Raw genomic sequence first — 57,671 nt, 5'->3', positions numbered from 1 at the left:
CTATATTAAGAGCTGCAACTTTAGTCCGTAATTCCGGTGTTCCTATTTTGGGAATCAATGCAGGAAGACTTGGTTTTTTGGCTACCGTACAAAAAGAAAATATTGACAGTTTTTTGCAGTTTGTAATTGATAAAAACTACACTATTTCTGAGAGAACCTTATTAAGCATAACCTGCGATCCAAAAAATGATGCTATTGAAGAAGATTTAAATTTTGCCATGAATGAAGTTACAGTAAGTAGAAAAGACACAACTTCGATGATTACCGTTGAAACTTATTTGAACAATGAATATTTAAATTCATATTGGGCAGATGGTTTGATTATTTCGACGCCAACGGGTTCAACCGGATATTCTTTAAGTTGTGGCGGACCATTGCTTACGCCAGAGGTAAAAAGTTTAGTAATTACGCCTATCGCACCTCATAATTTAACCGCCAGACCACTTGTTATTCCCGATGATACCGAAATCAAGTTACGGGTATCAGGAAGAGAAGATCAATATTTAGTTTCATTAGATTCCAGAATTGCTTCTGTAAAAAACGAATCTGTTTTAACGATTAAAAAAACAGATTTTAAAATAAAAATGGTTGAAATTCCTGGTGAAACTTTCTTAAAAACCTTAAGAAATAAGCTGCTTTGGGGAGAAGACAAGAGGAATTAAGCCTTTTTCTCACACGCCACTATACGATAATACCACTTTTTCTCGTTCTGCATGTATCGAATCCTCATTAAATGTCTCAAAATCATATTGCAAATTGAAAAAAAAGCACATTTAACTAAAGCGACGTTGATTCGTATCGATAATTATTATATTTGCACGCAATTCCGAATTAAATGAAGAAAATTTTTAATTTATTGTTATGTTTATTCCCCTTAATTACACTAAACGCTCAAATTAATGAGATTGGTGTTTTTCTTGGTGGAAGCAACTTTGTAGGTGATGTTGGTAAAACAAACTATATCGCTCCTGAAAAGTTAGCTTTTGGTATTTTGTATAAATGGAACAAAAGTCCAAGACATTCTTACCGTTTTTCATATACACAATCTACTGTTACAGGAAACGATCGTGAATCTGAAGAAACAGGGCGAAGCAATCGAGGTTACAGATTTGAAAACAATGTTAAAGAACTTTCTGCCGGTTTAGAATTTAATTTTTTTGATTTTAATCTACATGACTATCATCCAAAAATTACTCCTTATATATATTCAGGATTAAGTTACTTCATGTATGATGAATTATATATTTCGGGAGGACAAACCAGAAAAGATAAAAATTCAAGTTCAATTGCTATTCCTATAACGTTAGGAATCAAGTCAAATGTATCTCCTAATTTTGTTCTGGGCCTTGAAGTTGGAGCCCGTTATACCTTTACAGACGATATTGACGGAAGTAATCCTGGTAACGATGCCTTATCATCTTTACGATTTGGAAATTTAAATAATAACGATTGGTATGTCTTTACAGGTATTACTTTAACTTATACCTTTGGACTAAAACCTTGCTATTGCGCAGAATAATAAAATGAACCTAATAGACTCTATAGACAAAACAAACTTACCTAAACATCTGGCCATAATCATGGACGGGAATGGTCGATGGGCAAAACAACAAGGGTTCTTAAGAGCTTTTGGTCACGAAAATGGTACAAAATCAGTAAAAAAAACAATTACTACTTGTGCAAAACTTGGCATCGAGTATTTAACCCTCTATGCTTTCTCTACAGAAAACTGGAATCGCCCGAAATTAGAAGTTGAAGCTTTAATGAAAATATTAATCAATTCATTAAAAAAAGAACTTGGCACTTTACAGGAAAACAATATCAGGCTTAATGCTATTGGAAATCTTGATAAATTACCAAAAACCGCTCAAAAAGAACTTCAGGACGTTATTGATAAAACAAAAAATAATACGCGCCTAACGCTAACATTGGCTTTAAGTTACGGATCACGAGAAGAATTGGTAAATGCCGTTAGAATCATCAGTGATAAAGTTAAAAATAATATAATTTCAATAGACACTATTGACGATTCAATTATAAATGAGCATCTTTACACGCAAAATTTACCTGACGTAGATTTATTAATACGAACAAGTGGAGAACATAGAATAAGTAATTTTTTGCTGTGGCAGATTGCCTACGCAGAACTATATTTTACTAATGTCTTGTGGCCAGACTTTAAAGATCAAGATTTATATGAGGCTATTATTAGTTATCAAAAAAGAGAACGTAGATTTGGAAAAACCAGTGAACAAATTAAATAATTTTTTAGTGTTACAAAAAAGAATACAAATAGTCCTTACCCTACTTCTTTTGGGTAGTTTTTCACAAATAAAAGCACAAGAAAGAGTTCCTTTTGATCAGGGAAAAAAATACATTCTTGCTAAAGTTTCTGTTGTTGGTAAAATAAGCTTCAATGAACAAACCGTTGTTACCTTTTCAGGTCTTCAAAAAGGACAGGAAATAGCCGTTCCCGGTGAAGAAATCAGTGGTGCAATTAAAAAACTGGGCAAACTTGGACTTTTTGATGAAATTGCTTTCTACGTAAATAAAATTGATAATGATAGTATTTATCTTGACTTAAATATTGTTGAACTTCCTAAACTAAACGAGGTAAAATTTGTTGGTATCAAGAAAAGTAAAGTCGAAGGATTAATTAAGGATAACAATTTAACCAAAAATAAAATTGTAAACGAAAACTTAATTACAACGACCAAAAATTACATTGAAAATAAATATAAAAAAGAAGGTTATTATAATACAAAAGTTACTATTACAAATACACCTGCTGACACTACCGGTGGAAATCAGGTCAATATGCTTGTTCGCGTAGACAAAGGCGATAAAGTAAAAATTAGTAAAATCGACTTCATTGGCAATGAAAAGCTTACTGATAATCAGTTAAGAGCAGCAATGAAGGACACTAAACAAAAAAACTTTCTGCGTATTCTAAAAAAGTCAAAATTTATTCCTGAAAAATACAAAGCCGATTTAGAAAAGGTTGTTGCTACTTACAAGGAAAAAGGATATCGTGATGCCCGTATTATTTATGATTCTGTTACCTATAATAAGGAGAAGAATATGCTAGCTATAAAAATCAATATGGAGGAAGGAAATAAATACTACTTCGGAAATATTAAATTTTTAGGAAATACAGTATATTCAGATCAACTTTTGAACCGTTATTTAGGAATTAAAAAAGGTGAAACATATAATGGCGTTTTACTTGAAAAAAGAATTGCTGACAAAACAAAACCAGATGCAGAAGATATTACAAACTTATACCAAAACAACGGTTATTTGTTTTCTAACATCAATGCTGTAGAGGTAAGAACAGTTAATGACACTATCGATTTTGAAATTAGAGTTACCGAAGGTCCTATTGCTTATTTTAATAAAATATCAGTTGTAGGAAATGACAAAACAAACGATCATGTTATTTACCGTGAATTAAGAACTAAACCGGGAGAAAAATATAGTAAAGAACAACTAGTTAGAACTATTCGTGAAATTGGACAATTAGGATTTTTTGATCCTGAAGCTATCGATCCAAAATTCAAAAATGTTGATGCAGCTGCAGGAACAGTTGATATTGAATATCACGTAGTAGAAAAAGGATCCAGCCAGGTTGAACTTCAGGGTGGTTACGGTGGAGGTGGTTTCATTGGTACTTTAGGACTTTCGTTTAATAACTTCTCTGTAAGAAATATATTTAAGAAAGAAGCCTATAGGCCTTTACCAATGGGGGATGGTCAAAAAGTATCTCTTCGTTTACAAGGAAGTACATATTTCCAAACGTATAGTTTATCATTCTCTGAACCATGGTTTGGAGGTAAAAAACCGGTACAATTTAGCTCATCAATTTCTTATAGTACGCAATTTCTTAATAATTATATAACCCGAGATGTTGATAAGAGCAAAAGTTTTAATATTTTTACAGTCCAGGTTGGACTTGCTAAAAGGTTAACGGTGCCGGATGATTATTTTGTGTTGTCACAATCTATCAGTTATCAGCATTATGATTTAAATAATTATAATACAGGTTTATTTACCTTTGGTAACGGAGCGTCAAGAAACTTAGCTTATACTATCGGAATTTCAAGAAGTAATAAAGGGGTTAACCCAATATTCCCAACTTATGGTTCTGAATTTAGTATCTCTGCAAAAGTGACACCTCCATACTCATTGTTTAATGGAATTAACTATTCAGACTTACAAAATCAAAAGGAATATAAAACGAAATATACAGGAACAGAAGTAATTTCAGGCGCAGATGGACAGCCAATTAGCCCTGGAGATTATACAAAAACTGAAACAGTAAACGGAACATCCGGTACTGTAGGTGTAGGATCTGATTATGGAAGTGCTGATACTGATGTTGGAAAAGTCGACCAAAAGAAATACAACTGGTTAGAATACTATAAAGTTAAATTTAAAGCAGACTGGTATACTAAAGTATATGGTAAATTAGTTTTAAGAACACTAACAGAATTTGGTTTCTTAGGAGCATATGATCAGTCAAGAGGTGTTGTACCTTTCGAACGTTTTTATTTAGGAGGAGATGGAATGGCCAATTATTCTATGGATGGTAGAGAAACTATTCAGTTAAGAGGTTACCCAAATAACTCATTAACGCCGGTGAATTCAGCCGGAGATCAAATTGGAGCAACTATTTATAATAAATTCTCAATGGAGTTACGTTATCCAATTACGTTAAAAGCATCAGCATCTATTTATGCTTTGACCTTTTTGGAAGCAGGATCATCATATCCAACTTTTAAAGATTATAACCCATTTGATTTAAATCGTTCTGCCGGTGTTGGTTTACGTGTATTTATGCCTGCATTTGGATTATTAGGTATTGACTTTGGTTATGGATTTGATGCTCTGCCAGGATCTGTTACAAATAAAGCAAATGGATGGGAAACACACTTTATCATTGGACAACAATTTTAGTGTAGTTTTTAGTACAAATTTTATTACATTTGGCTAAAAATTTCAAAATAAAGTAATGTTATGAGAAAACAATTTTTATTTATATTTTTAGCCTTGGTTGTAGCTTCTACAAGTCAAGCACAGACAAGGACGACTAGGATTGGCTACATCGACATGGAATATATTTTAGAAAATGTTTCCGATTATAAGGAAGCAAAAGCCCAATTAGAGCTAAAAGCTCAAAAATGGAAACAAGAAATAGAAGCCAAAAAACTAGAAATCAATAAACTCAAAGAAAATCTTAAAGCCGAAAAAGCTTTACTTACTAAGGAGCTTATTGATGAAAGAGAAAGTGAAATTAAATTTCAGGAAGATGAAATGATGGACTATCAGCAAAAGCAATTTGGTGCTGATGGAAATTTAATTCGACATAAAGCAGCGTTAGCAAAACCTATACAAGATCAGGTTTTTACAGCTGTTCAGGATATTGCAGAAGCTAAAAACTATGATTTTGTTTTTGACAAGTCATCTGATTTAACAATGCTTTTTAGCAATAAAAGATTTGACATTAGTGATCAGGTTATACGTGTACTAAACAGAACGGATAAGCGAGAGCAATTGACTAAAAAACAATTGAAAGAGCAAGAAGTTAAAGAGAGCCGCGAAAATGCCATTGATGAAAATCCTGAAATGGCAGAAAGACAAAAGGTATTAGATGAAAGAAAGGCTGTAAGAGAAAAATTGATCGAAGACAGAAGGCTGGAACAAGAAGCTAAGAAAAAAGAATATGAAGACAGAAGAAAAGCGATCTTAGCAGAAAGAGAAGCCAAAAAAAATGGCACGGTTTCTGAACCAGCTAAAACATCTGAGCCAGCTAAAACAGAAGAAACAAAAACTGATGCTACAGCAAAACCTTCTTCAACAACTACTGAGCCCGCAGCTACAACAAATACTGCCGCTGATGCAGCAGCAGCAAAGGCCGAAGAAAGACAGAAGATTTATGAACAGCGAAAAAAAGAGTTAGAAGATAGAAAGAAGAAAATTTTAGAAGAACGAGAGGCTGCTAAAAAAGCAAAAGAAGCCGAAACACAGAAAACAAATACGACCAATAATTAATTAATATTTTTTTAAAAATGATGAAACAAATCAAAACTTTACTAATTGCTGCGATACTAGTTTTAGGAGCAAGTAACACAATGAATGCACAAGCTAAGGTAGCTCATGTTGATGTTAGCGAGATTATGTCGAAAATGCCTGCAATGCTTGATGCTCAAAATCAACTACAAAAATTAAGTGGTACATACGATACTGAATACAAAAAAATGGTTGATGAATATCAAGTAAAAATCAAAAAGTATGAGGCTGAAGCTGCTACTGTAACTGAAGCTGTAAACGGTGAGCGTTCTAAAGAAGTTCAAGACATGCAAAAAAGAATTGTTGACTATAGAGACAATGCACAAAAAGAACTACAACAAAAAGAAACTGACATCGTAAAACCATTAATGGAAAAAGTAAGAGCTTCTATCCAAAAAGTTGGAAAAGCTAAAGGTTTCCAATATGTATTAGATGGTTCTACTCTTTTATTAGCTGATGGTCCAAACATTACTGCTGATGTTAAAAAAGATTTAGGATTCTAAGAAATAATCTTATTATTAAAATGGCTCAACTTTTTAAGTTTGAGCCATTTTTTTTACTTCTATAATTTTATTTTTACTCCTCGTTAATAGTAAAATCTTCTGTATATATGCATCTCCATATATCACCAAAAGTTGGTGCACTGTGCGGATCATTTACAACTCATTTATAGTTACTTTGTTTAGTATCTGTAAAATTCTTAAAGTTGAAAAAGAAAATTTTTACCATAATATTTTTTCAACCATAAATCCAAATTTACAGTAAGCAGGAATTTTGTATACCATTGTATAAAAATTGCTCATCTGTAAAATATCCTTCCAATCCCATTTTAAAATTATTCTCTTTCTCGTAAATCAAGACCAGATTAACTTTATTTATAGACATTAAAGGCAAAACCTGATTCGCTGTTAGATACTTCGCTTTTGCATCAGTAAAAGTATAAGATGCTTTTGAAATTGAAAACCAAATTAATTTCATGTCACAAAAACAACAAATATCCAAGTATTTCTCAACAAATAAAAAAAGGAGTAATAAAACTCCTTTTGTACATTATGATTTTCTTAAATTCCCGGGCATAGAGTTGTTACTGGAACACAATCCCAAAGTAGATTCCCGTTACTATCTTCCCCACGATAGCAAACTTTACCAACCGGACAATAAGGAGCGCTTCCACCATTAATACTTTTAAGTTCTTCTTTTGATAATTTTTCGCAATTTTTAATAAATTTCATAGTTTTAGTTATTTAAGGTTAATTGTAAATATAGTACTTTTTTTACATTTTCTTAACCGTTTTATTTAGCATCTAAATTGTAGAAAAACATAGAAATATGTAACTTTGTTCTATGACAAACAACAATCCTATAGGCGTTTTTGATTCCGGTATTGGAGGAACTTCCATTTGGAGCGCCATTCACGAACTACTTCCCAACGAAAAAACCATTTATTTAGCAGACAATAAAAATGCTCCTTATGGTCAGAGAACCAAAGAAGAGATTGTTGCTTTAAGTAAAAAAAATGTTGACTTTTTAATCGAAAATAACTGTAAACTAATTGTTGTTGCCTGCAATACTGCAACCACAAATGCTATTAGGGAACTTCGTGCTGATTATGATATTCCTTTTATTGGGATTGAACCGGCAATAAAACCGGCAGCTAATAATTCGAAAACCCAGGTTATCGGAATTTTAGCTACTCAAGGAACTTTGAACAGTGAATTGTTTAATAAAACAGCCGAAATGTTTCAAAACACAACCATAATTGAACAAGTAGGTCATGGATTGGTGCAGCTTATTGAAGATGGAAATTTGAATTCTCCTGAAATGACTGATCTGTTAGAAACTTACTTGCGACCTATGATTGATGCAAATATTGATTACCTGGTTTTGGGCTGCAGTCATTATCCGTATTTGATTCCTCAGATTAAAAAAATTCTTCCGGAGCATATTCAGATTATTGATTCCGGAGAAGCAGTGGCACGACAAACTCAAAATGTGCTGCGCGAAAAAGTTGGTTTTTCTGATGAAGGAGAAAGCGAACCTGTATTTTATGCAAATGCAAATCCTTCTGTTCTAAAATCAATTTTGGATAATAAATATGACGTAATACAAAAGGATTTTTAAGTCACTATTCTATTTTTCGCTTGACGAACCAAATTCCGTCTAAAGACAAATTGAGGGATATTTTATGATAATTTTCTTTTATCAGATTTTCTGAAACTTTTCCTTTTTGCCCATAAGAATAGGAAATATTTAAGGCCGAAAAAGTATTTTCTATTGGTAATGTAAGTCCGATAGAAATTGATGCATTATTAACTCTTTTTCCATCAACTTCAAGGTAACCGGTGTCAAAATTGGCACCAGCAGCATATTGAACACGATCCCAATATCTTCTGATATTCTTTTTGGCGCTATATGTAAATCCAAGTGCAAATCGGTCCTGATTAACAAAATCTCCGTATAACTCAGACTGATTGGTATTCTTCCAAAGGCTTTTTTCATAATCTGCAGTCATATTTAGATTATTCTTAAAACGTTTGCTAATTCCAACTCCTATTTCTAAAGGCATATAATAATCATCTGCATCTGAAGCAACATTCGATTCTACCGTAGAAACAACCTCATTGGTTAAAGTTTCGACACTTTGCACTTTTGAAGCTTTAACCTTTGTTGGCAATTTAAAAGTCGATGCAATTGTAAAAGTTGAATCAATTTGATATTGAGTACCTAAAGTTGCGCGTAAACCACTATAATCTGTTTTTTTACTAATACTTGTAATAGAATTTGAGATCAGATAACTCCTGTCATCTGTTGTATTACCAAACAAAACAGTGGCTGAAGCTCCAACGGATATTTTTGTTCCAATTCTATAACCATAAGAAAAATCAAAATTATTTAATCCGCCAGAACCCGCCGCTTTTAAGTAATAATATTCCTGACTATCTGAGATAGGCAATTTTAAATTTGAGATTTTAAACGTCGCACTTGAATATGGCCGCAAAGCCACACTAAATCCTGATTTTTTTGTAACCGGAAAAGCAAAAGCGATATGAGAAAACTGAAAATTATTTCTTTTTTCAGATCTTGATCCGCTTTCATACGTTGTTGCGATTGCCTTTCCTCCAATATCAAACATAAAATGATTTAAAGGTAAGTAAGCTAATGAAGCAGGATTTAAATTATTAATAAAGATATTTGAAGGCAAGGCTATTCCTGATGAACCAATAGACGGAATTGAACCAAAATCAGAGTCATACAAACTTCCTACACCATATAATGAATAAGGAGAACTTGAAATACTTTGAGAAAATGCAGTTAGCGACATTAGAATGAAGCAACTTAAAAAAATTATTTTATTTTTCATCTAATATGAGATATAATAAACTTTTAGTTGAATTTTATTGTTTGCGTGCTTTTGGTCTCCTAAAACAATTCTGTCTACAGATTTAGAAATTCCGGGCAATGTCAAAATAAGAGAAGATTTTGAATCGGATGTTTTCCACATTTCTTTTTGAAGAAACCCTCCTATCGGAATTGTATAACCAACATTTTCGTTGAATTCGTCACTTTTTTGATTTAATGTTCCATATACTGTACTTCCTGCAGAATTTAACAGCGTGGCGCTAATTCTGTTCAAATTATCGGCTACATATACACGCAATGAATCTTCTAACGGATATTGTTCTGAATAAGAATTATTAACCGGTTTTAAAATCAATTGGGCATCGACAATCGCTCCTTTTTCTGAAATGTATTTGAGCTGCTTTATATTTGGAAAATCAATCCGGCAGGCCACTCCTGCTCCTGATTGAATATACCCTTGCCTGTCTGTTAATGAACTGGATAATTTACTGCTCGAAATGGGTAAATTTTGAATTACCGTTCCGGTTTTATCTGAGGAAATAGAGTTGAACTGCTTTGAAACATCTGCAATGGTAAAGTCTATATAATAAGAAGTTTCATCGTCGCTCTGATATTTGGAATAATACATCCTGACGACACTTGTAGTGGCATTAAAACCAATTACACTCGAAGAATTATCAATATTAGGAACCAAAACAAGTCCTTTTAAATATTCTGTTAAGTTTGTTAGCCCCGTAATCTCTCTTTTTTTAATTTTCTGGAAAAGCTCACTTCCAAAAGTAGCATCCATTTGAATATTAATCGAATCTTTTTCTGTTGGTCTGGGTTTATAGGCTATAGTTCCAAGACTTTCGGTTCCATAACTTAAAGTCGAGTTATTATAAAAACTATCATCGTCTGTATTTGGTTTTACTGTCTGAGTAATTCTATGAATATCAAACGTTTGAACTTTTGTTGTATCTCCATAATAGTAATTATCATATTTTAAGATCATCGAAATAGAATCGAAAACATAATTTACAGCTTCAGTATCAGAACCTGTACTTTCAAGAGTATAAGAACTTCCTGCTAATTGAAAATAGCTGTTTGATTTTATTTTCCCGAATAGAGGATCTTCATAATTACCAATTAAAATTCGGCTTTGACTTGAGGTTACAAGTGAATCAAAGTTTATGGTAGACATTTCGACCGTTACGGTATCAATTAAAATTACTTTATTGCTTACCGCCAAATAATCAGACCCAACAACAAACTCTCCGGCATCTGTATCGGTACCGCATGAAATTATTGTAAATGCAAAAACCAACATCAATATATACTTATGCATAATCTTATTTTTTGAACAAATATAAAATGCACTCTTCTGCACTACACTATAACATATACAGTCTTGCTTTTTTAACCTATAAATAGCAAAAAATCATCTACGATAGGTTTCATCAAACAAATAATTGGTTCAGCCATAAAAAAGGGTATTTAGTCTATCAAAAAGAGCCATACATATATCTTCTTTTTTTTAAAACCATTAGGCACCTACTTTTGAACCAATAATTAAGTAATGAAAATAAGGCTTTTAATAGGTTCTCTTTTTTTGATTTCGTTTTTGAATATGAAAGCTCAGGAAAAATTTTCAGTAAATGCAAATTTGAAAACAGAGCCAACAGATAAAATAGATTTTAACGAAACCGGTATTGGTATATCATTTAGTACAGCAATCAATTCGAAAAATAAAATAAAGAACACAGTAGAATATTCGAATTTGAGGGTGAATTATGATATTGGAAGTTTTGAGGCATTTGAAACTCTGGATCAATTTAGTCAGTTGAAGAATAAATTTGAAATTTCACACCAAATTTCAAATACTAAACTGAATCTTACTTTGACACCAACGGCAAATTTTCAAAAGACTCTTGATTTTTCTGATGTAACGCTCTTAGGAAGTTTTGAAATAAGTCAGCAGTTAAATTTGAAGACCAATATAAATGTTGGAGTTGCAAGAACAGCAATATTTGGTTATCCGCAATTCCTGCCCACTTTATCCGTACAATATAAAGTAAACGATAAAAGTGCCTTGATGATTGGATTTCCAGATTCGAAGATTTCGTATTCTAATAATATTCGAAATGCATTTAGCCTGACAAATAGTTTTAATGGTACTTTTTATAATCTGGATCATGCGCTTATTAATAATGGAACAAAAATTAGCACCTCGCAAATGACATCGGCTTTTGAATATGAAAGAAACGTCGATAAAAACTGGTTTATAAATTTTAAGGTAGGTTACGATTTTAATAAAAAATACAATATTCTTGATAACGACAATCATAAGGTTTATGATTTTAATACCGGAAACGGTTACATTTTAGGCATTGGCATCAAATACAAACAATAAATAAATTTAATACACTATGATGAATAATTTAAAAAATGGAATATTATTCGCCGCATTATTTTCGAGCCTCTTTTTTATAGGGTGCAGTAATAGTGATGACGATGATGATTTAATTGGAAACTGGATTAAAAAATCAGCATTTGATGGACCGGCAAGATCTAGTGCCACTAGTTTTGTTATTGGTGATTATGCTTATATAGCAACAGGCTATACAGGAGATGAGTATTTAAAAGATTTATGGGCTTATAATTCAACTGGTGACTATTGGGAACAAAAAGCAGACTTTATTGGTATAGGAAGAAGTTCGGCTTCTAGTTTTACCCTTAACGATAAAGGTTATGTTGGAATTGGTTATGACGGAACAAATAAACTGAAAGATTTTTACCAATACGATCCAACAAGTAATGCATGGACTCAAAAAACTGATTTTGCAGGTACAGCGCGTTACGCAGCGGTAGGTTTTCAGGTAGGCGGAAAAGCTTATATTGGAACTGGTTATGATGGAAATTATTTGAAAGATTTTTATCAATACGATGATCAGGCAAATACATGGACTCTTGTAAATGGTTTTAGCGGAAACAAAAGACGTAATGCTACTGTTTTTATAATTGATAATAAAGCTTATCTGGCAACCGGAATCAACAATGGTGTTTATCAGGAAGATTTTTGGCAATTTGATCCTGCTACAGATGTCTGGACTCGTAAAAGAGATATCGATCAGGATGATGACGATGATGATTCATTCAATGATGATTATGCAATTGTCCGTTCAAATGCTTCCGCTTTTTCAATGAACAATTTAGGTTATATTGTTGGTGGTGAAAGTGTAAAAACAGTTTGGGAATACAATCCTACAACAGATCTTTGGGTAGAAAGAACTCCAATGGAAGGCGCTACAAGAACCGACGCAGTTGGTTTTGCAATTAACAACAGAGGTTTCTACATGTTAGGTAGAATAGGTACTACTTATTTTGATGATGCATGGGAGTTCAAACCTTTAGACGAACAAAATGACGATGATAATTAATATGAAAAAACAATTCTTCTGGAGTAAAATCCAGAAGAATTTATTGTTTCTTTTTCTGCTTTTGCAAATTATAGCCTGCACAAGAAACGAAACACTCAAAACGGAATCTTTCAAAACAACTTCGGGCTGGGGATATTCAATTGCTTACAAAAACAAAACAATAATCAAACAATCTATTATTCCTGTTATAAACGATACAAAAAGTTTTTCGACAGAAGAAGATGCATTAAAAGTAGGAAAGCTGGTGGCGCAAAAACTCAAAGAGAACAATTCGCCAACAGTAACGAAAAATGATTTAATTTTATTAAAAATAAAATTCTAAATGAACATAGGCAGCATCAAAAATACCAGCTCAAACAAAATTTTATTCCATAGTATTATATGGACTTTCTTTATCCTGACATCATTGATTCAGTTTTATGAAAGCCCTTTCAGGATCAATAACGATTTTTATGTACAATGGGCCACGGGAATTATTTTGTTCTATCTCAACTATTTTTATTTGGTGCCTGCCCTTCTTTTAGAAAAAAAATACTGGCTTTATTTTGCCTTTGTTTTTGCTCTCATTTTTATTTTCATGGTTATCAGGATCAATTACTTTATTCCTGAATTTAACCATGTAAGACCTGCAAATATGCTGCCTCCTAAAATGATGCCCCGTGATCCGCATGATTTTGTTAGAAATGGCAGACATGTAGTTATGATGAGAAGACAGCCTTGGTTTTTTAAAATTGCACCTTCACTTTTCTATATTTTAATTATTACGATAAGTGCTATTATTAAAACACTAACTGAATTTTACAACAATCAACAAAACAAATTAATTGCCGAAACGCACAGAACAAATACTGAATTAATCTATTTGCGAAAACAAACCAATCCGCATTTTTTATTTAATTCTTTAAACAGTATTTATTCATTGGCACACAAGAAATCTGATTTGGTCCCTGATGCCATCGTGACATTATCAGAATTAATGCGCTACATGCTGTATGAAACTGATAATAAAACGGTGGCTTTAGAAAAAGAAATCAATTACATTCAAAACTACATCGAATTACAAAAGCTCCGCCTTAATAATATCGAAGACATTGTTATCAATGTTCACGGAAATACCAAAAATAAATTTATTGAGCCTTTGTTACTAATTTCATTTGTAGAAAATGCTTTTAAATACGGAACCGATTATAAAGGAGCGGCTCATGTAAAAATTAAGGTTTTTATATTAGATGATAATCTGGATTTCTGGATAGAAAACACCATTGAAAATTACGTTAAAGATCCTGATAATTCAGGAATTGGCTTAGTAAATATTCAAAACCGACTGGATTTGCTTTACCCAAATGCGCACGAACTTACTATTACACAAGACAATCAATATTACCGCGTGCACTTAAATTTAAAACTAGATAAAATTCAAACAGCAATAAGTTAATAATAAGGATTATGGATAGAAAAAAATTCATTCGAAATAGTATTTTAGGAATTGCTTCATTAGCAACAGCTACAAAAATGTTAGAATCTTGTTCTAAAAGCGACAATGACGATAATACTTCTGCTGATGGAAGCTGTACAGTATCTCCTTCTGAAACCAAAGGACCATTCCCTATAAAAACACCAAGTCAGCTAGTTTTAGAAAATATAAAATCAGACCGAATTGGAGTTGCATTGCTGATCAATTTAACTATTGAAAACCAAAGCAAAGATTGTGCACCTTTAGAAGGCGTTTTAGTCGATGTTTGGCATTGTGATAAAGACGGAAATTATTCTGAATACGGAGGAACTTCCATGCAGCAAACAGATTATACTTCTGTGCATTTTTTAAGAGGAAGACAAACTTCAGACACAAATGGAGAAGTTTCGTTTATTTCAATTTTTCCAGGCTGGTATCAAGGTCGTGCTCCACATATACATGTTGAAGTTTTAAGTGCTTCAGGCTCTTCATTATTGGTAACGCAAATCGCTTTTCCTGAAAATGTTGCCAGTGAAGTATATTCAAGTACAAATTATGCTTCTCATGGTCAGGCTGACACTTCAAACACATCAGACAATGTTTTTTCAGACAGCTTATCTGATGAATTAGGTACTTTAACAGGTAATTTGACAGATGGTTACACATTAAGTAAAACCATTACTGTAAAAGCATAATTTTATGATAATAGAAAGGTAATTTATGATAATTTTAAAACTTAATTCACTGGTTTGAAACTACTTTTGACTGCCAAAACAAATTTAAAAATCTAATTCCGAGCAAATGAAATGTGTAATTATAGACGATGAACCTTTAGCGGTTGAATTATTAGAAGATTTTGTTCGAAAAGTAGATTCCCTAGAATTGGTAAGTACTTTTAACAATGCGATTGACGCCGTTTCCTTCATCAATCAAACCAATATAGATTTGATTTTTCTGGATATACAGATGCCCCATTTTTCGGGAATTGAATTTTTAAATACTATTGAAAAAAAGCCATTAATTATTTTTACAACTGCCTATTCAGACTATGCTGTTGAAGGATTTAATCTGGGCGCAGTTGATTATTTGGTAAAACCAATTCCGTTTCATCGCTTTTTAAAATCAGTCGTACGTGCGCAGCAAATTTTTAACCCAACAGCAACATCTCAGGCCATTTCCGAAACCACTACAGTTCCGGAATTAGAACAGGATTTTATGTTTGTCAGGGCTGAATACGAAAATGTAAAAATGAATTTTGCTGATATTTTATTCATCGAAGGTTTAAAAGATTACGTAAAAATATATACTACAGATAATAAATTTACTTTAACCTTAATTAGTTTAATCAAATTAGAGAATCTGCTTTCCAGCAAAGGCTTCTCAAGAATTCACAGGTCTTATATCATCAATATAAAACACGTCAAATCTATCCAGAAAAATAAAGTTTTGATAAGTGACAAACGAATTCCGATTAGTGAAAGCTATAAAAATAGTTTTTTTGAAAGGATCAACTTATAAAGTTTAAAATTCCAAAATAAAAATAAATTCCAAATTCCAATCAGAAAGTTCAAACTTCAATTGGAATTTGGAATTTATATTTTTTGGAATTTATTCATTCTTGAACCATCCCGAATACATAACGTAATTATTAGAAATTCGCTCAATTTCGCCTGCAAAATCTGATTGATCTATATCTTTTACCTTTTTGGCCGGAACTCCTGCCCAAATACTTCCTGAGGTTACAACTGTGTTTTGAGTTAAAACAGCACCGGCAGCAACAATAGAATTACTTTCTATCACGCAATTATCCATTACAATAGCGCCCATTCCTATTAAAACATTGTCATGAACCGTACACCCGTGAACTATTGCATTGTGACCAATTGAAACATTATTTCCAATAATGGTTGGATGTTTTTGATAAGTACAATGAATAATAGCGCCATCCTGGATATTTACCTTATTCCCTATTTTAATGAAGTGAACATCACCACGAATTACAGCATTAAACCAAACGCTGCAGGAATCACCAAAAGTAACATCGCCTACTATAGTTGCATTTTCGGCAACATAACAATCATCAGGTATTACCGGAGATTTTCCGTTTACAGATTTAATTAGCATAATAAAAAAGTTTTAATTAATTGCCGGACAGTTACAATCGTAACGTTCCTTTGCACAAAATAAATTGATTCCTAAAGTAATCTGGTGATAAGCACCTGTATCAAATTTCACATCTCCCGTAACTTGCGAATAGGTATAAGCAAACATGAAATTTTTATAATTTACACCTATAATTGGTGTTATATATTGCAGTTTTTGAGATTGTACGCCGTTTCCTAAACTGTATTGCGCGCCGTCAAAACTTCTTCTGTACGACAATGCCGCCCAAAGACTTCCAAAGTCCATATTCTTGTATGCTTTTAAATTCATATCAAGAGATTTCTCTTTTGTCTGATCAAATAACTGAAACAAAACAGAAGGTTCCCAGGTAATGTTTTCGTGCTTACCAAAAACATATCCCACGCTCAATAAAAACTTTCTTAAATTATCGCTTTCATAATCTGTATAGATTTCCCTTCTGGTTTCAAGCAAACCCTGAACAGTCGCATGAGCATAAAAATCCATATAGTTATAGGAAGCCCCGACATCAACATTAAAATAAGAATCTTTTTGAATCGCACCAAAAACAATAGGATCAAAAGTAGTTCCGAATTGTGTTTCATCCAATTGATTTTGAATAACTCCACCACTAATACCAAACGAAAGCTGATTTAAATCTATTTCATCTCTCGAAAACATAATATGATGTGCGTAAGTAAGTTTCAGCCCTTTTTGAGAATGATATCCGTTTTTATCATTAAAAACAATAATTCCGGCTCCTGATCTTTCGCCAATTCTTCCATTAAAACTTAACGTTTGAAGTGAAGGTGCATCATCCTGACCAAACCATTGCTTTCTAGCGGTCAATCTTATCTTGGCACAATTCGCCGCACCAGCCATCGAAGGGTGAATTAAATAATAATTATCCGACAAATAATCAGAATAAACAGGCAGCCCTTCTTGAGAATAACAAAAAAAAGAAGTTAAAAAGACCAAATATAAAACTCTGATTTTAAACATAATAAAGGTAGTCGTATCGAAATAAATTAGAGACTCTGGAATTTTAGTACGATTAATTTGAAAAGAGTCTTAATTATTTTATTAAAAAATCAAATATAGGTATTAGTAGAAAATAACTTTACTAAATTTGTAAAAATTTAAATCATGACGAAAATCACTATAAAGGAGACTCAAAATCCGACTATTTTAAAATTTGAATTTGAGGATTTTATTACCCAAAATCAAAATTTTGAATTCAAAAATATTGATGAAGCCCAGGCATCACCATTGGCACAGCAATTATTTTATTTGCCGTTTGTAAAAACGGTTTATATTTCCGGAAACTTTATAGCTATAGAAAGATATAGCATTGTAGAATGGGATGATGTAAAAGATGCTGTTGCGGAGCAAATTGAAGCTTTTGTAGAAAAAGGCGGCGTAATTATCAATATTGACGAAACCAAAACAAAAAAACAGCCCATTACGGTTTATGGAGAAACAACTCCAAACCCATCGGCATTAAAATTTGTGGTAAGCAGAATGTTGACTAAAAATCCGGTTGAATATAAAAATATCGATCAGACGGCTTCTTCTCCTTTAGCAAAAGAATTATTTAAATTTCCTTATGTAAAAGAAGTTTTTATCGATGAAAATTACATTTCGGTAACAAAATACGACATCAACGACTGGCAGGAAATTACATTAGAAGTAAGAACATTCATTAAACAATTTATTGAAAATGGAGGAACTGTTTTAGATGAAAATTTAATTGAAGTTACTACAAAAAATGATGTTACAAAAGATGAAAATTTTGATAAATTAGATGTTACTTCACAACAAATCATTAACATTTTAGAGGAATACGTAAAACCTGCAGTTGCTGCCGATGGCGGAAATATTGCATTTGACTCTTATAATGAAGATGATAAAACAGTAAAAGTAATTTTGCAGGGAGCTTGCAGCGGATGTCCATCCTCTACTTTTACTCTAAAAAGCGGAATCGAAAATATGCTGAAAAGCATGCTAAATGATGAAGCAATTAAAGTTGAAGCTATAAACGCATAATTATAACTATTATAGTTAGAAAAAAGCATCTCAATTGGGATGCTTTTTTATTTGTATCTATCTAATTATCAGTAAATTATTTTTAAATTAATATCATAGTGTAATAAAATTGGTTAATATTGTATTCTAAACTAATCAAAACCAGAAAACTATGGGATTAACTTCATTTTTTAAGAATTTATTTGGCTCAGCCAAAGAAACAAGTGTTGATTTAGCCAATAAAGCAGAAGACGCTTTTGAGCAGGCAAAAGAAGAAGCCGCCCCGTTAATCAATAAAGCGGAGACTTTTGCAGAAGAAACTTTCGCAAAAGCAAAAGAAGTTTCAGAACCAATAATTGATAGTGCTACAGAGTATGTCAGTCAGGCTAAAGATATTGCAAGCGAATTTGTTGAAAAAGCCTCTGAATCAATTAGTGATGTGATTGATTCTGTAAAAGAAAAAGCTAGTGAATTTACCAGTGAAGCCAAAACTACAACTACAAAAACTATTGTTGATTTAAGCGAAGAAACAACAACTACAACAGAAGAAATTATCAATAAGAAACCTGCGACAGAATAACAATCGACATTTATTTCTTATAAAAGGAAATATCTATATATTTGCAAAATCTAATACCACCTTCTCTTTTGGGAAGGTTTTTTTATTCTTATAAAATGGACATCAATTCGAACCAGATTGGCAATTACGCCACCAGATTTATCGAGGTATTACTCGACTATTCTCCTAAATTAATTTCAGCAATTTTAATCTTATTTGTTGGTTTGTACGCCATACGATTGATTAACCGAATCATTAGAAAGGTAATGATTAAGAGAAATCTAGACCCTACATTAACAAAATTTCTTGCTGATATATTGCTTTGGGCATTACGCGTTTTATTATTTATAACATTTATTTCAAAACTCGGAATTGAAACATCTTCATTTGTTGCTATTTTAGGAGCAATGGGTCTTGCGGTGGGTTTATCATTGCAAGGTTCGCTTTCTAATTTTGCCGGCGGAATGCTTATTATTCTCTTTAAACCTTTTAAAGTTGGGGACACTATTGAGGCACAAGGTGTTATTGCGACGGTTCTCGAAATTCAGATTTTTGTAACAAAAATGCTTACGGGGAATAACCAAACGGTTTTTGTGCCAAATGGCGCTTTATCCAACGGAACAATTATTAACTATTCAATGCAGGGGGAAAGAAGAGCAGATTTGACTTTTGCTGTTTCTTATGATTCTGACATAAAAAAAGCAAAAGATATTTTGTTAGATATTTTAAATAAAAACCCAAAAGTGCTAAAAATGCCCGCACCAGAAGTTTTTGTTAAAAATCTGACTACAAGTTCTGTAGAGTTTGCGGTACGCCCCTGGGCAACAAATGCAAATTACGGGGCTGTTTTTTCTGAAACTTTAGAAAATTGCAAAACAGCTTTGGACGAAGCAGGAATTGCAATCCAGCCGTTTACACTTCAAAAATAAAAAGGTTTTATTATTTTTTTGATGGAGGTGCCATCATAAAATCTTTTAAATAATAAGGTTCAAAATAAGCGACATCTACAGTGTCGCTTTTTTGATATTTATCAAAACTGATTTTACTCATAGCCGAAGCCGAAGGATATTTGATATCTTCTAAAAACACAAAATTCTCTTTTGTTAAAACCGATTTACATTTCTCGGCACAATCACCAACAAAATAAATGGTTTCAGTAAAAGCTGCAAATGAATTTTCGTCAATAACTTCTGCCTGAATTTCTCTTTCAATTTCCAAATTAGCATTAAAAATCTCGCTGTAAACCTCCATTCTTCTGGCATCAAGCATCGGGATTATTTTTCCATCAGAAACTTTGGCCTGAGACGCTAAAGTTTGCAAAGTATCAACAGCAATTAACGGGATATTTAAGGCAAAACACAATCCTTTTGCTGCCGAAACTCCAATTCGTAAACCAGTATAAGATCCCGGCCCCTGACTTACTGCAATTGCGGCTAAATCCTGAACTGAGATTTTGGCCTCTGCAATTATTTCTTCAATAAAAACGTGCAGTTTTTCGGCATGCGAATAGCCTTCTTCTGCAATTTCTTTACATAAAATAGTTTCCCCATTTTTTGCAATGGATACTGAGCAATTTTTTGTAGCTGTTTCGATATTGAGAATAAAAGACAATGTATTTATGTTTTAAAAGTTAATTATTATGTATGCTAGGCTGAAATATTTCCTGTATGGAACAAATATAATAGATTAATTTAAACACGAATTTCACAGATTTACACAAATTTTAATGGTTAGTTTGTGGAATTAATTTCACGAACGAATTAGTGACAATTCGTGAAATTCGTATTTGTTTTATACTGTATCCAGACGACAAAATCCTTTAAAGATGTTTATTTCTTAGGTGTTTCGGCTTTTTTAAGCTTTACTTTATCGCCAGAATTTAATTCTTTAGAAACAGTTGTATAAGGACCTGTAATAACAACATCTCCAGGTTTTAAACCAGACATTACTTCGATATTGGTATCATCCTGAATACCTGTTTTTATGATTTTAATTTTAGCTTTATCGCCTACTTTTACAAAAACACATTCGAATTTTTTATCGCTTTTCGGAGTTGCTTTTTTATCTTCGTTTGGATCTTCTACTTTAAAATCCTTAACTGCCGTTGTATCAGATTTTACTACAACAGAACTAATTGGCACTGCCAAAACATTCGTTTTTGTTTTTGTAATAATATCAACTGTAGCTGTCATTCCTGGTCTAAAAGGAGAATATGTATTTGGCTTACCTTCTAATAAATCCTGATATGATTCTTTTAAAATTCTAACTTTTACTTTAAAATTCGTAACCTGATCGGATGTTAAAGTTGTACTTGCAGAGTTAGAAATACTGGTTACAACACCTCTGAATTTCTTTTTTAAATAAGCATCCACTTCAACATTTGCTTCATCACCAATTTTGATTTTTACGATGTCATTTTCATTTACATCAACTTCAACTTCCATATTGTTTAGGTTGGCAACTCTTAAAAGTTCTGTTCCCGCCATTTGCTGCGTTCCTAAAACACGTTCGCCTAACTCAACATTTAATACTGAAATTGTTCCATCTGCAGGAGCGTAAATTGTTGTACGCCCAAGATTGTCTTTTGCTTCATTTACAGATGCTGAAGCACTTTGAACCGTAAAATAAGCATTCTGTTTAGTGGCTTTTGCAACTTCAAAAGAGGCTATGGCTTTATCCCAGTCAGATTTTGAAATAACACCTTTATCATATAATACCTTATTACGTTCGTAGCTTGCTTTTGCTTCTTTAAAAGATGCTTCAGACTGGCTTAATCCGGCTTTACTTCCAGATAAATTAGAAACTGAACGATTGTAACTTGAGGTATATAAATCCGGGTTTATTTTGACTAATAAATCGCCTTTTTTAACAACTTGACCCTCTTTTACATTTAATAAAATAATCTCACCTGAAACTTCAGGTGAGATTTTAACTTCGATTTCCGGTTGAATTTTACCTGTTGCCGAAACTGTTTCGACAATAGTTGAGGCAATTACTTTTGTAATTTCTACTTCTTTACCTTCATCTTTATTTCCTATTACTCCTGATTTCGAAAGACCAACTAATATTGCAATGACAACTATTGCTCCTCCGACTAAGAAATAAACTGTTTTTTTTGACATAATAAATTATTTTGCGATAATTGGAACAATTGGAATTCCAAAGTAAAATTCAAGTATTTTTATTTTGAACATGTAATCGTATTTCGTTCTGATAACATCTGACTGTGCGTTTGTTAACAATGTCTGTGCTTGTGTAAAATCAAATGAATTCATCAAACCTACATCATACTTTTCTTTTGCATAGTTATATGCCTGCTGTCTGGCTTCTAAAGTTACAGTAGAAGATTCATAAGCATTCAAAGCTCCTTTAGCATCTGTAAAAGCAGTATAAACGTTACGTTGCAAATCTAAACTTTTTTGCTCTAAATCTATTTTAGATTTCTCTAAAGTTACTTTACTTCTTTCAACATTATTTCTAACAGAAAATCCGTTAAAAATTGGAACATTCAATTGAAAACCAAAATTATGTCCTTTATTATCACTAAACTGATCCAAAACAGGATCCGGAGCTACATAAATAGGGTTATTATTGGCATCAACTCCCGTAAGTCTGTCACTATAACTGGCACTGGTACTAAATTGATAAAAACCTCTAAGTGTTGGCTGATAAGCTCCTCTTGCAATTGCAACACTTTTTTCTGCAATCTCAAGATTCGTTTGTGCTAATTTCACCTCGGTTCTTATTTCTTTGGCTTTATTGTAAATATCAATTGGGGTTTGTGCCATGATATTATTCTCATCCTTAGCATTTGTGTCGTCAATTACATCAAAATCTGCAAATTCTTTAAGTTGTAAAAGCTGAGCTAAACTTAATTTAGAAATTAACAAACTATTTTCGGCAACGATAATTGCCTGTTGATCTGTTGCAACTGTCGCTTTCAAATCAAACAAATCGCCACGCGGAATTGTTCCTGCGTTGACCATTTCTTCAGATCTTGCAAATCGTTTTTCATCAATCGCCAATTGTTCTTTTTTTACTTTTAAATTTTCTTTGTTGAAAAGAATTTCTAAAAACGCATTAGCAACATTCAACGAAATATCTTCCTGCATTTTCAACAATTGATATTGCGATGCAATTATGGAAAGTTTAGCTCTTCTATAAGCATTTTGATTTTGTAAACCTTTGTAAATATCAACACCAGCGTTTACGCCTAATGATGAATACTGTGTGGTTTGAGTTGTAGCAATATTGGTAACCGGGTTAACGTTCAAACCAATATTCCAAGAGTGTGAAGCACTCCCGCTTACTGATGGAAGATAGCTCCCTAAAGCACCTTTTTTATCAATATCAGCACTTTTTACATCTAACTCAGATAGTTTAATTGTGATATTATTGTCTAATGCATATCTCACGCATTCTTCAAGTGTCCATTGCTTTGGTTGTGTCTGAGCAGATAAACCTAACCCAAATAACAAAGCAACAATCAGACTATTATATTTATTTATTTTCATATTTTTAAGATGAAGCATAGCAAAGACACTACGCAAATTTAACATTTTTTAAAAACCAAAAGAACCTTTACACTTTCAGATTATTTTTTTTCTCCTTCGCCTTCAGTAATCAAACCCTGATTCCAGATTTTAATTTTATCCGAAGCTTTAATTCCGCTTTTAATCTGAACATAAATTCCATCACTAACTCCTAAAACTAAATCTCTTTTTTGAAATTTTTGTGGAGCAGTTTCTATTTCAACATAAGGTTTTTGTGTTTTTTTGTCAAATTGCACCAATGATTCTTTGATGGCCAAAACTTTATCTGCTTTTTCTAAAATAATAGAAGCATTTGCACTTAAGCCTGCTCTGATAAAAGTAGCATCTTTATTTTCTAAAGAGGCTTTAATTTCAAACTGAATAGCACCATTTTCTACTACTCCTTTTGGCGCAATATCAGTAAGAACAGCTGTAAATTTTTTGTTTTCAATAGCTCCAACTGTAATTTCAATTGGCATTTGAACTTTTATTTTTCCAACTTCAGATTCGTCAATTTTTCCAATAAAAATCATTCTTCCCACATCTGCAACGCTGGCAATCGTTGTTCCTTCGTTAAAGTTATTACTTTCAATAACCTGATTACCCACTTTTACAGGAACCGCCAAGACCATTCCGTTTACTGTTGAGCGAATTAAGGTATTTGCATAACTTCCTAAAGATGTTGTTGTCCCTGTTTTTACAATATCCAGACTTTGTCTTGCTGCCTGATAATTTTGTTTTGCCTGAGTGTAAGCCAATTGTGCAGCATCAAAATCATTGGCAGAAATAACATCTTTGTCAAACAATGTTTTTTGTCTTTTATAAATTTTCTCCTGATTGTCTAAAGCAATTTTCGCTGTCTGTACCTGATTTTGAGTAGAACTCACATTGGATACATTGGCAACAACCCTGATTTTTGCGATCATATCTCCGGCTTTGATTTTTTCGCCTGCTTTAATATAAACCTGCTCGATAATTCCTGAGATGTTTGGCTTGATTAGAACCTCTTCATCAGGCTGAATATTACCCGTCGCAATTGTACTTTTTACGATCGTTTTAATTTCTGCTTTCTCCGTTTTAAATACAATTGGAGACTCTTGATTCTTAGCGTATAAATAATACAGCGCGCCAAAGAAAACTATAGCAATAAAAATTAAAATGGTTACAGTTACTCCTTTTTTCATTTTGTTTTGGTTTAATTCGATTATTCTTGATTGATAATTTTATTCTGTTCGTAAAGCATCTACGGGCTTTACATTAATTGCGGTTTGAGCCGGAATAAATCCTGCCAATAAACCAGATCCCACTAATATTAATAAAGCAACAAATACAACTCCTAAATCGACACTTGGATTCGCAAACATCGTATCGTTGCCCGGTGGCATCGAATCTAATGCGATATTTAAAAGTGCTATAAGCCCGGTTGCAAAAGCAATTCCGAACATACCGGAAATAATAGTCAGGAATATAGATTCTGATAAAATTTGTCCGCGAATAGCCGCTGGCGTTGCTCCCAGAGCCCTGCGAATTCCAATTTCTTTAGTACGTTCTTTAACTACAATAAGCATGATATTCGAAATGCCAATCACTCCTGAAATCAACACTAAAGTTCCTACAAAATAAGCAATGATTTTTAATATATTAAACAAACTTTGCACTTTATTAAACTGCTCGTATAAATCAAAATTTCCAACGGCTCTGTCATCTGCAGGATTTACAGAATGCAGTGCTTTAATTAATTCTAAAATTTTGGGTTTTAGGTCTGTAATCGAAGTTTCATCTTTTGCTGTAATGGCCATCCAGCCTACTTTATCACCATAATTAAATGCTTGTTGAAAAGTAGTAAACGGAATAAAAATATTTTTTTGTTCCTGTTCTGCATTTCCGCCCTGCTGTTTAGAATTGTAAATTCCAACAACCATAAAATTGATGCCATTTATTTTTACATAACTGCCTATTGTTTCTTCTTCTTTACCATAAAGTTCACTAATAACTCCTTTACCAATAATGGCAACTTTTCTTTTATCATTAATATCCTGCTGATTTATAAAACGTCCTTTAATGATATCCATAGGCTGCTGTTTGATCAACTCCGGATAATCACCATAAATTGTAAAAGAAGAAGTTTTAGTTCCTCGCACCACATTATTAGTACCATTAAAATCTCCCAGCTGATTTCTTGGAGAAACATACAGCAAATCTGGCAACGCCGCTTTTAAAGCAGGAACATCGCTATTTCTAAAGTCAAAACGACGTGTTTTTGGTAATCCTTTATATGCTTTTGATGTTGTCTGACTCCACATAAACATGGTGTTTGTAGCAATTCCGTCAAAACCTTTTTTTACACCGTTTTCCAGCCCCTTACTTGCAGCCAATAAAATTACCAGGATAAATATTCCCCAAAAGACACCAAACGCAGTTAAAATCGTTCTGAAAACATTTGCTGTTAAAGCCTGTAAAATCTCGTCCCAATTATCTTTATTAAACATAGTTATTCGTCTCTAAGTGCTACAATAGGTTTTATTTTGGCTGCTCTGTATGCAGGAAAAAATCCAGCCAGTGCTCCTGCAAATACAAGTAAAACAAGTGTTGTTAAAGCCACACTAAAGTCTACTTCTGGATTTCTAAAATATTCGCTCTGCACCATCGGCCCTACAAACTCCAGCAATAACAAACTTGCCAATAAACCTGTAAAACCAGCAATAGTGGTTATAAAAATTGATTCGTGAAGTATCATAGAAATTATCGAAAATGGAGATGCCCCTAAGGCCTTACGAATACCTATTTCCTTTGTTCGTTCTTTTACAACAATAAGCATGATATTACTTACACCCACAACACCTGCAATTATGGTAAAAATACCAACCCACCAAAAAAACAATCTGATATATAAGTTTAAATCATAAAACTGTTTAGCGTCTTTAACCGAATTATAGGCATTTATTCCACCATCATCTTCCGGAGCAACAACATTTTTACTCTTAAGTAAATTTTTTAAATCCTGAGTGAATTTTTCAGATTGCGCCAAAGCCTCATCATAATTATTTGTCTTTTTTAAAGTAAAAAACAAATTGCTTATTTTATCTCCTCCGCCAAAAGTTCTCTGCACAGTCGTTTTAGGCAAATAAGCTCTTGTCTCTTCTCTCTCTCCACCCGGATCTGTAAAAACTCCTATTACTTTAAAGTTGATATTATTAATTAAAATTTCTTTTCCAATTGCATCACTGTCTTTAAACAGATCTGTTTTTACCTTCATTCCAATAGTCGCGACTTTTTCATTATTAGCCAGATCTTTGGCATTCACAAATCGTCCCTGAACAATTGTAAGATTTTCAATTCCGCCATAATCAGGATCTACACCTCTATATTGATAACTTCCTGATTCTTTACCATACGTAAAATTGGCACCCCAAAAATTAAAAGTCGACGCTCGCAAATCGAGTTTGTCATCAAATTTCTGAACTGATTGTGAATAATCACTATTGCGAAATTGAATTTGTCTTCCGGGATTTAAACCTTTATATTCTTTTGTAGTTGTACCAGACCAAACTTCAATGATTCCGGCTGCATCGCGCTCAAATTGTTTTTCAATTCCGTTTTGAAGTCCTTTTCCGGCTCCCAACAGAATCACCAAAATAAAAATACCCGAAGCCACAGAAATCCCGGTAAGAAATGTTCTTAACCGGTTTTTAGAGATTGCCTCAAATATTTCCTGCCAACGCTCTATATTAAACATAAGATGAAGCTCTAACTTGTTCTACCTTTTTATCATCGATAATTAATCCATCTTTCAGGACCACATTTCTTTTGCACATTGCAGCAATATCAGGTTCGTGGGTTACGATCAAAATGGTTTTACCCTCGTCGTTAATTCCCTGAATAAGTTCCATAACTTCATACGAAGTCTTAGTATCCAAAGCACCTGTTGGTTCATCTGCCAGCAAAACTTTTGGATTTGATGCCAGAGCCCTTGCAATCGCCACACGCTGTTTTTGCCCTCCGGAAAGTTCGTTTGGTAAATGGTGTGAGTGAGATCCTAAACCTACTTTCTCCAAATATTTCATGGCAATTTCGTAGCGTTCCTTTCTTTTTATTCCCTGATAATATAAAGGCATTGCTACATTATCAAGAGCAGTTTTATAATTAATCAGATTAAATGACTGAAAAACAAATCCTAAAAATTTATTTCGATATTTTGAAGCTATCGTTTCGTTTAGTTTTTTTATTGGTGTTTTGTCTAAAATATAACTACCAGAATCGGCCTCATCCAAAATCCCTAAAATATTAAGAAGCGTCGATTTTCCAGATCCCGAAGATCCCATAATCGCAACTAACTCGCCTTCTTCTATATTAAAGTTTATTCCTTTTAACACATGCAGCGTAGAACTTCCCATTTTATAGGACTTATGCAAATCTTTGATTTCGATCATGATATTGTTAAATTTTAAGACAATAATAATATTTTTATTAAGTATTTTATGGTAATAAAAAGTTAATAATTGTGCGATACTATTTCAATAAGACTCAATTTATTATCAAATGTTACACTTTTTCATAATAATATAATTGTTTTCTTAATTTTGCATTACTAAAAAAATCTTAACGATGAAGTTTTCTTCAATACTATCAGTATTTATAGCACTTACAACACTTGTTAGCTGTTCAACATCTCAAAAATTAGAAACATTAAAACCAGAACCAGACGACGCAAGTCCTTTAGTGTACGATGCAAACCCATCATTTATTAATTTACCAATAACAGTAAAACTTCATGATATCGAAAATCAGACGAATACACTTTTAAACGGATTAATTTTCGAAGACAATAATATTGAAGATGATGATATTGAAATGAAAATCTGGAAACAGGCTCCAATAAAAATTCAAAATGATGCAGCAAATCCCGATAAAAAAATAAAAACTATTTTACCCTTAAAAGCCACAATTAAATATCGCATTGGCACCAAAAAACTAGGGGTAGAACTTTATGATACACGCGAGTTCAACTTAAATGGGGTAATTACTTTATCAAGTGAAGTGGCTTTAACCAATTGGAAACTAAACACAAAAACAGAGTTTAAATCTCTCGATTGGAGTGAAAGCCCAACCATGACAGTTTTTGGAAAAAACATGCCTATTACCTATTTGGTAAATCCTGCAATTTCTATTTTCAAATCGAAAATTGAAAAAAGCATCGACGATGCCATCGAAAAATCTATGGATTTTAAACCTAATGTTTTATCTGCTTTAGAAAAAATCTGTACTCCATTTAAAATGAATGATACTTACGAAAGCTGGCTGCGCATTGTTCCGGTTGAAGTTTATTCGACCAATGCAAAGCTTAAAAACGATTTGTTTTTATTAGACATGGGAATGAAGTGCAACATGGAAACCATTATTGGAAAACAACCTGAATCTAAATTCAATGCCAGCAAAATTGTTTTAAAACCTGTAGCTAAAATTCCGAATCAAATTTCAGCTAATATTGCTGCCATTTCCACTTATGCCGATGCATCAAAAATAATGACAAACAATTTTGCCGGTCAGGAATTTGGTTCAGGAAGCAAAAAAATTACCGTTAAAAACGTTACTATCTGGCATAAAAATGGCAAAATGGTAATTGCATTAGATGTTTTAGGATCTGTAAATGGAACGCTTTATTTAAACGGAGTTCCTCAATATAATGTTCAAACCAAAGAAATTTACTTCGACAAATTAGATTATGTTTTAGACACCAAAAGCAAACTAATGCGTACTGCCAGTTGGTTAGGACAAGGTTATATCCTGAAAAAAATGGAAGAAAGCTGTCGTTATTCGATACAGCCAAATTTAGAAGAAGGCAAAAAAAACATGGCAGCTTATCTTAAAAACTATTCCCCTTTACCCGGAGTTTTTGTTAATGGAAAAATGGAAGATATTCAGTTTGATAAAATCCAGTTAACCAATCAGGCTATTATTGCTTTTATAAAGATAAACGGAACGGTAAATGTTTCGGTTGATGGATTGAAATAGAAATATCAAATAATCTAAAAAGAAAAAAGCAGTATAAATTTTATACTGCTTTTTTCTTTTTAGATTGATACATTCTGTAAATCAGATAACCTATAACAGCGACCAATAAATAAGGAACCACCATTAAATAAACGATTCCATCATTTACAGCTTCTGCTTTTTTAACATTTGAATCTCCTGCAAGCGCTGCACGACACATAGCGCATTGAGCGTTTGCACTCAGAGAAAAGAAAATAGAGAATAGAACATAGAGGCATTTTGATAAAAGAGAACTTTTAAATTTGCCTTCCACTCTATTTTCTTTATTCTTTATTCTATTTTCTATTTTATACATAATAAGGAGAAATCATTAAATAAACCACTACGCCTGTAACTGCAACATATAACCAAAGCGGGAAAGTGATTTTTGCTATTTTTCTATGTCTGTCAAAATTTTCTGCAAGTGCTCTTACATACGTTATTAACACCAAGGGAATAATTGCAATAGATAATAAAATGTGAGTTACTAAAATAAAGAAATATACGTATCTAATAACTCCTTCACCACCAAATTTAGTAGAATCAGAGGTCATATGATAAGCTACATACATAACTAAAAAAGCAACTGATAATGAAATGGCAAAAGTCATTAACCGTTCATGAAGTTTACGTTTTCCATTTTTGATTGCGATTACTGCCCAAACTAAAACGATAGCAGTAATACCATTCGTTGTAGCATAAATTGGAGGTAAAAAGGATAACGGTTCAACATTAAAACCAAAATCTTTTAATTTTACTCCAAATAAGATAGCAACCACTACCGGAATTATAATTGAAACCGCAACAATAAACTTGCTGAATTTTTTTTCTAATGAATAATCTTCCATTTCTATTCTTCTAATAATATTTTAATGTCTTGTTGAATGTCTCTAACGCCTTTTTTATCTAATCCATCATAATATAAAATTGGATTCCCAAATTCATCCTTACGACAACGAATATTTCCATCTTTATCAATTAAAGCAAATAGACCAGAATGTTCAAAACCTCCGTTTACTTTAGCATTTTCTCCTGCATATAAATTAAAACCTTTGTTAGACAAATCCATAATGACCGCTTTATCACCTGTCAGGAAATTCCAGTTTGAAGATTTAACACCTAATAATTTAGCATGGTCTTTTAAAACTTGCGGTGTATCATGATTAGGGTCAATTGTAATAGAAACAATTCCGAAGTTAGGATTTCCAAAAAAAGTCTTTTCGATTTCCAACATGCTCAAATTCATTTTTGGACAAATAGAAGGACATGTAGTAAAGAAAAACTCCAATACATAAACTTTTCCTTTATAGGTTTCATTTGAAACTTTAACGTTATCCTGATTCGTTAATTCAAATTTTGGAGCTGGACCAATCGTTAACAATTTTGCATCAGATTTATCTGTTTTCAAACCTACATTATCCAATCGGTTTCCTTTTACAACTTCGCCGTTTTTTATTCTGTCTACAATTTTTGGGACAGCATAAATTCCGAAAATTAAAATGATAAATGAAATTCCGATATATGACTTATTTTTAAACATTATGATTGCTATTTAAAGTTGTTTAGTGGCATTATGATTCTTTTTTAGAGCAGCACGATATTCGTATAAAATGATTTTAAAATCATCAAGCATTTCATTACTTAATTCAGATGGATGAAAAGTATCATATCCTTCCTTATACTCTTCCGTACTGTCTTTATTCTCTTTATTTGCTCCTTTTCTGCCTCTTAAGTTTCTTTCTTTATCAACTATATAAACATTTGAAGTCCCTAAATTAGCATCCAGCTTTCCTTTTAAATGTAACTGATTGTAGAATGTTTTGATTTCTTCCGGAGAAGCAAAAACAAAACTCCAGCCTTTTACATCTGTAAAAGGTTTTAATGCATCTAACACTTTTTGGGCTTGTTCTTCTGTTCCGACAGGGCAAAGTATTACAAACTGAAGATCTTCAAAACCATTGTAACGTTTGTATATTTTTTCATTTAAATTGAAATAGTTACCACGATTATTTAAAATTTCTGAACCTGAAAAACCTAAAACCGTTATCTTTTTATCAAGTGAGACTTTTTTTCCATTTAAAGATTTCCAATCACCAAAATCTGCAATCTTTGGAGTTATTGTAGGCAGTTTAGAAAAACTATTAACCCCGGAAGCAAAAAACAAATAGGCAACAATTGGCAGAACAAAAAGTACAAAGAGAACTATATTTTTTTTCATTGTATTAATGGAAGTTATTGAGATACAAAAATAAAAAAATCCCGATGTTATCGGGACTCTTTTCGAATTAATATCATGTTAAAAATTCCATTTAATAGTAGAATCTTTAAAAACCCCATAAATATAATGTCCTTCTGTCAACAGAATAAACAATAAATATAAAACTAGGAATATAACTGGAGAAACAACAGACCATCTAAGGCTGCTTTTTTCACCTTCCATGTGCATAAATGCCCATACTATATAATATGCTTTGAATATTGTCAGGATATAGAAAATCCAGTTTAACAAATTCAAACCAATAAAATGATTAAATTCTAATGATGCTGGTTTTAAAATACCAAGGATAACTTCTACTGTAGTTACTACTGATAATAGTCCGAAAACAAACCAGATTCTTTTTGTATTTGATACGTGCTCGTGTGACATAATGATAAAATCTAAAATTAAACTAAGTAGAAAACTGTAAATACAAATACCCAAACTAAATCGACAAAGTGCCAGTATAAACCAACTTTCTCTACCATTTCGTAGCTTCTTCTTTTCTCGTAAGTACCTAATAAAACATTAAAGAAAATAATGATATTAATAATAACCCCAGAAAATACGTGGAATCCGTGAAATCCTGTAATGAAGAAGAAGAAATCAGCAAACAATTTACTTCCGTATTCGTTTCTAGTTAAGTTTGCACCTTCTACAACGTATTTTGCAGTATTTAAACGAGACTCAGATTCTGCTCTTGTTAAAACTGTTTTTTTCTTTGCTGCGGTAAGCGTTTCAGTTCTTATCAACAGATCAGGATGTGCTTTAAAACCAGCCTGAATTTCAGCTACAGAATATGTTGGCTGCGTTTCAGCATCTTCCATAAACCATTTTTCTTTGCTTCTTGTTAAAGCTTCTCTTTGCTCCGGTAATTTTACAGCAAACTCCTCAAGAGCTACTCTTTTACCATCTTTATCGACGAATTGCAATAAACTTCCACCTGCAGTTTCAACCGCACCATATTCTCCTTTAATGAAGTTTTTCCATTCCCATGCTTGAGAACCAACGAAAATTAAACCTCCAATAATGGTTAAGAACATATATACAGCAACTTTTGTCTTTTTCAAGTGATGACCTGCATCAACAGCCAAAACCATTGTTACAGATGAGAAAATCAAAATAAAAGTCATTAAGGCTACATAATACATAGGAGCCGAAACGCCATGCATAAATGGGAAGTGAGTAAACACTTCATCAGCCAAAGGCCAGGTTTCGATAAATTTGAATCTAGAAAAACCATAAGCAGCAAGGAATCCAGAGAATGTAAGGGCATCTGATACGATAAAAAACCACATCATCATTTTACCATAACTTGCTCCTAATGGCTGGATATCTCCGCCTCCCCAAGTTTTTTCGTCGTTGTTTGCAGTTGTAACTGTCGCTTCCATAAAAGATATTCGTTAAAAAGTTCCCAAATTTACGTTTTTTTCTTATTTAAAGAAATATAAAAATAAAAATAAATATACCCATAATAAATCCAAAAAGTGCCAATACATCGCACCTAGTTCTATACCAAGAGTTTGAGTCGAATTGTATTTTTGTTTAAAATGATTATAAATTATAATTAAAAGTGAAATTAATCCTCCAGCCAAGTGCAATAAGTGCGTCACCGTTACTACATAAAGAAAAGTTGTAGTAATTGAGCTACCTTCTCCTGTAAAATAATATCCGCTTTCCACAATTTGTCCAAAACCTGCAAATTGCAAAACCACAAATAAAATCCCTAACGCTAATGTCCCTAAAAGAAAAGCTGTTGTTGCGCTTCTGTTATCTTTCTGAATCGCTTTTTTTGCCAAATAAAAAGTAACACTACAACCCAAAATTACAGCTGTGCTATAATAAAATGCGATTGGTAATTCAAAATTCTTCAACCAATCTGCTCTTGATTTACTTACTACAAATGCACTTGTAAGTCCAGCGAACATCATGGTCATACTTACCATTGCAAATAACAAAATCAGTTTTGCCGATTTTGATTTTTGTACCTGTTCTTCGCTTGTTGTCATTGTCATTTCCATAACTATCTTAAAAATTTATCTACTATAAACACAATTTGCAGCAACGAAATATACGAAACACTTACCAACATTAATGTTCTCGCAGCTTTTGCTGTTCGCAATTGATACAATCGTATTGCATAAAATAACATCCACAATCCCAATAAAAAAACCAAAACTGCCGCAATTGGCGTTATAAACAATTGTCCTGTATACCCTAAAACCGGCAACAATGACGCTATTATTAACCAAACGGTGTATAACATAATTTGCAATGCGGTCCCTTTATCTTTTTTACCTGTTGGAAGCATAAAGATTCCTGCCTTTTCATAATCTTCATATAAAAACCAGCCAATTGACCAGAAATGAGGGAATTGCCAAAAAAACTGAATTAAAAACAAAGTCCCAGCTTCTATTCCAAAATCTCCTGTAGCTGCAACCCATCCCAACATAAACGGAATTGCACCCGGAAATGCACCCATAAAAACCGATAACGAAGTTACTGTTTTTAAAGGTGTATAAATACTTGTATATAAAAATATTGAAATTGCTGCAAACATTGCCGACTTTGCATTAATGGTGTAAAGCAAAGCAATACCAATAACGGTAAGCAAACTTGCTACAATCAAAGCCATTGTTGGAGACATACGTCCTGAAGGAACCGGACGATTTTTTGTGCGATCCATCAAAGAATCGATATCTTTTTCTATTACCTGATTAAAAGCATTTGAAGCTCCAACCATGCAATATCCTCCAATAGACAAAACCAGCAAAACACTCCATTGAAAAGGGTGTTCCTCATTTACCCCTAATAAATATCCCGCAATTGAAGAAAACAAAACACTAATAGCTAAACCAGCTTTAGTGATCTCTTTGAAATCCAGAAATATCGATTTTAATGAAATTGTATTTTTTGTAGCGTTCAAACCTTGATTGTTTGTATATTTTTTGAGTGGTGCAAATGTACAAATTAGATTGTAGAATCCTGAACTATAAAATTAGATTTTTTCAATAAAAACCTTTACAAAATAAGGACTTGTACATTTTTAACACTATTATTTCGAAAAATCTTATTAAATGCTAGTAATCAAAATACCAATTAAAGACATCAGAACGTAATCCGATAGTAAACCATGTTGTACTTTGTTTAAAAGTAGTTGCTGTTTCTTGCGTTGGATCAAAGTTTCTGTAAATAAAACTTCCAAATAATTTTAAATTAGTCATCGGATTTATTAAGTATCCTCCTTGAATGTCAGCAATAAAAACACTTGTTTTATTACCTTGTCCTACTTTTACTCCAGTATCATATGGACGTTTCTCATCATAACTCTTATAAATATTCCCTCCATAATTAAAGCTGTCCTGTGCAGTATCAAAATCTAAGCCTCGTGTTCCCATTGTAAATTTAGCATCTCCAAAAATACGTCCTTTATGATAACGACCAATTGCTACTAATTCTTCAAAATTACCTCCCCATTGATGCCCGATACTTTGGTTATTATGACCATAGTTTGTAATAACAGCGCTATGCTCGTAAACGTAAGGACGCACATGATTATACTCAAGCTGTAACAATAAATCTTTAACTTTAAAAGCATTAAAATATTTAGCCCCAAGCTGATATCCGAATTTATTTTTCCAACTTTGCTCTCCCGCTCCCATATCAGAAACTGAAAATTCATCTAATAAAAACTGAGCGTAAAAATTAACATCATTATTCCATTTGTATTTAGCAGTCATACCTAAAAGCGCATTTCCACTTCTTGAAGAAGATGCAAACTCAACAGAACGATAAAATATGATAGGGTTTACAAAATTTACATCAAACCCTCTATTATTTGTATCTGTCCAAACTACTGATTCAAAGAAACCAAAATTCAGTTTATTTGAAACGTTCCAGCTTAAATAATGATTCGCCATATACTTAGACGCATAGGTTTTTTCTACAGTAACATCTGGGCGCACATCTTTAAGCCACATATAAGTATTGGTGTATTTTATTTTCCAGAAAGTGGTATTGATTTTAAAATACGGATAAGGGCTCGCTCCATCACTTTCAAGCAACGAACGATATCCGTCTCCAATAAAATTTCTTCCATAACCTAACTGAAAATCAAAAATTTTACTTGGCGCAAAAGTAATATTAGCTTCTGCTAAAGGAAAATCGTAAGCATCACTTTTAAATCTTTTCCCAATGCCCATTCCTGGAATAATAGCAGGATTCCCTCCTGAAGGCTTTAAGCTTTCTGCATAATCATTATAATAACCTGCAAATCGGCCCTGGCTTTCAAAAACAGTTGTTGTAAAATTAATTTGTTTTCCTAAACCTCCTCTAAAATTTAAAGCACGTGTATTTACAAAAGTATAAGAAGCATCAAGATCTGAAGCTTTACCCATTTGCAAATCAAGAATAGGATTTAGTGCTATCCAATAATCTTCACCCTGAATCTGAACTAAATTTTGATTCCAAAACTTTCTTCCCAACCAGGTCGAAACATTTTTTTGAAGTGATTCATTTACGGCTTTTAAATTATAATATTTTGAAACCTCAGCATAAGTATAAGGCTTTGAAGCAGTATGGTTGTTACTTCCAACCTGATTCATTGCGCCATCAAACTGCGCATAATAACTATGTGAAAACGGAATATTTAAATGACTTTCAAATTCAGGATTATTATATTTTTTATACACAATACTATCCAACTCAGTCATTGGTTTTTCTAGTGGTTTTTCAATTTCGGCTGCAGCCAAAGCTTCTGCTTCAATTTGATCGGCACTTTTTAAAGGAATGGCAATCGAAATTGTATATTTAGAATATGTTGGCTTTCCGCTATATGATGAAGGTTTAATTTTCGGAAATGTACCAAAAACACGTTTAGCTTCTTCTGATAAAGCTTCATTTTCTGCATTAACATAAATCACTTTAAATTCACCGTTAACATCTACTTCAAAAAGCACTTTTACTTCTCCCTGATAATTTGTTTGTTTTAAATTTTCAGGAATTTGAAAATTATGATAAACAAAATCCTGAACTTCTTTATAAAAACAATTTTCTAATTTTTTTGATTGCAAATTTTCACAATTGGGAAAAACAGGAAATTGCTCTGTTGCAAAACCAGGCTTAACAGAACTATTATTCCTTTCCTGAGAAAGGGCAACTAAGGAAGACAGGATAAGAATAAAAGATAAAAAATTCTTAACGGTGTAAAATTTAATTTTCATTTAATATTGATTTGGGGTATTTCCTCCGTCTACAATTGTTTTTGCTGCCGAAGTTCCAATTCGCTTAACTCCTAAACGAATCATTTCTATTGCTTCATTATATGTTCGAACACCTCCGGCTGCTTTTATCGGCAACGGTGAAGCATTTTCTAGCATCATAATTACCGTTGGAATTGTCGCTCCGTTTGGCAAATCATTTTCAGTTTTAAAAAAACCGGTGGAAGATTTTACAAAAACAGAAGCATAATTTTCTTCTTTGAAATTTGATATAACAATATTTTTTATCAAAGCCGAAAGCTGAATAATTTCTTTATCTGTCAAAGCAGCGACTTCAATAATCCATTTTACTGTTTTATTGTGTGCTAATCCAATTTGTGTACATAATAAAACTTCCTCTTTTACTAATGATAGATTTCCGTTTTTAAAAGCTTCATAATTACATACAAAGTCTAAATCGTCTGCTCCATTTTCAATTGCCGAGTTTGATTCTTTAATTTTGGTTTCGATATCTGATTTACCTTCCGGAAAATCGATAACTGTCCCCACAAGTAAAGCCGAATTTGCTTCTAGAATCATTTCTTTTGCCAAACTTACATATTCCGGACGAATCATGATCAGTTTAAAATTTTCGTTAATGGCTTCAGAAATTGCTTTTTTAACCACGATAAGATTTTCTGCTTCCGAAAGTCCGGCTTGAGAGGCAGTTTTTAAGTATGTTGAATCTAAATATTGCTTAACATTCATGATTTTTAGATACATGTGGAATTTCGACAAAAATACATTTAAAATTCAGAAAAAAAACCTCTTTTTGAATCTTGCCTTTTTTGCAATAAAAAAAACCCACCGAAGTGGGTCTTTATTTTTATATTCTATCGATTTGCTTTTTTAAAGCTATGGCTGTAAAAAGACCTATTGTAGCTCCAATCGTATTTGCTAAAATATCTCTAACATCTGCCGCTCTTGTTGTTGTAAAAACACTTTGCAAAATTTCGATTGTAATTCCGAAAAAAACCGAAAATATGAACGAAATCAAATAAGCTTTATAATCATCAGGAGCTTTCCCTTTTAATTCTTTTTTAAAGAATAAAATCCAGGAAATTGTAAATCCAAAATGAAAACAAAAATGTACAATTTTGTCAATATTTGGAATATTTGCTACTGCAGGAAGATTACTTGAATCTGTCAAACAAAAATAAGTGATAATTCCTGAACAAATAATTGCCCAAAGAAGCAATAGCTGTTTAGGCACCGATAAGTTGTTTATAAGCTTCGTCAGATAATAAAGTATCTATTTCTGACGCATCAGCAATTTTTATTTTAATCATCCATCCAGCTCCATAAGGATCAGAATTTACAGTTTCCGGAGCACTTTCTAAACTATCGTTAAAAGCAATAATTTCTCCTGTTAAAGGCAAAAACAAATCCGAAACTGTTTTTACAGCTTCAACAGTTCCAAAAACCTCGTCTTTATCAAGTGTCTGGTCTAAAGTCTCTACTTCAACATACACGATATCTCCTAATTCTTTTTGAGCAAAATGAGTAATTCCTACTGTTGCTACATCTCCTTCGATGCTAACCCATTCGTGATCTTTTGTGTACTTTAAATTTGCTGGTATGCTCATAATAGTATGTTTGAAAATTGATAATTTAATAATTTAGGCACAAATGTAATAATCTTCTAATGAAATCCCCTTTAGAAACTTAAAATTAATTTCCGAAATTATATCGAAGCGTAAAGCCTGAACGAATGTTCGTTAACGGAAACGATGTTGAAATTACCGCTTTCGAAAATGAATGATCATAATAGAATATTGCGGTTAAGTTTTTACTAAACGAATAATCAGCAGTAAGCTTTAAAGACCAAATATTTTGACCCGCTGCCAACTGATTGTTGTCGTAATCTAAATATCGAACCAAAGTTTCATTATTTCTAAAAGAAAAATCAGCTTTTATATTGATGTCACTTTTAATGATCCCGGTTGGATTATCTGCAAGTCTTGAAGAGAAAATTACATCTTTAAAACGATATCCTAATCCCACTACATATTCAATTCCTTTTACTTCCGTCAATAAATTATTATCAAAACTCATCGATAAAGCTCTGTCTTTTTTAATTTCAGTTAACAATCGTAAAGAACTTTTTAACTCAAAATCTACTCGGATAAGCGGACTAAACTGCTCTACCAAGTTGACGTTTGACATAATCGTTTTATTAAAGAAGTTTGTATTTACATCTTGAATCGGATTGAGTACAGGATCTGCTATTGCTTTATCATAATCAAAATTAGACCTAAACTGGTTTATCGTATACGAAGCTCTATAATTGTGCTGCAATGAGAAACGTTTGAATTTATCTTTAAAAAATTTGTATCTCATTAAACCGTTGTATTTTATACTCCAGTTTGGAATTGGGAAATTTCTAAAAATGCCTGTCGATGTCTTTTCAGCATCACCTCCTGTGTACGCAGCAAGGAAAGCCGGTAATAATACAGCCTGATTACTTTTTCCGTAGCCTATAGGATATCCTTGATTAGATTCATAAATCTCTCTCTGTTTTTTATACGGATCTTCTGCTGCCGGATCTGTTGGTGCCGCCGGAATATCATTAACATCATATCTAGGTATTGCATTTCCTGCCCCATAATGATCCTCTGCCAAACGATTTGCTATGATTAAACGATTACTTCTAAAATCATCAAATGCAGCAGATTGGGTTTCATTACTTGTAGAAAAAGCTGTTCCTATCATAACAGTCGAAATCGAAAACATTCCGTACGTATATGGAGACAGAGGTGTATAATTTCCATCTACCACGCTATATTGTTCTGATGAATTTTCAGAATAAGAACGATCCATCGTTAAATCGATTTTTAAGTCTGGCAACAAATCTATATTAGTTGTTACTTTTAATAGTTTGCTTGTTACTTGTGTAAAGTTTTGATTAAACTCATCATAAGTGGTTAACCATCCGTTTTTGGCAGCTTCATATCGCACATCATCCTGACTTCCAAAAACGAATCCTAAAGATGGTTTTGAAGTCCCTAAGAAACCAACACTTGGTGTGTATCCTGGTAAAACAGTACCACTATTTTTAGTGTAATTGATCTGAATGTTTTTTACACTTGTCAAAATACCAATTAAGCCATCATAAAAAGGGCTGCTGCTTGTAACAGGTTTTGCCGTATTCACAATTTTTTCTCCCGGTTTTGGTGGTGCTGCAGTTTTAGGTTTTGCCGTTTTTTTACCTCCTGGAGTCAAACCTAAATACTTATACAACGTATTCATATTTAATGTTGTTGTTAAAGTATTTGAATTCGCATTCTGGATAGTATTACCCAAATCAAATACATTACCATTATCATCAGTGTATTCAGAAAAAGCTGTTGAAGAACGCTGCCAATTATAGTCTGCTGTATAAGAATAACTAGCTTTTACAAAACTAAATATTGGAATTTTATTAATCGGAATATCATAATTCAAGACCAATTGCTGCATGTGTTGATTTGGTGTTCCGATATCCCAATAGTCATCCCAAATATTAAAATCTTCTTTTGGCGTATTATCATCATTTAAAAAATTCCTAACGATATTATTAGACGCTGCCGTATAATTTAATTTTAATGATTTTGTTAGGTTGTAACCAAAACCGTATTGATAATTAAACGCGAAATTTCTTCTGTAAAGCGGATCAAGACCAATTCCCTCAACTTCAACTTCTCTATATTGCTGGCGATTGCTTTGTCTTAAAATATTAGTATTAAAAGTAATATTAGAAGGCAAATAATTAAAATTGAAGTCACTTAAAATTTTCCAATACTCACTTTTCTTCATGAATTTGGTTTGTTTAAAAGGTACTACTTCTTTAGGCTGAAAAGTATAAGCATAGTTTATTGCCGTATTTGACTGTTCATCTTCGTAATCTTCTACTTCATAATCATGGCGTTCCACCTGATTGTAAGATTGTGAAAACGTTAAATTCTCAACATCATAAATATGCTGTTTTTGTTCTGGAGCCCTGTCTTTTCTTACTCCAATAAAGTTGATACTTTTTCTTTTGGTATAATCTACAGCACGTGTTCTGATATTATCTTTTTCTGCCTGATCGGTTGTTTCTCTTAACAATTGATCTAACTTAATATCCTGATTAAAAGGATCGTATTCTGGCGTAATAACCTCTTCTCCGATTGCGTAATTAAAAGGTAAATTAATTCCCCATTTTGGAGGAAGCAGTTTTCCTAAATTTAAATTAGTTACAATGTTATATTGTTGAATATCTTCACGATCTCTCTCGTTGGCACCTTGTTCTAATGATCCAAAACCAATAGTACTCTTTTTACCCGTTGCCGAAATAGTCGCAAAATCAGCCATATTGGTATCGATATTTAATATCGCAGCCATACCGCCTTTGTTATCCAAATCAGACATACGAAGTTCATTAAACCAAACTTCTCCTTTAATATCTTTATGATCTGCCCTACTTTTTACACCAACCATTAAATTTCGAACCAAACCAAAGTTAGGATTTCCTTTTATCCCTAATCGCAACGCACCATCTCCATCTCCTCCGTCAATTGTTGCATCATCATCTGGGTAATAGATTCCATTTATATCTCTCTTATCAGAATTAATATCGACACTCATTGCCTTAATTTTCATTCTGGTCAATAATTCAAGTGCAAGATCAATATCATTTTCTTCCAGCCAAACCTGATCTGCGCCTATTGAACATGATCCTCCGGTTCTTGTTACTTTTAAAGGAATTTCGACTTGGTAAAAGTTTTGAGTAAAGTCATTTCCAAAACGAATAAAACCAACCATTTCATCATCTAATAATGTATTTTCGTTTGGCAATGATTCAGCGTGTAAAAACATTTTTAGTTTTTTGTACTGACGCATATCAACACTTACATTTTTAAAAACTGCTCTTGAATCTTGGTATTGTAAACCTGAACCTGAAACTCGTAATGCTAATGATTGTTCGTTTTGATTGATAACTGTATTGTTATTGTATAATTGTTCTCTTTGTACTCCTGGTGGGATTACATAATTTACCGGACATTTTGTACCGTTTTCCTGAACGTTTACTGCTAAAACATCAAAGTCTGTACCGTCATCATCCTGATTTGTATCGTTTGCGTCAAGAGTACTTGTATATCTTCTCCACTCTCCTCTAACTAAATCTAAAGCTCCAAAACGAACTGTCATCTGATCATTAAAACCTGTCATGAACATACGCATAAATCGAATAGATCTAAAATCTGTAATGTTTCCGATTGTATTTTGAGGCTGAGCGACAGGAATTTTAAACTGAATCCATCTTGCATTTGTTGTAGCTCCATTTGGCAGCTCAATATTACTTACTTCACGAATATCGGTGATGTAGTTTTGTCCAACCTGCATTCCTGGTTTTAAATCAATACTATATTCATAATAAGCATTAATAGTGTTCATTGTATTATCACGGTTAATATCCTCAACATCCGGCAATGTTGTAGAACCACGATTTGGATCATCTATACTAACAGGAGAGTTCCCTTCTACTCCATTATATTTTTTATAACGATCCAGAACTCCTCCTTCGGTATTTAAATAATAGGTATAATCATCTGCCGCAGGGTCAGCTTCTCCTGCATAATTCGTGTACACAGATCCTTCTTTAGAATTTGGTAAACCATCCAGACCTACGTCTTGATTTTTACGATTATCGGCATTTGTATCAAACGCATAAATTAAGGATTGAGATGCCGGAACATCTCCCCAAATTGGCTGAGGGTTTACTAAAACCTGACCTGGGCCTAATCCGTTTTCATACTGTTTTCTTCCGTCTTTTAATACATCTTCAGAAACTTCACCTAAGTTGAAATAGATTTTACCGGTGTTATTTGTTTGTGCTTCACCATTTCCAACATAAGGATCCAGTACCCAAAACTGTATGTATTCAACATTTCCCTGCTCAAAATTAGTTGAGTTTAAAGAACGCATAATTCCACCAAAATTAGAAGTTGCCGGATCTGAACTAAAAGTTGGGTTATTGTTATATGGTCCTCTTTCAGAAGGATAATAACTTAAATCCAATGTGTTTATTACTTGTATCTGGCCTTGAGCAATATCTGTGTTTGGATATAATTCTCTACTGTATATTCTTCTTGTTGTATTTAATGATAAATCATCATTTGAAATACCAGATGGTTTTGAGGAATAAAACACTGGATCAATCGTATACCATGATAATTTTGCTCTTTTAAAACCATAATCTAATGTACTTGAACTGGCATTAAAAGTATTATCGTTTATTGAATTTAAAAATGGCGTAGAAGCTAAACTCCACGCATAAGCCGAACGCATATCAATAGTAGATTGTGACCCTTCAAAATCATCTATATAAATAGTGGCTTCTCCTTCAAAATCACTCGCTTTTGGAGCATCTGGTTTTAAAAATGCAATTTCTCCCCGAACAGAAAGATTAGAAGGAACATCTGTATCTATATTTGGAAGTTTATTTACTAATCTTGTAAAGAAAGGAACTTCGGTTGAAAAATTCCCATTAAAACCAAAAATGGTATTATTTACGGATTCCTGACCATAACTTGATTTTTGAGTAAATGGTCTTTCTGTCATTTTTAGGTAAGTTCCTCCAACAACAAAATTTTCCGAAATTTTATGTTCAATATTGAATCCCATAAATCTTCTGGTTTGTTGTCCAAAGATTGAATTGTTTTCTAAAGAAACTTCAATTGGTGTATTTGACGCCTGAAGTGAAGGATCAAGAATCTGAACTCTTCCTAATTGATAATCGACACTATAATCAATGCCTTCAACAAGAACTCTTCCTGCAGCCGTAACTACAACAGAACCCTGAGGAACATTGAATGCACCAATAGGAATACCATTACTTCCTGAAGATTTATATTTTCCTCTCAATAAAAACTTATTTTTATCACTGTCCTGTAAAGCTCCGGATTGTGTGTTTCTATACATATTTCTAAACACATATTTCTGCTGATTCGCATTATATGTACTTGGATCATTATAGTTTTCACCTGAACCTGTATTTTGTAGTTTTTTAAATATCAGTTCCCCAAATGGTTCTTTGGTGGTAAAAACAATTCGGCCATTTTGAACATCTACTGTTATTCCCGGAATATAATCAAAGAAACCATCACCTCCTGTTTGCGGATCATTATTATAATTTAATCGGTCAAGATTAAACACATTTAATAATGGTGTCTGGTCTACTTTGTTATCTCCAGTTGGATTTGAAGGAAAGTTAGTTCCCGCAACTGGTGATATATAATTTATAGGAGATGGATCTGTATAAAGAATATTCAACCTGAAATCGTCTTGTTTTATTTGATAGGCTTGTGGAATTTGATACACGTTTTTCATCATCAGGTTCCAAACCGGATTCTGAACGTTGGTCAAACTACTTTTCAGCATTTTTAAAATCAAACTCTGTGTAATAACGGCCTGATTAGAGGTGTTGTTTCCTGTAACCACAGTTGCATCAACACCATCACTACCAAATTCTCCAACTTGATACACCTGGCCTCCAACTGTATACTCAAAGGCTACCGCAAGAATTTCATCATTAGCCAAACGCTGTTGCAATGAAATATATCCTAATTGCGCATTAAAAGTATATTCGTTTGTAGTCAGCTTTCGGGCATTTTCTAAAACGGAATAATCTGTTCCTTCACTTACATTCGCATTATTGAAACCTGATTTTGCTGTTACAATTTCTCTAATGTTTGAATTTAAGAATGAACCTGCCTGCCCAATAAGTTCAGGGTCATATTTGTTGTTATTGTTATCTGTTGGCGAATCTATTGGATTGTTAAAAAATCCTGCTGTTGGATTTGTAACAACAATTTCATTATCAGGAATACCGGTTAATTGCCCTTCTCCTAAATCCTGAAGTGCAATAACATTTCTTAAGTTATTATTCGTTGTGCTTACCCTGTTTTGTTTATTGGTAACCCAAACTTCTAATCTGGTAATTTGAACACGGCTATCTATAAAAGGATAGTTCCTTAATGAGGCATCGTACTTGTTTCTAAAGTACTGCGAAAGGAAGAAATGTCGATCGTTATCATAGTCTAATGCATAAAGATCAAAATTTTGAACCGTTCCTCCACCTTCTGCAACTATACTTTTTGTTTGTGATTTTTGTTCTGAGAAAACTCCTGTAACTGTCGTCTTTCCAAATTGCAATTGCGTTTTCACACCAAATAAGCTCTGAGCCCCACGAATCAGGGAGCTGTTTAATGGCATGCTAACATTACCAACTTCTACTTTTTGAATAATATCATCTTCAGAAGGCGTGTAAGCTAATTTGAATAAGTTTTGAAAGGCAAATGTAGATTGTGTATCATAATTAGCATTTACTTCTAATCTGGTACCTACTTTACCCATTAAACTCATACTGATACGCTGATCAAAATCAAAAGTAAGACTTGATCTGTTTCTTGGAGAAAATGAAGGATTATCCTGCTTGGTATAACGAACACCCAAGTCCATTTCTACAGATCCTGTAGGTTTTACATCAATTGTATTACTACCGAAGATACTTTCGAAAAGACTTGAATTGATATAATATCTTGGCAGCAAATCTTTCTTAGCCGCCTCACTTCCAGTCTTTTTACCATCAATAGCATCGGATTTTTTTCTAAAATAATCTCTTCTTGATTCTTTTAGAACTAAATCTTCGTATTCTTTTGGTGTTAGAATAATAGGGTAATTTATAGAGAAACCATCTACAGAATTTGTATAAATATATCGATCTGTAATTGGATCGTATCTATATGCCGAAAGAATACTTGGAGGATCTGCGAGTTCTACTTTACCTGTAGAAAATTGAGTTTTAGTTGTATCTTGAACTGTTTGATTTACTTGCGCACGCAAAACATTCCCGCAAAACAAAACAAGTAAAAAAATACAAATTTTACGCATAGAATTAGTTTAACTTAATGAGTTTATAAGCTTTTTAACGCCTTTTTAATGATGGTTTCTACAGTAGCCTCAGGATCTTCTTTTACGATCTTCTCTACTACTTTTTCAGAAGTCTTTCGAACAAAACCTAAAACTTCCAAAGCAGATAACGCTTCATCTCGATTTGTATTGTTTTGAACTACCGAAACTTCATCTAAATCGTACAATTTTAACACTTTTTCTTTTAAATCAAGTATTACTCTTTGTGCTGTTTTGTTTCCAATTCCCTTAATAGACTGGATTATACCTACATCTCCTGAGGCAATTGCGTTTATAATTTGTCTTGGTTCTATAGATGATAACATTGTTCTGGCAATGTTCGCACCAATGCCTGAAACCGAAAGCAGCATTCTAAATATCTCACGTTCTGATTTTTCGACAAATCCGAATAAAGTATGCGCATCTTCTTTGATTAGAAGATGCGTATACAATTTTATAAAATCAGCATTAGGAAGTAGTGAAAAGGTATGTAAAGATATATTTATGTGATATCCTACACCTCCACAATCTATCACAACTTCGGTGGGATTCTTTTCCACCAATTTCCCTTGCAAATGTGTTATCATAATTTAATTTAAAGCCCCAAATATAACAATAATTGCAATAAAAATACGACAAAATTATTGTTAAATTAAAATATAGTTATTCTCTGGCAAGTTTGTTTTTTTTATTTTCTTTTTCCTGAGCATCAATTACTGCGATTGCAGCCATGTTAACCATTTCTTCTACGCTTGCACCTAATTGAAAAATATGGACAGGTTTGCCCATACCCATCATAATAGGGCCAATAGAATTTACTTTATATAATTCTTTTAATAACTTATAAGTAATATTTGCCGATTCTAAGTTAGGGAAAATTAAGGTATTAACTTTTTTACCTGCTAATTTAGAGAAAGGAAATTTTTCCTGAAGCATTTCCGGATTCAAAGCAAAATCTGCCTGAATTTCTCCATCAACAATCATTTCAGGATGATTTTTATGTAAATAAGCTACAGCTTCTCTTACTTTTGACGCTCCAGGACTTGTAGATGATCCAAAGTTTGAAAATGACACCATTGCAATCACTGGTTCTACACCAAACATTTTTGCTGTTTTTGCTGTCATAATAGCAATATTCACTAAATCCTCAGAAGATGGATTTATATTTATTGCTGTATCAGATAAAAACATTGGTCCGCGAGATGTTAACATCATGTTTGCGGTTGCGACAAGTGACGCTCCGTGTGCTTTGTCTATTAATTGCAACATTGGTTTTACAACACTTGGATAACTTCTTGTATGACCTGTTACCAAAGCATCTGCTTCGCCTGAGTTTACCATCATGGCTGCAAAATAGTTTCTTTCGCGCATGAATTTTTGAGAATCAAGAAGCGAAACTCCTCTTCTTTCTCTTGTTTCCCAATATAAAGTGGCAAATCTGTTTCTTCTTGCCTCTTCTTCAGTAGTTTTAGGATCAATGATTTCAATATCAGCATCAAAACCTAACTCTTTTTTAAGTCCTAAAATAATCTCTTTATCTCCTAATAAAATCGGAAAACCAATTCCGTCTTCATGAACAATCTGCGCTGCTTTAAGAACGTTTAACTGATCAGCCTCTGCAAAAACAATTCTTTTTGGATCCATTTTTGCACGGTTTGTCATTAAACGCACCATTTTATTATCGTTACCCATACGCTCACGAAGTGCATCTTCATAAGCTGCCCAGTCTGTAATAGGATTTTTTGCAACTCCTGATTCCATTGCAGCTCTTGCAACAGCTGGCGCTACGATAGTAATCAACCTTGGATCAAATGGTTTTGGAATGATATATTCCTGACCAAAACCTAATTTTGTTGCTCCGTAAGCTACGTTAACCTGCTCCGGAACTGGTTCTTTTGCCAAAATAGCCAAAGCCTTAACAGCAGCCATTTTCATCGCTTCGTTAATTTTTGTAGCTCTTACATCCAGCGCTCCTCTAAAAATATAAGGAAAACCAAGAACATTGTTTACCTGATTGGGAAAATCAGAACGTCCCGTAGCCATAATCACGTCTTTACGCGTTTCTACAGCTAAATTATAATCGATTTCCGGATTTGGATTTGCCATTGCAAAAACAATCGGATTGTCTTTCATTGTTAATAACATTGCCGGCGTTAAGATATCTCCCGAAGATAATCCGATGAAAACATCAGCTCCGTTTACGGCTTCTGCCAATTCAATTTTGGCACCGTCAACCGCGTATTTTAATTGTAATTCTGATAACGAAGGATTGTCTTTTGTTAAAAGTCCTTTACTATTAAACATCATTATATTCTCGACTTTTACGCCTAACAAAACATATAAATCAGTACATGCAATCGCAGCCGAACCTGCTCCTGAAACTACGACTTTTACATCTTCTGCTTTTTTTCCTGCCAATTCAAGCGCATTAATCAATGCTGCCGAAGAGATAATTGCCGTACCATGCTGATCATCGTGCATTACCGGAATATCCAATTCTTCTACCAATCTTCTTTCTATTTCAAAAGATTCCGGCGCTTTAATATCTTCCAGATTAATCCCTCCAAAAGTTGGGGCAATATTTTTTACAGTCTGAATAAATTCTTCAACATTTTCTGTATTTACTTCAATATCAAAAACGTCAATATCAGAGAATATTTTAAAAAGTAACCCTTTCCCTTCCATTACTGGTTTAGAAGCTTCCGGACCAATATTTCCTAATCCTAAAACAGCTGTACCGTTTGAGATAACGGCAACTAAGTTTCCTTTTGCTGTATATTTGTAAACGTCTTCTACGTTTGCTGCAATATCTAAACATGGCTCTGCAACTCCTGGCGAATAAGCCAAAGATAAATCTCTTTGTGTTGCATATTTTTTTGTTGGAACTACCTGAATTTTTCCTGGAGTTGGTTCTGAATGGTACAGTAACGCCTCTCTTCTTTTACTCTCTTTGTTCATTGTTTTTTGCTTTTATTCTAGCTTACAAAGATATAAGTCTTCACTTAAAATGGCGTGTTTTTATAGCTTTCTTTTGTTAAAAAGAAAATTGAGGTAATAAAAAAATAGCCCAAATTATGTTGGACTATTTAATTACTAGGTATCTTTTTTATTTATTTTATTGTGAAATATAAGAATTCAAGTGATTAATTGTGTCTTTTTGAATTTCTATAATTGCTTTAACAACGTCGCTTATAGAAATTATTCCGACTACAATTTCATTTTCTAAAACCGGTAAATGTCTGATTCTTTTTGTACTCATCAGTTCCATGCAATCTTCAATATTATTGGAGAGTTTGACAGAAAAAACATGGCTTTCCATAATTTCATGAACAAAAGTTTCTTTGGATGATTTGTCCTTTAAAACAATTTTTCGAGCATAATCCCTTTCAGACAAAATACCTTTTAAATCAGATCCGTCTATGACAAGAATAGCTCCGATATTTTTTTCGCCCATTACTTTCAATGCTTCAAAAACAGTTGTTGTTGAACGTACTGAATACACATTTCTCCCTTTTGTGTTTAATATTTGTTCTACAGTCATATCTGAAAAATTTAGTTCTATAAAGTTAGAAAAAAATAAACATAAAAATCATTCAGCCTCATTTTTTAACCCATAAATATCTCATTTTAAACATTATACATCGTATTTTTGAATTTAAGAATTTTCTAACAAAGAATAGAATCATTTTCAAAGTTTTTTTGCGAATAACACACCACTTTTGATCAAACTTAGTTTTTACAAATAAAAAAGCCCTTTTCTAAAAATTTAGAAAAGGACCTATATTGATAAATTTATTTACAAATAAGTAATAATAAATTCGCTTCGTCTGTTTTGCTGATGTTCTTGCTCGGTACATTTTACACCATCGGCGCAACGGTTTACCAATTTGGTTTCTCCGTATCCTTTTGCTGCTAATCGATTGCCGTCGATTCCTTTTTGAATCAGCCAATTTTTGGTAGATTGCGCTCTTTTTTCTGAAAGGATCATATTGTTTTCTGCAGATTGCCTACTGTCTGTATGAGAACGAATGTCTAATTTTAATGTTGGATACTGGTTTAAGATATCAACAATTTTCTGCAATTGTGGTTCTGAACTTTTTTTAATCGTCGCTTTACCCAAATCAAAAAAGTTCATCGGAATATGTAATAATTTTGCCAGATCTGTTCCTACTTTAATAGATTTAATTATTACAGGATTAACTTTAGTGGTTTTAACAACTACTTGTTTTGCAACCAAAGGTGTAAATTTCTTTTGGATAGCAATTGCCAAAGTGGTTTTTCCATTTATTCTTTTTAATGCTATTGGAACTTCCTTAATTTCATAATCTGTTTTGGATGTTTTTATGAAATATTTTTTACCGCATTTTACATTTGGAAAAATATAATTTCCGTTTTGATCTGAAACTACTTCTGCAACAAATTGATAGGCTTCATTAAATAATGACAATGTTACATTCGAAAGTGTTTGATTTGTTTCTGCATCAGTAACAGTTCCCATTAAATCCTGCTCACAAACTAGTTTTCGAATTTCTGTAAATCTGTAAACATCATCAAGTCCAAGACTATTTTCTCTGTTTGAAGAGAAAAAACCATTTCTGTTTTTACTATTAATTATAAATGCAAAATCATCTTGTTTACTATTTATTGGTTCTCCAAGGTTTTGTACTTCTTCAAATGAACCATCATTGTTTATTTTTGCAACAAAAACATCAAGTCCGCCTAAACCAGGACGGCCATCACTGGCAAAGTAAATTTCGTTATCGTTTGATATAAATGGAAATGTTTCTCTGCCTTCAGTATTGATATCTGCGCCTAAATTTTCGGGTTTCCCATAAGTTCCATCATTATTGATGCTTACTTTAAATAAATCAGACAAACCTAAAGTTCCCGGCATATCTGATGCAAAATACAAGATCTTTTCATCAAAACTCAATGCAGGATGCGCAACGCTGTATTGATCGCTATTAAAAGGAAGTTCCTGCACGTTGCTCCATTCATCATTAATTAAAATTGCTTTATAAAGCTTTAGCAATGTTACTTTATTTTCGCTTTGACCTCTTTTACCTTTTATAGAATTGTTTTTGGTAAAATACATCGTTTTTCCGTCTTTTGTAAAAACGGGTGTCGATTCGTTGAATCTTGTTTTTAAACCTTTTTTATGAAAAAATACAGGATTGCTAATACTTCCGTCTGGCATTAAGTCAACAGAATATAAAGCAGAAATAGATTTATTTGTCCATTTAAAGTTCTTTTTTATGATTCCGCCCGTATCTCTGGCAGAGGTAAAAACGAGTTTATTATCTATAAGAGCACTTCCGTAATCAGAATCTTTAGAATTAATTCCGGCATCGGCAATTTCATATCGCCCTGAATTTGCTTTAATATCATCTAAATAATTTCGGTTTTTCTTAAACAAAATTCCTCTTTTGTCCAAAGGCGCTTTTTCGCTAAAAATATTTAAAATTTCATCTGATTTAGTATAATTCCCAGCCGATTTTAAGCATTGAGAATATCTATACAAATACTCTGCTTCCTGATTTCGATTAATTACAAATAATTCCTGATAGCATTTTAAGGCTTGTTTCAAATCACCGGTAAAGTAATACGAGTTTCCCAGTTTCTGAAATACGTTTTCTTCGGTACTGCCTTCTTTTATTGCATTTTCGTATAATTTTATTGCATCAGCGTAAGCATAATTATTATACTTTTTATCTGCCTGCCTTACGCTTAAACTTTGAGCATTTGCATTAAGAAAAAAATTAAATAACAAAAAGGTATAAAGTAAATTTTTAATCTTCATATTTAAATTGCTTAAAAGAATCTTGGTGATGTCATTCTATTATAATTATTTAAAAAGTCAAAGCGCAGGAAAATTTCATGTGAACCTGAATTGTATTTTCGTAAATTAGTAGTTTCATGATCGTAACCATACCCGATGTACAAACCATTTGTAACCTGAAAACCTGCCAACGCACTTACTGAAGCGCTCCAGCGATAAGCAAGACCTACAACAAACTTATCATTAAACATAAAATTGCCCGAAACATCAACCTGCAAAGGCGCTCCTTCTACCATTTTTGTTAATATGGCAGGTTTGAATTTTATATACTCTAAACGATCTAAATTAAACACATAACCCGCTATAAAATAGTAGTTAATTTTGTCTTTAAAAATGGCAATATCATTATCATTATAGCGATTTGTCTGAATAAAATTAGGAACAGATAATCCTAAATATGCTTTATCAGAATGCCAATAAATACCGGCGCCCACATTTGGAGTAAACTTATTTTTTAAGTCTTGAAATTGCGGATCATTCTGATCTTCAAAACTTAATTTGTTTAAATCAATATTAAAAAGATTTGCTGTTCCTTTTATACCAAAGGAAAGTTTAGCCGATTCGGAAGTTTGAATACTATAAGAGAAATCAGCCGACAATGTATTTTCGTTTGTTGGCCCGATTTTATCATTTACCAATGAAACTCCCAACCCTAATTTCTTATTATTTAATGGTGTGTTTATAGAAAAAGTACTCGTTTCCGGAGCGCCATCAAGACCAACCCATTGCGTACGATATAAACCAAAAACACTTAAAACGCCACGTGATCCTGCATAAGCTGGATTAATTTCTATGGTATTGTACATGTATTGTGTATATTGTGCATCTTGTTGCGCTGAACACACAACTGAAAAAAACATAAAAACTAAAATTAATTTTTTCATTTAATAAGTTTTAAAACGGCTTAGCTAAACTAAGCCGCATATTTTTTTATTTATTGATATATAAGTAACCTGATTTTTCATGTTGATTTGACTCACTGTCTCTATATTTCAGAATATAGAAATAAGTTCCAACAGGTAATCCTTCTGATTGTTTCATGGTTGTTCGTCCTGCAGAATATCCAACGAAAGCTCTGTCTTCATTATTGTAATGATCGACATCAAAAACTAAAACTCCCCAACGGTTGTATATTTCAACTGTATTATCAGGATAACATTCTAAGCCCTGAATATAGAATCTCTCATTTTTACCATCTCCATTTGGAGAAAATCCATTAAGAACTATTATCTGACAACCATTTAATGGTAAAACCGTAGGTTTATCTTCCATGTTATTAGAATCATCCGATTTATCCTCAACTACAACTCCTGCTGCGCTTTTTCCTTGCACAATTGCCTGATTGCTTACACTTCCACCATTGATATCACTTTGGTTTATCTTATAAAGAGCTGTAAAATTATTTTCATCAGATTCGTTTACCCCTAAATCAATTGCATCTCCTGAAAGTATAATTCCTGGTAATAAATCCGAAACTATAATTTTCATTAAAGGAACATTCCCTGTATTTGTTATTTTAAATTTATAGGTAATTGTCTCTCCTGCATTTGCATATCCGTCTTTATTTTCGTCATTGAAAATTGCTGTTTTAATAATTGCAATTGCCGGAACTTCGACAAAAACACTTAATATTGCTGTAGTACAGTTTGTTGAATTTGCTTTTTCGCAGATTTGGTATGTTAATGTATAACTTCCTCCAGGTGTATTTGGCAATACATTTACCATTCCGTCTGAATTAAATTCAAAATAAGGATTTGGTGTATTTGAAATCACAACATCTGATTCATTTACAGGCAAACCGTTTAATAAGTCATTATCTAAAATATTGATGAAAGCTAATTGCCCATTAATTCCGTCTACAAAAACTTGTCCATCATTATTAGCAACAATTGACGTTGCAGGAGTAACTGGCATAACTGCATTAACTTTAACACGCACAACAGCCTGACTGCAGTTTTTTGGATCTAGTTTCTCACAGATTTGATAGGTAAGTTCATAAGTTCCTGAAGGTGCGTTTGCTCCTAAATTTACTATTCCATCAGCACCTACGGTTAAGAAACCTGTTGGATCTGCCGTTACAATTGTTAAGTTTAGATCATTTGGTACTACAGCAATTCCGTTGTTTGTATCATTTTCAAAAACATTCACAAGAACCTGAGGCAGTTTTGATTCCACAACTGAAGGAATTACATCAGGATTTGCCTGAAGTCCATCGCCTGTAACCACAATTATTGAAGTCGCACTATCACAGTTTGTCGGGTTATTGATCTCACAAATTTTGTATTCTACATTATAATTTCCTGCTGGAGTATTTGTCGGCACGGTTACGGTTCCATTTGCATTCAACACAAATCCTGTTGGAAGCGTTACTGCTGAAAGTTTCACTTCTCCAGGATTTGTTCCGATAATAACTGGGTTTCCGTTTAAGGTATCATTGGCAATTACCGATTCTGTTGTTCCACCAAGAACTCCATTAACTACAGCTGTTGTTGTTTCTTCAACGGCATTGATAACTGGTGTGCCAACTGTTACTTTTACTGAAGCCGAACTGCAATTTGCCGGATTTAGCTTCTCACAGATTTGGTAAACGATTTCATAAATTCCTGAAGGTGCGTTTGCCCCCAAGGTTACGGTTCCGTCAGGGTTTAAAGTTAAAAATCCTGTTGGATCTGCTGTTACTATTGTTAAGTTTAGGTCATTTGGTACAACAGCGATGCCGTTATTGGTATCATTATCAAAAACATTTATCACAGTTTGAGGCTGGTTTGTGGCTACTACAGATGCTACTGCATCAGGGTTTGCGATTAATACACCACCTGTAACAACAATTATTGAAGTTGCACTGTCACAGTTTGTAGGGTTATTGATCTCGCAAATTTTGTATTCTACATTATAATTTCCTGCCGGAGTATTTGTCGGCACGGTTACGGTTCCATCTGCATTCAACACAAATCCTGTTGGAAGCGTTACTCCTGAAAGTTTTATTTCTCCTGGATTTGTTCCGATAACAACTGGGTTTCCATTTAAGGTATCATTGGCAATTAACGATTCTGTTGTTCCGCCAACAACTCCATTAACTACAGCTGTTGTTGTTTCTTCAACTGCATTGATAACTGGTGTGCCAACTGTTACTTTTACTGAAGCCGAACTGCAATTTGAAGGGTTTAATTTCTCACAGATTTGGTAAACAATTTCGTAAGTTCCTGAAGGTGCATTTGCTCCCAAGGTTGCGGTTCCGTCAGGGTTTAAAGTTAAAAATCCAATTGGGTCTGCTGTTACAATTGTTAAGTTTAGGTCATTTGGTACAACAGCGATGCCGTTATTGGTATCATTGTCAAAAACATTTACCACAGTTTGTGGCTGGTTTGTGGCAACTACAGAAGCTACTGCATCAGGGTTTGCGATTAATACACCGCCTGTAACAGTAACAATACTTTTTACAACATCACAATTAGTTGGGTTTGTAATTTCACAGATACTATATTCTATTTCATAATCATTTTCCGGAGTATTCGCTGCAACCGTTACTGTTCCGTCTGAGTTTAAGGTTAATCCTGTTGGAACGGTGATTCCGGTTAATTTAACTTCTCCTGGATTTGTTCCGATTACAATAGGATTTCCGTTTAAAGTATCATTTGTAATTACTGATTCTGCTGTCGTTCCGCCTGCATTTCCATTGATTGAAGCCATAGTTTCGGTTACCGCATCAATGGTTGGTTTTCCAACTACAACCACCGAGATTACAGAATCACAGTTTGTTGGGTTAGTAATCTCGCAGATGCTATATTCAACATTATAGTTTCCGGCAGCGGTATTGGCTGCAACAGTTACTGTTCCGTCTGCGTTTAAGGTTAATCCTGTTGGAACGGTGATTCCCGTTAGTTTTACTTCTCCAGGGTTGGTTCCGATAACAACCGGGTTTCCGTTTAGAGTATCATTATTTACAAGTGGAATTGTTGTTCCTCCTGCATTTCCGTTGATTGAAGCCGTAGTTTCAGTTACCGCGTCAATGGTTGGTTTTCCTACCACAACCACTGAAATTACAGAATCACAGTTTGTTGGGTTGGTAATCTCACAGATGCTGTATTCTACGTTATAGTTTCCGGCAGCAGTGTTCGCTGCAACTGTTACTGTTCCGTCTGCGTTTAAGGTTAATCCTGTTGGAACGGTGATTCCGGTTAATTTAACTTCGCCGGGATTTGTTCCGATAACTACAGGATTTCCGTTTAAAGTATCATTTGTAATTACTGATTCTGCTGTCGTTCCGCCTGCATTTCCATTGATTGAAGCCGTAGTTTCGGTTACCGCATCAATGGCTGGTTTTCCAACTACAACCACCGAGATTACAGAATCACAGTTTGTTGGGTTGGTAATCTCGCAGATGCTGTATTCCACATTGTAGTTTCCGGCAGCGGTATTGGCTGCAACTGTTACTGTTCCGTTTGCGTTTAATGTCAATCCTGTTGGAACCGTGACACTTGTTAGTTTTACTTCTCCGGGATTTGTGCCGATTACAACCGGGTTTCCGTTTAAAGTATCATTTGTAATTACTGATTCTGCTGTCGTTCCGCCTGCATTTCCATTGATTGAAGCTGTAGTTTCAGTTACCGCGTCGATGGCTGGTTTTCCTACCACAACCACTGAAATTACAGAATCACAGTTTGTCGGGTTGGTGATCTCGCAGATGCTGTATTCTACGTTATAGTTTCCGGCAGCAGTGTTCGCTGCAACCGTTACTGTTCCGTCTGCGTTTAAGGTTAATCCTGTTGGAACAGTAATTCCGGTTAGTTTTACTTCTCCTGGATTGGTTCCGATTACAATAGGATTTCCGTTTAAAGTATCATTTGTAATTACTGATTCTGCTGTCGTTCCGCCTGCATTTCCATTGATTGAAGCCATAGTTTCGGTTACCGCATCAATGGTTGGTTTTCCAACTACAACCACCGAGATTACAGAATCACAGTTTGTTGGGTTAGTAATCTCGCAGATGCTGTATTCCACATTATAGTTTCCTGCCGGAGTATTTGCCGGAACAGTTACTGTTCCGTCTGCATTTAATACAAATCCTGTTGGAACGGTGATTCCGGTTAATTTAACTTCACCGGGATTGGTTCCGATAACAACCGGATTTCCGTTTAAAGTATCATTATTTACAAGTGAAATTGTTGTTCCGCCAGTATTTCCATTGATTGAAGCTGTAGTTTCAGTTACCGCGTCGATAACTGGAGCAACAACTGTAATTTTAACTGATGCTGTACTGCAATTAGTTGTATTTGATTTTTCACAAATCGTATAATCAAATAAATAAGTACCAGCAGGAGTTTTTGGATTAACTGTTACTGATCCAGTAGTCGTATTAAAAGTTAAAACAGAAGGTAAAGTACTTGCTAAAGTAAGATTCACATCGCTTGTAATTGCAGCGTTACAGTTTAAAAGATCATTACTTAAAACATTTGAAACAGCAACTCCTCCTGAAAATCCATTAAATGAAGATATAATATCATCATTTGCTTTAATTGGACCTACTACTTTTACCATTTGTGTACACGTTTGTGTATTTCCCGAAGCATCTTTTGCTGTCCAGGTTACTGTTGTAACGCCAATTGGAAAGCTCGATGGTGCATTATTGGTAACTGTGATTGCTCCTGTGCAATTGTCCGTTGTTGTTGGTGTTCCCAAAACAACTCCCGTAGCAGCACATGAATTAACATCGGCTACAGCCGTAACATTCGACGGACAGGTAATTGTTGGTTTTTGGGTATCGCTTACTGTTACCGTTTGTGTACACGTTTGCGTATTTCCAGCAGCATCTTTTGCT

General features: G+C 33.3%; 49 protein-coding genes (1 of these 49 running past the window's edge). 17 read left to right on the top strand and 32 right to left on the bottom strand.

Annotated elements, in window-relative coordinates:
• From AC4FQ3_RS12565 to AC4FQ3_RS12540, 6 genes are all read left to right on the top strand, one after another.
• Positions 1 to 662: the 3' portion of an NAD kinase gene (locus tag AC4FQ3_RS12565; RefSeq protein WP_042565681.1), read on the top strand. The gene continues 226 nt to the left of window position 1, outside the view; only the last 662 of its 888 coding nucleotides appear in the window; its start codon lies beyond the left edge, outside the window; it ends in the stop codon at positions 660 to 662.
• Between the two features lie 173 nt (positions 663 to 835).
• Positions 836 to 1,519, top strand: coding sequence for a type IX secretion system protein PorG (gene porG / locus AC4FQ3_RS12560; RefSeq protein ID WP_491182063.1), 684 nt, complete (start codon positions 836 to 838; stop codon positions 1,517 to 1,519).
• 4 nt (positions 1,520 to 1,523) lie between these two features.
• Complete coding sequence (uppS, locus tag AC4FQ3_RS12555) at positions 1,524 to 2,264, top strand: undecaprenyl pyrophosphate synthase (protein ID WP_042565727.1); 741 nt, start codon at positions 1,524 to 1,526, stop codon at positions 2,262 to 2,264.
• Positions 2,197 to 4,956, top strand: coding sequence for a BamA/OMP85 family outer membrane protein (locus AC4FQ3_RS12550; protein WP_042565679.1), 2,760 nt, complete (start codon positions 2,197 to 2,199; stop codon positions 4,954 to 4,956). The genes uppS and AC4FQ3_RS12550 overlap by 68 nt, the downstream gene beginning before the upstream one ends.
• Positions 4,957 to 5,016: 60 nt before the next feature.
• On the top strand, positions 5,017 to 6,051 hold the full coding sequence (locus AC4FQ3_RS12545) for an OmpH/Skp family outer membrane protein (protein WP_302094638.1): 1,035 nt from the start codon (positions 5,017 to 5,019) through the stop codon (positions 6,049 to 6,051).
• Positions 6,052 to 6,068: 17 nt separating this feature from the next.
• Positions 6,069 to 6,572, top strand: coding sequence for an OmpH/Skp family outer membrane protein (locus AC4FQ3_RS12540; protein ID WP_207384896.1), 504 nt, complete (start codon positions 6,069 to 6,071; stop codon positions 6,570 to 6,572).
• A 253-nt stretch (positions 6,573 to 6,825) separates the two neighbouring features.
• Here AC4FQ3_RS12540 and AC4FQ3_RS12535 read toward each other — a convergent pair whose 3' ends face one another.
• Positions 6,826 to 7,047 carry a hypothetical protein gene (locus tag AC4FQ3_RS12535; protein WP_491182062.1) on the bottom strand — a complete coding sequence of 74 codons (222 nt, stop codon included), beginning with the start codon at positions 7,045 to 7,047 and terminating at the stop codon, positions 6,826 to 6,828.
• An 83-nt stretch (positions 7,048 to 7,130) separates the two neighbouring features.
• On the bottom strand, positions 7,131 to 7,301 hold the full coding sequence (locus AC4FQ3_RS12530) for a bacteriocin-like protein (protein WP_117614823.1): 171 nt from the start codon (positions 7,299 to 7,301) through the stop codon (positions 7,131 to 7,133).
• 112 nt (positions 7,302 to 7,413) lie between these two features.
• Between AC4FQ3_RS12530 and murI the strand changes: the two genes are divergently transcribed.
• A complete protein-coding gene (murI, locus tag AC4FQ3_RS12525; RefSeq protein WP_491182061.1) occupies positions 7,414 to 8,190 on the top strand; it encodes a glutamate racemase in 777 nt (258 codons plus the stop codon).
• Positions 8,191 to 8,194: 4 nt separating this feature from the next.
• On the opposite strand, the gene bamG is transcribed toward murI, so the two are convergent.
• On the bottom strand, positions 8,195 to 9,430 hold the full coding sequence (gene bamG / locus AC4FQ3_RS12520; protein ID WP_491182060.1) for a BamG family beta-barrel-assembly machinery protein: 1,236 nt from the start codon (positions 9,428 to 9,430) through the stop codon (positions 8,195 to 8,197).
• Positions 9,431 to 10,756 (bottom strand): DUF4270 family protein, encoded by a 1,326-nt coding sequence (locus AC4FQ3_RS12515; RefSeq protein WP_491182059.1) that lies wholly within the window; start codon positions 10,754 to 10,756, stop codon positions 9,431 to 9,433.
• Between the two features lie 231 nt (positions 10,757 to 10,987).
• Between AC4FQ3_RS12515 and AC4FQ3_RS12510 the strand changes: the two genes are divergently transcribed.
• The 6 genes from AC4FQ3_RS12510 to AC4FQ3_RS12485 all read left to right on the top strand — a co-directional run bounded on the left by AC4FQ3_RS12510 (position 10,988) and on the right by AC4FQ3_RS12485 (position 15,819).
• Entirely contained in the window at positions 10,988 to 11,821 is an 834-nt protein-coding gene (locus AC4FQ3_RS12510) for a DUF6268 family outer membrane beta-barrel protein (protein WP_491182058.1), read from the top strand.
• Positions 11,822 to 11,837: 16 nt separating this feature from the next.
• Positions 11,838 to 12,848: a Kelch repeat-containing protein gene (locus AC4FQ3_RS12505; RefSeq protein ID WP_491182057.1), complete on the top strand. Its 1,011-nt coding sequence runs from the start codon at positions 11,838 to 11,840 to the stop codon at positions 12,846 to 12,848.
• 1 nt (position 12,849) lies between these two features.
• Positions 12,850 to 13,170: a DUF4907 domain-containing protein gene (locus AC4FQ3_RS12500; protein ID WP_463462249.1), complete on the top strand. Its 321-nt coding sequence runs from the start codon at positions 12,850 to 12,852 to the stop codon at positions 13,168 to 13,170.
• Positions 13,171 to 14,283 carry a sensor histidine kinase gene (locus tag AC4FQ3_RS12495; protein WP_471733010.1) on the top strand — a complete coding sequence of 371 codons (1,113 nt, stop codon included), beginning with the start codon at positions 13,171 to 13,173 and terminating at the stop codon, positions 14,281 to 14,283.
• A gap of 11 nt (positions 14,284 to 14,294) precedes the next feature.
• Positions 14,295 to 14,996 (top strand): dioxygenase family protein, encoded by a 702-nt coding sequence (locus tag AC4FQ3_RS12490; protein ID WP_491182056.1) that lies wholly within the window; start codon positions 14,295 to 14,297, stop codon positions 14,994 to 14,996.
• A 106-nt stretch (positions 14,997 to 15,102) separates the two neighbouring features.
• Complete coding sequence (locus AC4FQ3_RS12485; protein WP_491182055.1) at positions 15,103 to 15,819, top strand: LytR/AlgR family response regulator transcription factor; 717 nt, start codon at positions 15,103 to 15,105, stop codon at positions 15,817 to 15,819.
• 90 nt (positions 15,820 to 15,909) lie between these two features.
• On the opposite strand, the gene AC4FQ3_RS12480 is transcribed toward AC4FQ3_RS12485, so the two are convergent.
• Both AC4FQ3_RS12480 and AC4FQ3_RS12475 read right to left on the bottom strand, forming a co-directional pair.
• Positions 15,910 to 16,425, bottom strand: a complete 516-nt coding sequence (locus AC4FQ3_RS12480; RefSeq protein ID WP_491182054.1) for a gamma carbonic anhydrase family protein — start codon at positions 16,423 to 16,425, stop codon at positions 15,910 to 15,912.
• 12 nt (positions 16,426 to 16,437) lie between these two features.
• The gene (locus AC4FQ3_RS12475; protein WP_491182053.1) at positions 16,438 to 17,424 is read right to left on the bottom strand and encodes a PorP/SprF family type IX secretion system membrane protein; all 987 of its coding nucleotides are present in this window, start codon (positions 17,422 to 17,424) and stop codon (positions 16,438 to 16,440) included.
• 144 nt (positions 17,425 to 17,568) lie between these two features.
• Here AC4FQ3_RS12475 and AC4FQ3_RS12470 point away from each other — a divergent pair, with 144 nt between their 5' ends.
• The 3 genes from AC4FQ3_RS12470 to AC4FQ3_RS12460 all read left to right on the top strand — a co-directional run bounded on the left by AC4FQ3_RS12470 (position 17,569) and on the right by AC4FQ3_RS12460 (position 19,935).
• Positions 17,569 to 18,468 carry a NifU family protein gene (locus AC4FQ3_RS12470; protein WP_073396841.1) on the top strand — a complete coding sequence of 300 codons (900 nt, stop codon included), beginning with the start codon at positions 17,569 to 17,571 and terminating at the stop codon, positions 18,466 to 18,468.
• Positions 18,469 to 18,619: 151 nt separating this feature from the next.
• Positions 18,620 to 19,027 carry a YtxH domain-containing protein gene (locus AC4FQ3_RS12465; protein ID WP_491182052.1) on the top strand — a complete coding sequence of 136 codons (408 nt, stop codon included), beginning with the start codon at positions 18,620 to 18,622 and terminating at the stop codon, positions 19,025 to 19,027.
• 95 nt (positions 19,028 to 19,122) lie between these two features.
• Positions 19,123 to 19,935: a mechanosensitive ion channel family protein gene (locus AC4FQ3_RS12460; protein ID WP_042565724.1), complete on the top strand. Its 813-nt coding sequence runs from the start codon at positions 19,123 to 19,125 to the stop codon at positions 19,933 to 19,935.
• A 10-nt stretch (positions 19,936 to 19,945) separates the two neighbouring features.
• On the opposite strand, the gene tsaB is transcribed toward AC4FQ3_RS12460, so the two are convergent.
• The 7 genes from tsaB to AC4FQ3_RS12425 all read right to left on the bottom strand — a co-directional run bounded on the left by tsaB (position 19,946) and on the right by AC4FQ3_RS12425 (position 27,968).
• Positions 19,946 to 20,617: a tRNA (adenosine(37)-N6)-threonylcarbamoyltransferase complex dimerization subunit type 1 TsaB gene (tsaB, locus tag AC4FQ3_RS12455; protein WP_491182051.1), complete on the bottom strand. Its 672-nt coding sequence runs from the start codon at positions 20,615 to 20,617 to the stop codon at positions 19,946 to 19,948.
• 218 nt (positions 20,618 to 20,835) lie between these two features.
• A complete protein-coding gene (locus tag AC4FQ3_RS12450) occupies positions 20,836 to 22,128 on the bottom strand; it encodes an efflux RND transporter periplasmic adaptor subunit (protein ID WP_042565663.1) in 1,293 nt (430 codons plus the stop codon).
• A 6-nt stretch (positions 22,129 to 22,134) separates the two neighbouring features.
• Positions 22,135 to 23,520: a TolC family protein gene (locus AC4FQ3_RS12445; RefSeq protein WP_042565662.1), complete on the bottom strand. Its 1,386-nt coding sequence runs from the start codon at positions 23,518 to 23,520 to the stop codon at positions 22,135 to 22,137.
• Between the two features lie 80 nt (positions 23,521 to 23,600).
• A complete protein-coding gene (locus AC4FQ3_RS12440) occupies positions 23,601 to 24,722 on the bottom strand; it encodes an efflux RND transporter periplasmic adaptor subunit (protein ID WP_042565661.1) in 1,122 nt (373 codons plus the stop codon).
• A 39-nt stretch (positions 24,723 to 24,761) separates the two neighbouring features.
• Complete coding sequence (locus AC4FQ3_RS12435) at positions 24,762 to 26,027, bottom strand: ABC transporter permease (protein WP_491182050.1); 1,266 nt, start codon at positions 26,025 to 26,027, stop codon at positions 24,762 to 24,764.
• 2 nt (positions 26,028 to 26,029) lie between these two features.
• Positions 26,030 to 27,274: an ABC transporter permease gene (locus tag AC4FQ3_RS12430; RefSeq protein WP_042565659.1), complete on the bottom strand. Its 1,245-nt coding sequence runs from the start codon at positions 27,272 to 27,274 to the stop codon at positions 26,030 to 26,032.
• Complete coding sequence (locus AC4FQ3_RS12425; protein ID WP_073396830.1) at positions 27,267 to 27,968, bottom strand: ABC transporter ATP-binding protein; 702 nt, start codon at positions 27,966 to 27,968, stop codon at positions 27,267 to 27,269. The genes AC4FQ3_RS12430 and AC4FQ3_RS12425 overlap by 8 nt, the downstream gene beginning before the upstream one ends.
• A 175-nt stretch (positions 27,969 to 28,143) precedes the next feature.
• Here AC4FQ3_RS12425 and AC4FQ3_RS12420 point away from each other — a divergent pair, with 175 nt between their 5' ends.
• Positions 28,144 to 29,550, top strand: a complete 1,407-nt coding sequence (locus tag AC4FQ3_RS12420; RefSeq protein ID WP_073396827.1) for a DUF4403 family protein — start codon at positions 28,144 to 28,146, stop codon at positions 29,548 to 29,550.
• Positions 29,551 to 29,590: 40 nt separating this feature from the next.
• On the opposite strand, the gene AC4FQ3_RS12415 is transcribed toward AC4FQ3_RS12420, so the two are convergent.
• From AC4FQ3_RS12415 to AC4FQ3_RS12325, 19 genes are all read right to left on the bottom strand, one after another.
• Complete coding sequence (locus AC4FQ3_RS12415) at positions 29,591 to 29,884, bottom strand: hypothetical protein (protein ID WP_042565656.1); 294 nt, start codon at positions 29,882 to 29,884, stop codon at positions 29,591 to 29,593.
• Positions 29,877 to 30,416 carry a DUF420 domain-containing protein gene (locus tag AC4FQ3_RS12410; protein WP_491182049.1) on the bottom strand — a complete coding sequence of 180 codons (540 nt, stop codon included), beginning with the start codon at positions 30,414 to 30,416 and terminating at the stop codon, positions 29,877 to 29,879. The genes AC4FQ3_RS12415 and AC4FQ3_RS12410 overlap by 8 nt, the downstream gene beginning before the upstream one ends.
• Positions 30,417 to 30,418: 2 nt before the next feature.
• A complete protein-coding gene (locus tag AC4FQ3_RS12405; protein WP_471733007.1) occupies positions 30,419 to 31,108 on the bottom strand; it encodes an SCO family protein in 690 nt (229 codons plus the stop codon).
• A 12-nt stretch (positions 31,109 to 31,120) separates the two neighbouring features.
• Positions 31,121 to 31,786 (bottom strand): hypothetical protein, encoded by a 666-nt coding sequence (locus tag AC4FQ3_RS12400; RefSeq protein WP_491182048.1) that lies wholly within the window; start codon positions 31,784 to 31,786, stop codon positions 31,121 to 31,123.
• Between the two features lie 78 nt (positions 31,787 to 31,864).
• Complete coding sequence (locus AC4FQ3_RS12395) at positions 31,865 to 32,215, bottom strand: cytochrome C oxidase subunit IV family protein (RefSeq protein WP_042565652.1); 351 nt, start codon at positions 32,213 to 32,215, stop codon at positions 31,865 to 31,867.
• 17 nt (positions 32,216 to 32,232) lie between these two features.
• On the bottom strand, positions 32,233 to 33,216 hold the full coding sequence (locus AC4FQ3_RS12390; protein WP_042565651.1) for a cytochrome c oxidase subunit 3: 984 nt from the start codon (positions 33,214 to 33,216) through the stop codon (positions 32,233 to 32,235).
• A gap of 42 nt (positions 33,217 to 33,258) precedes the next feature.
• A complete protein-coding gene (locus AC4FQ3_RS12385) occupies positions 33,259 to 33,846 on the bottom strand; it encodes a cytochrome c oxidase subunit 3 (RefSeq protein ID WP_042565650.1) in 588 nt (195 codons plus the stop codon).
• Positions 33,847 to 33,848: 2 nt separating this feature from the next.
• Entirely contained in the window at positions 33,849 to 34,751 is a 903-nt protein-coding gene (gene cyoE / locus AC4FQ3_RS12380; RefSeq protein ID WP_491182047.1) for a heme o synthase, read from the bottom strand.
• A gap of 154 nt (positions 34,752 to 34,905) precedes the next feature.
• Entirely contained in the window at positions 34,906 to 37,047 is a 2,142-nt protein-coding gene (locus tag AC4FQ3_RS12375; protein ID WP_491182046.1) for a gliding motility protein RemB, read from the bottom strand.
• Positions 37,048 to 37,791, bottom strand: coding sequence for a deoxyribose-phosphate aldolase (gene deoC, locus AC4FQ3_RS12370; protein ID WP_491182045.1), 744 nt, complete (start codon positions 37,789 to 37,791; stop codon positions 37,048 to 37,050).
• Positions 37,792 to 37,909: 118 nt separating this feature from the next.
• A complete protein-coding gene (locus tag AC4FQ3_RS12365; RefSeq protein ID WP_042565647.1) occupies positions 37,910 to 38,296 on the bottom strand; it encodes a VanZ family protein in 387 nt (128 codons plus the stop codon).
• Positions 38,289 to 38,669, bottom strand: coding sequence for a glycine cleavage system protein GcvH (gene gcvH, locus AC4FQ3_RS12360; RefSeq protein ID WP_042565646.1), 381 nt, complete (start codon positions 38,667 to 38,669; stop codon positions 38,289 to 38,291). The genes AC4FQ3_RS12365 and gcvH overlap by 8 nt, the downstream gene beginning before the upstream one ends.
• An 85-nt stretch (positions 38,670 to 38,754) precedes the next feature.
• A complete protein-coding gene (sov, locus tag AC4FQ3_RS12355) occupies positions 38,755 to 45,996 on the bottom strand; it encodes a T9SS outer membrane translocon Sov/SprA (protein ID WP_491182044.1) in 7,242 nt (2,413 codons plus the stop codon).
• 23 nt (positions 45,997 to 46,019) lie between these two features.
• Positions 46,020 to 46,601 carry a Holliday junction branch migration protein RuvA gene (gene ruvA, locus AC4FQ3_RS12350; protein WP_042565644.1) on the bottom strand — a complete coding sequence of 194 codons (582 nt, stop codon included), beginning with the start codon at positions 46,599 to 46,601 and terminating at the stop codon, positions 46,020 to 46,022.
• 76 nt (positions 46,602 to 46,677) lie between these two features.
• Positions 46,678 to 48,972, bottom strand: coding sequence for an NADP-dependent malic enzyme (locus AC4FQ3_RS12345; protein ID WP_073396800.1), 2,295 nt, complete (start codon positions 48,970 to 48,972; stop codon positions 46,678 to 46,680).
• A 157-nt stretch (positions 48,973 to 49,129) separates the two neighbouring features.
• Positions 49,130 to 49,555 (bottom strand): CBS domain-containing protein, encoded by a 426-nt coding sequence (locus AC4FQ3_RS12340; protein WP_042565642.1) that lies wholly within the window; start codon positions 49,553 to 49,555, stop codon positions 49,130 to 49,132.
• A 255-nt stretch (positions 49,556 to 49,810) separates the two neighbouring features.
• Positions 49,811 to 51,814, bottom strand: coding sequence for an OmpA family protein (locus tag AC4FQ3_RS12335; RefSeq protein ID WP_491182043.1), 2,004 nt, complete (start codon positions 51,812 to 51,814; stop codon positions 49,811 to 49,813).
• Between the two features lie 11 nt (positions 51,815 to 51,825).
• Complete coding sequence (locus AC4FQ3_RS12330) at positions 51,826 to 52,737, bottom strand: PorP/SprF family type IX secretion system membrane protein (protein ID WP_491182042.1); 912 nt, start codon at positions 52,735 to 52,737, stop codon at positions 51,826 to 51,828.
• Positions 52,738 to 52,783: 46 nt separating this feature from the next.
• Positions 52,784 to 57,671, bottom strand: a 4,888-nt coding sequence (locus AC4FQ3_RS12325) for a T9SS type B sorting domain-containing protein (protein ID WP_491182041.1), incomplete at its 5' end; no start/stop codon positions are given.

The organism is Flavobacterium sp. AK-345 (genome assembly GCF_058310175.1).
Note: the sequence above shows the minus strand (reverse complement) of the source record. Positions and strands in the feature narration are given on the sequence as shown.

Coding starts and splice junctions, on each gene's coding strand:
- porG (WP_491182063.1), top strand. CDS start 836: ATGAAGAAAATTTTTAATTTATTGTTATGTTTATTCCCCTTAATTACA.
- uppS (WP_042565727.1), top strand. CDS start 1,524: ATGAACCTAATAGACTCTATAGACAAAACAAACTTACCTAAACATCTG.
- AC4FQ3_RS12550 (WP_042565679.1), top strand. CDS start 2,197: ATGAGGCTATTATTAGTTATCAAAAAAGAGAACGTAGATTTGGAAAAA.
- AC4FQ3_RS12545 (WP_302094638.1), top strand. CDS start 5,017: ATGAGAAAACAATTTTTATTTATATTTTTAGCCTTGGTTGTAGCTTCT.
- AC4FQ3_RS12540 (WP_207384896.1), top strand. CDS start 6,069: ATGATGAAACAAATCAAAACTTTACTAATTGCTGCGATACTAGTTTTA.
- AC4FQ3_RS12535 (WP_491182062.1), bottom strand. CDS start 7,047: ATGAAATTAATTTGGTTTTCAATTTCAAAAGCATCTTATACTTTTACT.
- AC4FQ3_RS12530 (WP_117614823.1), bottom strand. CDS start 7,301: ATGAAATTTATTAAAAATTGCGAAAAATTATCAAAAGAAGAACTTAAA.
- murI (WP_491182061.1), top strand. CDS start 7,414: ATGACAAACAACAATCCTATAGGCGTTTTTGATTCCGGTATTGGAGGA.
- bamG (WP_491182060.1), bottom strand. CDS start 9,430: ATGAAAAATAAAATAATTTTTTTAAGTTGCTTCATTCTAATGTCGCTA.
- AC4FQ3_RS12515 (WP_491182059.1), bottom strand. CDS start 10,756: ATGCATAAGTATATATTGATGTTGGTTTTTGCATTTACAATAATTTCA.
- AC4FQ3_RS12510 (WP_491182058.1), top strand. CDS start 10,988: ATGAAAATAAGGCTTTTAATAGGTTCTCTTTTTTTGATTTCGTTTTTG.
- AC4FQ3_RS12505 (WP_491182057.1), top strand. CDS start 11,838: ATGATGAATAATTTAAAAAATGGAATATTATTCGCCGCATTATTTTCG.
- AC4FQ3_RS12500 (WP_463462249.1), top strand. CDS start 12,850: ATGAAAAAACAATTCTTCTGGAGTAAAATCCAGAAGAATTTATTGTTT.
- AC4FQ3_RS12495 (WP_471733010.1), top strand. CDS start 13,171: ATGAACATAGGCAGCATCAAAAATACCAGCTCAAACAAAATTTTATTC.
- AC4FQ3_RS12490 (WP_491182056.1), top strand. CDS start 14,295: ATGGATAGAAAAAAATTCATTCGAAATAGTATTTTAGGAATTGCTTCA.
- AC4FQ3_RS12485 (WP_491182055.1), top strand. CDS start 15,103: ATGAAATGTGTAATTATAGACGATGAACCTTTAGCGGTTGAATTATTA.
- AC4FQ3_RS12480 (WP_491182054.1), bottom strand. CDS start 16,425: ATGCTAATTAAATCTGTAAACGGAAAATCTCCGGTAATACCTGATGAT.
- AC4FQ3_RS12475 (WP_491182053.1), bottom strand. CDS start 17,424: ATGTTTAAAATCAGAGTTTTATATTTGGTCTTTTTAACTTCTTTTTTT.
- AC4FQ3_RS12470 (WP_073396841.1), top strand. CDS start 17,569: ATGACGAAAATCACTATAAAGGAGACTCAAAATCCGACTATTTTAAAA.
- AC4FQ3_RS12465 (WP_491182052.1), top strand. CDS start 18,620: ATGGGATTAACTTCATTTTTTAAGAATTTATTTGGCTCAGCCAAAGAA.
- AC4FQ3_RS12460 (WP_042565724.1), top strand. CDS start 19,123: ATGGACATCAATTCGAACCAGATTGGCAATTACGCCACCAGATTTATC.
- AC4FQ3_RS12450 (WP_042565663.1), bottom strand. CDS start 22,128: ATGTCAAAAAAAACAGTTTATTTCTTAGTCGGAGGAGCAATAGTTGTC.
- AC4FQ3_RS12445 (WP_042565662.1), bottom strand. CDS start 23,520: ATGAAAATAAATAAATATAATAGTCTGATTGTTGCTTTGTTATTTGGG.
- AC4FQ3_RS12440 (WP_042565661.1), bottom strand. CDS start 24,722: ATGAAAAAAGGAGTAACTGTAACCATTTTAATTTTTATTGCTATAGTT.
- AC4FQ3_RS12435 (WP_491182050.1), bottom strand. CDS start 26,027: ATGTTTAATAAAGATAATTGGGACGAGATTTTACAGGCTTTAACAGCA.
- AC4FQ3_RS12430 (WP_042565659.1), bottom strand. CDS start 27,274: ATGTTTAATATAGAGCGTTGGCAGGAAATATTTGAGGCAATCTCTAAA.
- AC4FQ3_RS12425 (WP_073396830.1), bottom strand. CDS start 27,968: ATGATCGAAATCAAAGATTTGCATAAGTCCTATAAAATGGGAAGTTCT.
- AC4FQ3_RS12420 (WP_073396827.1), top strand. CDS start 28,144: ATGAAGTTTTCTTCAATACTATCAGTATTTATAGCACTTACAACACTT.
- AC4FQ3_RS12415 (WP_042565656.1), bottom strand. CDS start 29,884: ATGTATAAAATAGAAAATAGAATAAAGAATAAAGAAAATAGAGTGGAA.
- AC4FQ3_RS12410 (WP_491182049.1), bottom strand. CDS start 30,416: ATGGAAGATTATTCATTAGAAAAAAAATTCAGCAAGTTTATTGTTGCG.
- AC4FQ3_RS12405 (WP_471733007.1), bottom strand. CDS start 31,108: ATGTTTAAAAATAAGTCATATATCGGAATTTCATTTATCATTTTAATT.
- AC4FQ3_RS12400 (WP_491182048.1), bottom strand. CDS start 31,786: ATGAAAAAAAATATAGTTCTCTTTGTACTTTTTGTTCTGCCAATTGTT.
- AC4FQ3_RS12395 (WP_042565652.1), bottom strand. CDS start 32,215: ATGTCACACGAGCACGTATCAAATACAAAAAGAATCTGGTTTGTTTTC.
- AC4FQ3_RS12390 (WP_042565651.1), bottom strand. CDS start 33,216: ATGGAAGCGACAGTTACAACTGCAAACAACGACGAAAAAACTTGGGGA.
- AC4FQ3_RS12385 (WP_042565650.1), bottom strand. CDS start 33,846: ATGGAAATGACAATGACAACAAGCGAAGAACAGGTACAAAAATCAAAA.
- AC4FQ3_RS12375 (WP_491182046.1), bottom strand. CDS start 37,047: ATGAAAATTAAATTTTACACCGTTAAGAATTTTTTATCTTTTATTCTT.
- deoC (WP_491182045.1), bottom strand. CDS start 37,791: ATGAATGTTAAGCAATATTTAGATTCAACATACTTAAAAACTGCCTCT.
- gcvH (WP_042565646.1), bottom strand. CDS start 38,669: ATGAGCATACCAGCAAATTTAAAGTACACAAAAGATCACGAATGGGTT.
- sov (WP_491182044.1), bottom strand. CDS start 45,996: ATGCGTAAAATTTGTATTTTTTTACTTGTTTTGTTTTGCGGGAATGTT.
- ruvA (WP_042565644.1), bottom strand. CDS start 46,601: ATGATAACACATTTGCAAGGGAAATTGGTGGAAAAGAATCCCACCGAA.
- AC4FQ3_RS12345 (WP_073396800.1), bottom strand. CDS start 48,972: ATGAACAAAGAGAGTAAAAGAAGAGAGGCGTTACTGTACCATTCAGAA.
- AC4FQ3_RS12340 (WP_042565642.1), bottom strand. CDS start 49,555: ATGACTGTAGAACAAATATTAAACACAAAAGGGAGAAATGTGTATTCA.
- AC4FQ3_RS12335 (WP_491182043.1), bottom strand. CDS start 51,814: ATGAAGATTAAAAATTTACTTTATACCTTTTTGTTATTTAATTTTTTT.
- AC4FQ3_RS12330 (WP_491182042.1), bottom strand. CDS start 52,737: ATGAAAAAATTAATTTTAGTTTTTATGTTTTTTTCAGTTGTGTGTTCA.